46 protein-coding genes are annotated in these 54,402 nt (G+C 71.9%); 27 read left to right on the top strand and 19 right to left on the bottom strand.

Going from position 1 to position 54,402, the window contains the following annotated elements:
• The 3 genes from ACFWW9_RS08765 to ACFWW9_RS08755 form a co-directional block, all read left to right on the top strand.
• A partial coding sequence (locus ACFWW9_RS08765; RefSeq protein ID WP_390373464.1) for an aldehyde dehydrogenase family protein occupies nucleotides 1-341 on the top strand: 341 nt, incomplete at its 5' end.
• Nucleotides 342-401: 60 nt separating this feature from the next.
• A complete protein-coding gene (locus ACFWW9_RS08760) occupies nucleotides 402-3,020 on the top strand; it encodes a LuxR C-terminal-related transcriptional regulator (protein WP_390373462.1) in 2,619 nt (872 codons plus the stop codon).
• A 76-nt stretch (nucleotides 3,021-3,096) separates the two neighbouring features.
• Nucleotides 3,097-4,041: an FG-GAP repeat domain-containing protein gene (locus ACFWW9_RS08755; protein ID WP_390373460.1), complete on the top strand. Its 945-nt coding sequence runs from the start codon at nucleotides 3,097-3,099 to the stop codon at nucleotides 4,039-4,041.
• A 205-nt stretch (nucleotides 4,042-4,246) separates the two neighbouring features.
• Here the strand turns inward: ACFWW9_RS08755 and ACFWW9_RS08750 are convergent, their stop codons facing one another.
• A complete protein-coding gene (locus ACFWW9_RS08750; protein ID WP_390373458.1) occupies nucleotides 4,247-5,191 on the bottom strand; it encodes an acyltransferase domain-containing protein in 945 nt (314 codons plus the stop codon).
• Between the two features lie 187 nt (nucleotides 5,192-5,378).
• Here ACFWW9_RS08750 and ACFWW9_RS08745 point away from each other — a divergent pair, with 187 nt between their 5' ends.
• Together ACFWW9_RS08745 and ACFWW9_RS08740 are read left to right on the top strand one after the other, a co-directional pair.
• Complete coding sequence (locus tag ACFWW9_RS08745) at nucleotides 5,379-6,215, top strand: SDR family NAD(P)-dependent oxidoreductase (RefSeq protein WP_390373455.1); 837 nt, start codon at nucleotides 5,379-5,381, stop codon at nucleotides 6,213-6,215.
• A gap of 117 nt (nucleotides 6,216-6,332) precedes the next feature.
• Nucleotides 6,333-7,022, top strand: coding sequence for a TetR/AcrR family transcriptional regulator (locus ACFWW9_RS08740; RefSeq protein WP_390373453.1), 690 nt, complete (start codon nucleotides 6,333-6,335; stop codon nucleotides 7,020-7,022).
• 72 nt (nucleotides 7,023-7,094) lie between these two features.
• Here the strand turns inward: ACFWW9_RS08740 and ACFWW9_RS08735 are convergent, their stop codons facing one another.
• Nucleotides 7,095-8,033, bottom strand: a complete 939-nt coding sequence (locus tag ACFWW9_RS08735) for an SDR family NAD(P)-dependent oxidoreductase (protein WP_390373450.1) — start codon at nucleotides 8,031-8,033, stop codon at nucleotides 7,095-7,097.
• A 106-nt stretch (nucleotides 8,034-8,139) separates the two neighbouring features.
• On the opposite strand from ACFWW9_RS08735, the gene ACFWW9_RS08730 reads away from it, so the two are divergent.
• Nucleotides 8,140-8,805, top strand: a complete 666-nt coding sequence (locus tag ACFWW9_RS08730) for a TetR/AcrR family transcriptional regulator (protein ID WP_390373449.1) — start codon at nucleotides 8,140-8,142, stop codon at nucleotides 8,803-8,805.
• 9 nt (nucleotides 8,806-8,814) lie between these two features.
• On the opposite strand, the gene rfbD is transcribed toward ACFWW9_RS08730, so the two are convergent.
• From rfbD to ACFWW9_RS08715, 3 genes are read right to left on the bottom strand one after another with little or no spacing between them, the layout of a single operon-like run.
• Complete coding sequence (gene rfbD / locus ACFWW9_RS08725; protein WP_390373447.1) at nucleotides 8,815-9,648, bottom strand: dTDP-4-dehydrorhamnose reductase; 834 nt, start codon at nucleotides 9,646-9,648, stop codon at nucleotides 8,815-8,817.
• Nucleotides 9,645-10,952: a lipopolysaccharide biosynthesis protein RfbH gene (rfbH, locus tag ACFWW9_RS08720; protein WP_390373444.1), complete on the bottom strand. Its 1,308-nt coding sequence runs from the start codon at nucleotides 10,950-10,952 to the stop codon at nucleotides 9,645-9,647. The genes rfbD and rfbH overlap by 4 nt, the downstream gene beginning before the upstream one ends.
• Entirely contained in the window at nucleotides 10,949-12,172 is a 1,224-nt protein-coding gene (locus ACFWW9_RS08715; RefSeq protein WP_390373442.1) for a glycosyltransferase, read from the bottom strand. Before ACFWW9_RS08715 ends, rfbH begins: the two co-directional genes overlap by 4 nt.
• Nucleotides 12,173-12,383: 211 nt before the next feature.
• Between ACFWW9_RS08715 and ACFWW9_RS08710 the strand changes: the two genes are divergently transcribed.
• Nucleotides 12,384-13,190, top strand: coding sequence for a class I SAM-dependent methyltransferase (locus ACFWW9_RS08710; protein WP_390373439.1), 807 nt, complete (start codon nucleotides 12,384-12,386; stop codon nucleotides 13,188-13,190).
• A 64-nt stretch (nucleotides 13,191-13,254) separates the two neighbouring features.
• On the opposite strand, the gene ACFWW9_RS08705 is transcribed toward ACFWW9_RS08710, so the two are convergent.
• Nucleotides 13,255-13,626: a hypothetical protein gene (locus tag ACFWW9_RS08705; RefSeq protein ID WP_390373436.1), complete on the bottom strand. Its 372-nt coding sequence runs from the start codon at nucleotides 13,624-13,626 to the stop codon at nucleotides 13,255-13,257.
• A gap of 123 nt (nucleotides 13,627-13,749) precedes the next feature.
• Here ACFWW9_RS08705 and ACFWW9_RS08700 point away from each other — a divergent pair, with 123 nt between their 5' ends.
• From ACFWW9_RS08700 to ACFWW9_RS08685, 4 genes are all read left to right on the top strand, one after another.
• Nucleotides 13,750-16,473, top strand: a complete 2,724-nt coding sequence (locus ACFWW9_RS08700; RefSeq protein WP_390373433.1) for a BTAD domain-containing putative transcriptional regulator — start codon at nucleotides 13,750-13,752, stop codon at nucleotides 16,471-16,473.
• 133 nt (nucleotides 16,474-16,606) lie between these two features.
• Nucleotides 16,607-17,485: a helix-turn-helix domain-containing protein gene (locus tag ACFWW9_RS08695; RefSeq protein ID WP_390373430.1), complete on the top strand. Its 879-nt coding sequence runs from the start codon at nucleotides 16,607-16,609 to the stop codon at nucleotides 17,483-17,485.
• 104 nt (nucleotides 17,486-17,589) lie between these two features.
• Nucleotides 17,590-18,372, top strand: coding sequence for an alpha/beta fold hydrolase (locus ACFWW9_RS08690; protein WP_390373427.1), 783 nt, complete (start codon nucleotides 17,590-17,592; stop codon nucleotides 18,370-18,372).
• A 74-nt stretch (nucleotides 18,373-18,446) separates the two neighbouring features.
• Entirely contained in the window at nucleotides 18,447-19,286 is an 840-nt protein-coding gene (locus ACFWW9_RS08685; protein WP_390373424.1) for an MBL fold metallo-hydrolase, read from the top strand.
• Nucleotides 19,287-19,292: 6 nt separating this feature from the next.
• Here ACFWW9_RS08685 and ACFWW9_RS08680 read toward each other — a convergent pair whose 3' ends face one another.
• On the bottom strand, nucleotides 19,293-19,991 hold the full coding sequence (locus ACFWW9_RS08680; RefSeq protein WP_390373421.1) for a flavodoxin family protein: 699 nt from the start codon (nucleotides 19,989-19,991) through the stop codon (nucleotides 19,293-19,295).
• A gap of 386 nt (nucleotides 19,992-20,377) precedes the next feature.
• Between ACFWW9_RS08680 and ACFWW9_RS08675 the strand changes: the two genes are divergently transcribed.
• The 4 genes from ACFWW9_RS08675 to ACFWW9_RS08660 all read left to right on the top strand — a co-directional run bounded on the left by ACFWW9_RS08675 (nucleotide 20,378) and on the right by ACFWW9_RS08660 (nucleotide 25,078).
• Nucleotides 20,378-21,910, top strand: coding sequence for a DUF4331 domain-containing protein (locus tag ACFWW9_RS08675; RefSeq protein WP_390373418.1), 1,533 nt, complete (start codon nucleotides 20,378-20,380; stop codon nucleotides 21,908-21,910).
• A gap of 66 nt (nucleotides 21,911-21,976) precedes the next feature.
• A complete protein-coding gene (locus ACFWW9_RS08670) occupies nucleotides 21,977-23,290 on the top strand; it encodes a tetratricopeptide repeat protein (protein ID WP_390373415.1) in 1,314 nt (437 codons plus the stop codon).
• Nucleotides 23,287-24,741 carry a High-affinity nickel-transporter gene (locus ACFWW9_RS08665; RefSeq protein WP_390373412.1) on the top strand — a complete coding sequence of 485 codons (1,455 nt, stop codon included), beginning with the start codon at nucleotides 23,287-23,289 and terminating at the stop codon, nucleotides 24,739-24,741. Before ACFWW9_RS08670 ends, ACFWW9_RS08665 begins: the two co-directional genes overlap by 4 nt.
• Nucleotides 24,742-24,751: 10 nt before the next feature.
• Nucleotides 24,752-25,078: a hypothetical protein gene (locus tag ACFWW9_RS08660; RefSeq protein WP_390373409.1), complete on the top strand. Its 327-nt coding sequence runs from the start codon at nucleotides 24,752-24,754 to the stop codon at nucleotides 25,076-25,078.
• A gap of 33 nt (nucleotides 25,079-25,111) precedes the next feature.
• Here the strand turns inward: ACFWW9_RS08660 and ACFWW9_RS08655 are convergent, their stop codons facing one another.
• The 3 genes from ACFWW9_RS08655 to ACFWW9_RS08645 are packed head-to-tail and all read right to left on the bottom strand — an operon-like array spanning nucleotide 25,112 to nucleotide 27,307.
• Complete coding sequence (locus tag ACFWW9_RS08655) at nucleotides 25,112-26,008, bottom strand: SDR family oxidoreductase (protein WP_390373407.1); 897 nt, start codon at nucleotides 26,006-26,008, stop codon at nucleotides 25,112-25,114.
• A gap of 9 nt (nucleotides 26,009-26,017) precedes the next feature.
• The gene (locus tag ACFWW9_RS08650; protein WP_390373404.1) at nucleotides 26,018-26,383 is read right to left on the bottom strand and encodes a darcynin family protein; all 366 of its coding nucleotides are present in this window, start codon (nucleotides 26,381-26,383) and stop codon (nucleotides 26,018-26,020) included.
• A 27-nt stretch (nucleotides 26,384-26,410) separates the two neighbouring features.
• Entirely contained in the window at nucleotides 26,411-27,307 is an 897-nt protein-coding gene (locus tag ACFWW9_RS08645; protein WP_390373401.1) for an SDR family oxidoreductase, read from the bottom strand.
• A gap of 100 nt (nucleotides 27,308-27,407) precedes the next feature.
• On the opposite strand from ACFWW9_RS08645, the gene ACFWW9_RS08640 reads away from it, so the two are divergent.
• Entirely contained in the window at nucleotides 27,408-28,298 is an 891-nt protein-coding gene (locus tag ACFWW9_RS08640) for a LysR family transcriptional regulator (RefSeq protein WP_390373399.1), read from the top strand.
• Between the two features lie 72 nt (nucleotides 28,299-28,370).
• Nucleotides 28,371-29,837, top strand: a complete 1,467-nt coding sequence (locus tag ACFWW9_RS08635; RefSeq protein WP_390373396.1) for an MFS transporter — start codon at nucleotides 28,371-28,373, stop codon at nucleotides 29,835-29,837.
• Between the two features lie 40 nt (nucleotides 29,838-29,877).
• Here the strand turns inward: ACFWW9_RS08635 and ACFWW9_RS08630 are convergent, their stop codons facing one another.
• On the bottom strand, nucleotides 29,878-30,666 hold the full coding sequence (locus ACFWW9_RS08630; RefSeq protein ID WP_390373394.1) for an SDR family NAD(P)-dependent oxidoreductase: 789 nt from the start codon (nucleotides 30,664-30,666) through the stop codon (nucleotides 29,878-29,880).
• A gap of 129 nt (nucleotides 30,667-30,795) precedes the next feature.
• On the opposite strand from ACFWW9_RS08630, the gene ACFWW9_RS08625 reads away from it, so the two are divergent.
• Entirely contained in the window at nucleotides 30,796-31,401 is a 606-nt protein-coding gene (locus ACFWW9_RS08625) for a TetR/AcrR family transcriptional regulator (protein ID WP_390373391.1), read from the top strand.
• Nucleotides 31,402-31,405: 4 nt separating this feature from the next.
• Here ACFWW9_RS08625 and ACFWW9_RS08620 read toward each other — a convergent pair whose 3' ends face one another.
• Nucleotides 31,406-34,159: a BTAD domain-containing putative transcriptional regulator gene (locus ACFWW9_RS08620; protein WP_390373388.1), complete on the bottom strand. Its 2,754-nt coding sequence runs from the start codon at nucleotides 34,157-34,159 to the stop codon at nucleotides 31,406-31,408.
• Nucleotides 34,160-34,309: 150 nt separating this feature from the next.
• A complete protein-coding gene (locus tag ACFWW9_RS08615) occupies nucleotides 34,310-34,855 on the bottom strand; it encodes an RICIN domain-containing protein (RefSeq protein WP_390373385.1) in 546 nt (181 codons plus the stop codon).
• Between the two features lie 213 nt (nucleotides 34,856-35,068).
• Here ACFWW9_RS08615 and ACFWW9_RS08610 point away from each other — a divergent pair, with 213 nt between their 5' ends.
• From ACFWW9_RS08610 to ACFWW9_RS08600, 3 genes are all read left to right on the top strand, one after another.
• Nucleotides 35,069-35,359 carry a DUF4342 domain-containing protein gene (locus tag ACFWW9_RS08610; RefSeq protein ID WP_390373382.1) on the top strand — a complete coding sequence of 97 codons (291 nt, stop codon included), beginning with the start codon at nucleotides 35,069-35,071 and terminating at the stop codon, nucleotides 35,357-35,359.
• 163 nt (nucleotides 35,360-35,522) lie between these two features.
• Entirely contained in the window at nucleotides 35,523-36,398 is an 876-nt protein-coding gene (locus ACFWW9_RS08605; RefSeq protein WP_390373379.1) for an aldo/keto reductase, read from the top strand.
• Nucleotides 36,399-36,407: 9 nt separating this feature from the next.
• Complete coding sequence (locus ACFWW9_RS08600; RefSeq protein WP_390373376.1) at nucleotides 36,408-37,010, top strand: TetR/AcrR family transcriptional regulator; 603 nt, start codon at nucleotides 36,408-36,410, stop codon at nucleotides 37,008-37,010.
• On the opposite strand, the gene ACFWW9_RS08595 is transcribed toward ACFWW9_RS08600, so the two are convergent.
• Nucleotides 36,946-37,509, bottom strand: coding sequence for a TetR family transcriptional regulator (locus tag ACFWW9_RS08595; protein WP_390373374.1), 564 nt, complete (start codon nucleotides 37,507-37,509; stop codon nucleotides 36,946-36,948). The genes ACFWW9_RS08600 and ACFWW9_RS08595 overlap by 65 nt on opposite strands.
• 63 nt (nucleotides 37,510-37,572) lie before the next feature.
• Complete coding sequence (locus ACFWW9_RS08590; protein ID WP_390373372.1) at nucleotides 37,573-38,418, bottom strand: SDR family oxidoreductase; 846 nt, start codon at nucleotides 38,416-38,418, stop codon at nucleotides 37,573-37,575.
• Nucleotides 38,419-38,619: 201 nt separating this feature from the next.
• Here ACFWW9_RS08590 and ACFWW9_RS08585 point away from each other — a divergent pair, with 201 nt between their 5' ends.
• Nucleotides 38,620-39,486: an oxidoreductase gene (locus tag ACFWW9_RS08585; protein ID WP_390373369.1), complete on the top strand. Its 867-nt coding sequence runs from the start codon at nucleotides 38,620-38,622 to the stop codon at nucleotides 39,484-39,486.
• Here the strand turns inward: ACFWW9_RS08585 and ACFWW9_RS08580 are convergent.
• Complete coding sequence (locus ACFWW9_RS08580; protein ID WP_390373367.1) at nucleotides 39,483-40,082, bottom strand: TetR/AcrR family transcriptional regulator; 600 nt, start codon at nucleotides 40,080-40,082, stop codon at nucleotides 39,483-39,485. The two genes, ACFWW9_RS08585 and ACFWW9_RS08580, sit on opposite strands and share 4 nt — an antisense overlap.
• 54 nt (nucleotides 40,083-40,136) lie before the next feature.
• Nucleotides 40,137-40,439 carry a Sec-independent protein translocase subunit TatA gene (gene tatA / locus ACFWW9_RS08575; RefSeq protein WP_390373364.1) on the bottom strand — a complete coding sequence of 101 codons (303 nt, stop codon included), beginning with the start codon at nucleotides 40,437-40,439 and terminating at the stop codon, nucleotides 40,137-40,139.
• A gap of 319 nt (nucleotides 40,440-40,758) precedes the next feature.
• Between tatA and ACFWW9_RS08570 the strand changes: the two genes are divergently transcribed.
• Nucleotides 40,759-42,309: an alpha-L-arabinofuranosidase B gene (locus ACFWW9_RS08570; protein ID WP_390373361.1), complete on the top strand. Its 1,551-nt coding sequence runs from the start codon at nucleotides 40,759-40,761 to the stop codon at nucleotides 42,307-42,309.
• 50 nt (nucleotides 42,310-42,359) lie between these two features.
• Here ACFWW9_RS08570 and ACFWW9_RS08565 read toward each other — a convergent pair whose 3' ends face one another.
• Nucleotides 42,360-43,028: an ABC transporter ATP-binding protein gene (locus tag ACFWW9_RS08565; protein WP_390373359.1), complete on the bottom strand. Its 669-nt coding sequence runs from the start codon at nucleotides 43,026-43,028 to the stop codon at nucleotides 42,360-42,362.
• The gene (locus ACFWW9_RS08560) at nucleotides 43,025-44,077 is read right to left on the bottom strand and encodes an ABC transporter permease (protein ID WP_390373356.1); all 1,053 of its coding nucleotides are present in this window, start codon (nucleotides 44,075-44,077) and stop codon (nucleotides 43,025-43,027) included. Before ACFWW9_RS08560 ends, ACFWW9_RS08565 begins: the two co-directional genes overlap by 4 nt.
• Nucleotides 44,078-44,247: 170 nt before the next feature.
• Between ACFWW9_RS08560 and ACFWW9_RS08555 the strand changes: the two genes are divergently transcribed.
• The 4 genes from ACFWW9_RS08555 to ACFWW9_RS08540 all read left to right on the top strand — a co-directional run.
• Nucleotides 44,248-45,432, top strand: coding sequence for a sensor histidine kinase (locus tag ACFWW9_RS08555; protein ID WP_390373354.1), 1,185 nt, complete (start codon nucleotides 44,248-44,250; stop codon nucleotides 45,430-45,432).
• The gene (locus ACFWW9_RS08550; RefSeq protein ID WP_390373352.1) at nucleotides 45,429-46,061 is read left to right on the top strand and encodes a response regulator; all 633 of its coding nucleotides are present in this window, start codon (nucleotides 45,429-45,431) and stop codon (nucleotides 46,059-46,061) included. Before ACFWW9_RS08555 ends, ACFWW9_RS08550 begins: the two co-directional genes overlap by 4 nt.
• A gap of 188 nt (nucleotides 46,062-46,249) precedes the next feature.
• Entirely contained in the window at nucleotides 46,250-54,001 is a 7,752-nt protein-coding gene (locus ACFWW9_RS08545) for an RHS repeat-associated core domain-containing protein (RefSeq protein ID WP_390373349.1), read from the top strand.
• 4 nt (nucleotides 54,002-54,005) lie between these two features.
• Nucleotides 54,006-54,402: immunity 26/phosphotriesterase HocA family protein (locus tag ACFWW9_RS08540; RefSeq protein ID WP_390373347.1), on the top strand; the 397-nt coding region annotated here is incomplete at its 3' end.

Here is a 54,402-nt window from a genome sequence, read left to right as displayed (position 1 = left end):
AGGTGGTGCTGGGCGGGGTCTCCCCGAACGCGGCGATCCTGCGTGAGGAGCTCTTCGCGCCGGTCGTGCCGATCATCGCCTTCCGCGACGACGCCGAGGCGGTCCGCCTGGCCAACGACACGGACATGGGCCTGGCGTCCTACGTCTACAGCACCGACCTCGCCCGCGCGCTGCGCATCGGGGAGGCACTGGAAACGGGCATGGTCGGCGTCAACACCGGCGTGCTGTCGGACCCCGCTGCCCCGTTCGGCGGCGTGAAGCAGAGCGGCATCGGCCGCGAGGGAGGCCACCACGGCATGGCCGAGTTCCTGGAGACGCAGTACCTGGCCGTCGACTGGTGACCAGCGTCCACAATGGACGGTGGCGCGTAACGCTCGACCGGGCGGGCCCTACTTACGGGTGTGGGACTGAGATGGCCGCTGGTCGGGCGGTCCGAGGAGCTGAGGTTCGCGGCGGCGGCGATGCGGCACCAGGAAGGTGCGGGCGGGCTGGTGCTCGCGGGCACCGCCGGGGTGGGCAAGACGCGGCTCGCGCGGGAAGTGGTGGCGCGCGCCGAGCGGAACGGGGTGGTCGTGCGGTGGGCGGTCGCCACCGCCTCGTCCCAGGGGCTGCCGCTCGGCGCGTTCGCGGGCTTGCTCACGGACCTCGGCCAGGACCAGGCCCAAGTGCTCCCGCGGGCCGCCGAGGCGCTGGTGGCCGGTGCGGGCAAGGAACGCGTGGTCGTGGCGGTGGACGACGCCCACCTGCTCGACGACTTGTCCGCGGCGCTCGTCCACCTGCTGGTCGTCCGCCGCAGCGCGATGGTCCTGACCACCGTGCGGGCGGGTGCGCGGGCGCCGGACGCGATCTCCTCGCTGTGGAAGGACCGCAGGCTCGACCGGCTGGACGTGCGGCCGCTGACCGAGGCGGAGACCGCCGCCCTGCTGGAGGCGGTGCTGGGCGGGCAGGTCGACAGCGGCGCTGCGGGGAAGTTGTGGACCATGTCCCAGGGCAACGTGCTGTTCCTGCGGCAACTGGTCGACGGCGCGGTCGACGGCGGCACGTTCCGCGTCGACCGCGGGGTCTGGCGGCTGACCGAACCGCCGCCGGTGACGCCGGGGCTGGCGGAACTCCTGGCGGCGCGCATGGGCTCGTTGTCCGAGCCGGTGCGGGACGTCGTGGACACCGTCGCGCTGGGCGAACCGCTCGGCGTGCGCCTGCTGGGCGAGCTGACCGATCCCGCCGCCGTGGAACTCGCCGAGGACACCGGACTCATCCAGGTGGAGGCCGACGGGCGACGCCTGCGAGCCCGACTGGCGCACCCGCTCTACGGCGAGGCGCGGCGGGGTGGGATGGGGCGGCTGCGCGCCCAGCGGTTGCGCGGCCGGATAGCGACCGCCCTGTCGGCCACCGGCGCGCGACGGGCCGAGGACACCCTCCGGCTCGCGGCGCTCGTGCTCGACTCGGACCTCGACCCCGATCCGGACCTGCTGGTCGACGCGGCCGAGCAGTCCTCATACCTGGGCGACCTCGCGCTCGCGCGGCGGCTCGGCGTGGCCGCGGTCCGGGCGGGCGGCGGTTTCCGGGCGCAGGCCATGGTCGCCAACACGACGGTCTACGTGGGGCGGCCCGAGGAGGCGGAAGCCGAGTTGGCGACCCTCGCCCGGCTCGCCACGACCGACGAGGAGGTGAGCCGGGCGACGGTGACCCGTGCGACGTTCACGACGTGGATCCTGGCCCGGCCCGCGGCCGCGGAGGCCATGGTCGCCGAGGCGGAGGCGCGGCACACCACCGTCGACCGCCTGCCGTTCACCGCGCTGCGGGCGATGATCGACGGCGAGGCGGGGCGGCCCGCCAAGGCCGAGGCGGGCGCGCACGAGGTCTTCGCGGCCGACTCGCTCACGGCGGAGTCGATCCTCATGGCGTGCTGCGGGATGGTCGCCGCACTGGCGACGAGCGGCCGCGCCGACCGGATGGGCCCGTACCTGGCCCGCGGCTTCGAGGCGGCCGACCACTCCACGGAACGGTCGAGCTTCCGACTGCCCCTCGTCGCGCTGCAAGTCCACGGTTTGCGGTTGGCGGGCTACCTCGACGAGGCCGCGACGATCGCCGCCGACACGTGGTCCCAGCTCAAGGACGTTCCGCTCGGCGCGCAGATCGCCTGCTACCTGGTGGGCGACGGCGAACTGGCCTGCGGGCGAGTGGCGGGCGCGGTGCGGTGGCTCCGCGAGGGCCGGGCGGGCGTCGAACCGTTCGGCGACGCCGGGGGATGGCGGTACGCCACGCTCGTCGCCCTCACCCGTGCCCTGGCCGTCTCGGGCGACCTCGGCGCGGCCCGGCGGGCGTTGACCGAGCTGGAGCACCACCACCATCCCGGAGTGGGGATGCTGGACCCGGAGATGGTCCTGGCGCGGGCGTGGGTGGCCGCCGCCGAGGGCGCGACCAGTCGAGCGGTCGTCCTCGCCCACGACGCCGCCGCCCTGGCGGCCGACCGGGGGGAACTCGCGCACGAGGTGCACGCCCTGCACACCGCGGTGTGCTTCGGGGACGGGTCCCCGGCCGCTCGCCTCGCCGAACTCGCGTCCTGTGTGGACGGACCGCGCGCACCGGCCGCCGCCGCCCACGCCAGGGCGTTGGCCGACGGCGACGCCGACGCCCTGCTCGCGGCCTCGACCGCGGTGGAACGGATGGGCGACCTCCTCGCCGCGGCCGACGCGGCCGCCCAGGCGGCCGAGGTCCACGGTCGCGGCGGCCACCGGAGCGCCGCGCACGCGGCGGCCGAACGGGCCCGCCGACTGGGCGACGGCGCGCGCACCCCGGCGCTCGTCGCGGCGGCGTCACCGCTGCCCCTCACCGAACGGGAGCGCGAGATCGTCGCCATGGCCGCCCGCGGCCTGTCCAACCGCCGGATCGCCGACCTGCTGGTGGTCTCGGTGCGCACCGTCGAGGGCCACCTCTACCGCGCCTCGGCGAAGCTCGGCGCGACCACCAGGTCCGAGTACGCGGACCTCCTCGGCGTCGACCCGGCCGAAGACGAGTAGCCGACTACTCGCGGAGCCCCGGCACCCGCGGGTGAGGCTGACCCCGCAACGGTGTGCAAGGGGAAGGGCACAGCAGATGAAGAACGTGATCAGACGACTGGTCCGGGCGGTGGCCGCGAGCGCGGTGGCGGTCCTCGTCCTCGCGGGCACGGCGTCCACGGCGGGCGCGACCAACGCGACGACGGACCTGATGTGGTTCAACCGCGGCACGGGTGAGGTGTCGAGCTGGCAGCTCAACGGCTACGGCAACGTCCTGGGGGCGCAGCCGCTGACGTGGACCTGCTCGTACGCGTCGGGGTGCTCCACCGCGTGGAAGCCCATCGGGACCGGCGACCTGAACAACGACGGCGACCAGGACGTCACCTGGTTCAACCGCACCTCCGGCGAGGTGTCCACCTGGCTGACCAACGGGTCCGGCACGGTCCTGGGCACCCAGCCCGTCGACTGGCACTGCGACCAGGCCTCCGGCTGCTCCACCCAGTGGAAGCCGATCGCGCTGGGCGATGTCAACGGCGACCACAACCAGGACGTCGTGTGGTGGAACTCCGGCACGGGGGTGGTCTCGGCCTGGCTGCTCAACGGCTACGGAAACGTCCTGGCCAAGCAGGACCTCGACTGGCGCTGCGACTACTCCTCGACCTGCGCGACGTACTGGCGGCCGGTCGGGGTGGGCGACGTGAACGGCGACGGGCACGTCGACCTGGTGTGGTTCAACTACTTCACCGGCGTGGTGTCGAGCTGGCTGCTCAACGGGTACGGGAACGTCTTGGCCAAGCAGGACGTCGACTGGCACTGCGACTACCCGTCCGGCTGCTCGTCCCGCTGGCGCCCGATCGGCGTGGGTGACCTCAACGGCGACGGCAGGCAGGACGTCACCTGGTACGACGACACGTCCGGCGTGGTGTCGAGCTGGCTGCTCAACGGCTACGGCAACGTCCTCGCCAAGCAGGACGTCGACTGGCACTGCGACTACACCTCGGGCTGCTCCTCGACCTGGGGCATCGTGGACCTCGTGAGGTAGCGCGTCCGTGGGGGGGGGGGGGGCGCACGGGGTACCGCCCCCCCCCGGGGGGAGCGGGGATGGGGCGGGGGGGCCCACGCAGGGGTGGGCCGCCTCCCCTTCCCACACCCCCGGGGGCTGCTCCACGCCGGGGGGATTGTGGCCGTGGTGTTTTTGGGCGGGGGGTGGGGGGGGGGCCCCCCCCCCGCCCCCCCCCCACCACGTGCTAGAGCGGGAAGCGGCCGGTGCGCCACTGCCAGTGGTGGCCCGCTTGCAGGTGGGTGACGATCGCGCGTTGGAGTGCGGTGCCGTGGGGTAGTTGGTCGAGTGGTGTGGTGAGGGTGCGGAAGGCGAAGCGGAGCACCTCGACGTCGGCGTCCAGCCCTTCCAGCTGCTCGTGGGGTTCCAGTTCGAACCGCTGCTGGAAGCGGATGATGTTGGAGTCCTCGGGCAGGTAGTCCAGCAGTTGCGGGTCGAGGAGCCAGGAGCCGCAGGAGAACGCCGTGTAGTGCTCGTCGGGGAAGTGGCGCGGGAAGAACGCTCGGGCCTCGTCGAGGGACGCGTCGATCGACTTCGGGGTCAGCGGGCCCGCCTCGGGGATGTGCAGGCCGATGGCCGTGCCGCCGCGCTGGTGTTGCAGGCGGCCCAGTTCGTAGACGCCGCCGCGGGCGTGCAGCGTCAGCCAGCTCTGCATGACCGGCCAGCCCTCGCCGCGCATCCGCCGGTCGACCGCGAGGTTGCGGCCCAGGTCGGCCAGCGTCGTCCACGACACCGCGTCGGAGATGCCGTGGTCGCGGTGGTACGCCGTGACGACGTCGACCAGGGCCAGGTACGCGTACACGTAGAGGTGCCGCCAGGCGAGGCCCCGGTCGCGGGGCAGCTCCGGGCCGGGCGGCAGCCAGTCGTGGCCGCCGAGGTCGGCGCGGACCAGGGCGGTCGAGCGGTCGAGCAGCCAGCGCAGCTCCGGGGTCCACAGCGGGGAGTCGGGGTCGGGCCAGCCCGCCATGATCTCGGCCGCGTCGTCCGGTGGCACCGCGAGCCGGTCGAGGATCGCGGGCGCGTCGGCCTTCGCGGGCAGCGGAGCCGACGGTCGGTCACCGGCGAGCCGGTGCACGCGCTCGACCTCCGCGACGGGCACTCCGAGACGGGCGGCGATGTCGTCCAGGTCCACGCGGACGACCTTACCGGCCGGGGGACTGCCCGAGCCCAAGTTCGGTGTCTTTGCAGTTCAGAGCCTCTTTGAGCGACTTACGGGACCGCCGGTCCCTTGACACGGTACCGCTGGTCCCTTACTTTGGACCCGGTAAGGGACCAGCGGTACGCAAGATGGGCGTGCCGGTCGATCGTGGAGGAAGTCCATGTCCAAGGTGTGGTTCGTGACCGGAAGCTCTCGCGGTCTGGGGCGCGCGATCGTGGAAGCGGCGTTGGTGGCGGGGGATCGGGTGGTGGCCACGGCGCGGAAGCCCGAGCAGCTCGACGACCTCCGCGCGCGCCACGGGGATCGGCTGCTGCCCGTGGCGTTGGACGTCACCAACGACGACGACGTGCGGAAGGCCGTCCAGCACGGGCTGGAGGTGTTCGGTCGGCTCGACGTGGTCGTCAACAACGCGGGGTACGGCGACCTCGGCTCGGTCGAGGACGTGGCGCTGGAGGACTTCCGGGCGCAGATCGACACCAACTTCTACGGCGTCGTCCACGTCACCAAGGCCGTGCTGCCGACCCTGCGCGAGCAGGGGTCCGGGCACGTCTTCCAGGTGTCGTCGCTGGGCGGCCGGATCGGCACGCCGGGGCTGGCCGCGTACCAGAGCGCGAAGTGGGCTGTCGGCGGCTTCTCCACCGTTCTCGCCCAGGAGGTCGCGCCGTTCGGCGTCAAGGTCACGGTCCTGGAACCGGGCGGGATGCGCACCGACTGGGCGGGCTCGTCGATGACGATCCCGCCGGTCAGCGAGCCCTACCGGCAGACCGTCGGCGTCTTCGCCGAGATGCTCCGCGGCGGCGACCCGGAGGCCGCGGCGGCCCAGTCCGCGGACCCGGCTCGGGTCGCCTCGATCATCGCCGATCTCGCGGGCCGCGAGGACGCGCCGGTGCGCGTCCTGCTCGGCAGGGACGCGGTGCGGTACTGGGACGCCGCCGGTGCGGCGCTGGCCGAGTCCGACGCCAAGTGGCGCGCGCTCTCCGAGTCCGCTTGGGACTGACCGCCCACCGCACCGTCCATCCCCGACGCGAACCGGGTCCGGAGACTCCAAGCGGCGGAGCCGTGGCCGCGTCGCGCCGCGGGTTCGGGGAACCGGAACTCCCTTAGGGTGTCGGACATGGCCACGTTCCAGCGCGCTCGCACCGAGGAGGCCCAGGAGATCCGCCGGGAGGCGATCCTGGACACCGCCGCGCGGATGCTCGACGAGATGCCGACGAGCAGGATCACCCTCAACGAGCTGAGCCGCCGCAGCCACCTGGCCAAGTCCGCGATCCTCAAGTACTTCGAGTCCCGCGAGGCGATCCTGCTCGAACTGCTCGACCGGGCCTGGAAGCAGTGGACCGCCGACCTCGGCGAGCACCTCGCGAGCGAGCCGAGCCTCGCCCGATCGGCTCGTGACCGCGGCGCCGAGTTCGCGTCCGTCCTCGGCGCCGCCTTCGCCGCGAACACCACGCTGTGCGATCTGCTCAGTGCGCAAGCGGGCGTCCTGGAGCACAACGTCTCCGCGGACGTCGCGAGTCGCTACAAGAACGCCGCCCTGGCCAACGTCGCCGCCCTGGTCGACCTGACCCGCACGCGCCTGCCCGAACTCGGTTCTGGCGCGGACCGGTTGTGCGGCCAGGTCGTCATGGCCACCGGCGCCGTCTGGACCCACTCCAGGCCCTCCGCGGGCATGCTCGCCGCCTACGAGGCGGACCCCGAGCTGGCCAGGTACCGGATGGACTTCCGGCCCGCGCTGGAGAGCATGATCGCCACCCTGGTCGCGGGCGCGCTCGCGCTGGCGGACGGCCACCGACCGCCACGGTGATCGACCTCGTTCGCGCTCCTGGTGTCGATGACTTCAGTGTTGACCGAAGTCAATGCTCACCGTCGGCCCGCGTCACCGCGTCGACTCGGCGTGCCGCTCGGATCCGGAGTGGAGAACGGGGAACGTCACGCCGGTGAGGGCCTCGGAGGCGGCCCACAACCGTTGCTGGACGGCCACTTCGTACGACATCGGGCTCGAGGTGACAAGTCGGGGGTAGCCCCTGATCTCGCTGAATCCGCCGGGACCGAAGTACTGGGCTCCGAGGGTGGCGGGGTCGGTGGCGGCGCGCAGGGTCGGCAGCGCGCCCATCGCGGGCGACTGGGTGAGGAGCGGCGCCAGCCAGGTGAGGGGGAGGCGGAGGGCCGCGGGGGTGTTGCGGGCGAGTTCGGTGCTGGACACGCCGGGGTGCGCGGCCACGGCGATGGTGGTGCCGTGCGTGGCGAGTCGGCGTTGCAGCTCGTAGGTGAACATCAGGTTGGCGAGCTTGGACTGGCCGTAGGCGCCGACCCGGCTGTACGACCGCTCCCACTGGAGGTCGTCGAAGTGGATCGCGGCGCGGATGCGGTGGCCCGCGCTGCTGACCGTGACCACGCGCGAGCCGGGCACCGGCAGCATCCGGTCCAGCAGCAGCCCGGTGAGGGCGAAGTGGCCGAGGTGGTTGGTGCCGAACTGGGTCTCGAAGCCGTCGTGGGTGGTCTGCTTCGGCGTGTACATCACGCCCGCGTTGTTGATCAGCAGGTCGATCCGGTCGAACCGGGACCGCAGGTCCGCCGCCGCGGTCCGGACGGAGTCGAGCGAGGTCAGGTCCAGCGCCTGCACGGTCACGTCGCCGGTCATGCCGCCCGCGGCCTGCCGACCCTTCTCGACGTCGCGCACGGCCAGCACCACGGACGCCCCGCGCTCGGCGAGCGCCTTGGCGGTCTCGTAGCCCAGTCCGGTGTTGGCCCCGGTCACCACCGCCACCCGCCCGTGCTGGTCCGGGATGTTCGCCGTCGTCCACTGCTCGCTCATGCCAGGCTCCTCGATTAACGTACCGGGGGTACTTTGTGTCACCGACGATAAAGTACCCGAGGTACGTTGTCAACGTACCGGCGGTACTCAAGTTAGGCTGTCGCTCGTGACGTTCCAACGGGCGCGAACCGACGAACAGCGGGAGATCCGCCGACGGGCGATCCTCGACGTGGCGTCGGCGATGCTCGACGAGATGCCCGTGGCCGCGGTGACCCTGAACGAGCTGAGCCGCCGGGTGGGTCTGGCGAAGCCGAACGTGCTGCGCTACTTCGAGTCCCGCGAGGCGGTGCTGCTGGAGCTGCTGGACCACTTCCTGGAGGTGTGGCTGGCGGAGTTGGCGGACGAGCTGGCCGCGGGTGTCGACGAGGACCTGCCCATGGTCGACCGGGCGAAGGCGGTGGCCGACGTCCTCGGCCGCTCGCTCTCCGCTCGAACGGTGCTGTGCGACCTGTTCGGCGCGCAGGGCAGCGTGCTGGAGCGCAACGTCTCGGTCGAGGTCGTCACGCGCTTCAAGCGCGCCTCGCTCGGCCGCCTGGCCGCCATGACCGCCCTGCTCCGGAAGTACCTGCCGGAACTGGGCGAGAGCGCGACGCTGTTCAGCTTGCAGACCATGGTCATGGCGGGTGCGTTGTCGGCGTACACCACGCCCCCGCCCAGCCTCCAGGCGGCCTACGAGGCGGAACCCGAACTGGCCCGTTTGCACCTGGAGCTGAAGGACGCGTTCCAGCTGACCTTGACCGGGGCTCTCCTGGGCGTGCTGCCCCGCTCCTGACGGTCAGGATCACGTCGCGCGGCGATAGGCGTCACGCCAGTGCGGCAGCGGCTTCAGGCCGCGGGCCGTCCACGACGAGTCCGACAGCACGACGGTCCGGGGGCGGTCCGCCGCGGTGTGGACGTCCGTCGTCAGGCAAGGGCGTAGCTGGGCGGTGTCGAGGCCCGCCGTGGTGGCGATGAGGCGGGCGAAGTCGTACTTCGTGGCCGTGCCCGTCGATGTCGCGTGGGTCAGGAGCGGCGGGTCGGGGTGGGCGATCAACGCGACCAACGCGTCCACCAGGTCGTCGACGGAGGTGGGGGACGAGACTTGGTCGGTGACGACCGAGACGGGGTTGCCCTGCGAGCACCTTCGCAGGAGCGCGGCGGGGAAGGCGGTCGTCGGGCCCGCGTGCAGCCACATGGTGCGGACGACGAGGGCGTCGGGCAACTCGTCGCGCACGGCCCGTTCACCCTCCAGTTTGGACTCGCCGTAGACGTTGATCGGCCTGGGCGATGACGAGGTCTCGTACGGCGTGGGGGAGGTGCCGTCGAAGACGTAGCCGGTGGAGAGGTGCACCAGCCGGGCTCGTTTGGCGGCGCAGAAACGGGCCACCAAGCCCGCGCCGGACGCGTTGACCGCGAACGCCCGATCACGGTCGGTCTCGGCCGCGTCGACGGCGGTGTAGGCCGCGCAGTTGATCACCACGTCCCGCGGGGCGATGGCGTCGTCCAGCGCCGTGGCGTCGGTGATGTCCAGCTCCCGCGATCCGAGGCCCACGACCGTGCGGCCCCCGTTCCGGAACAGGGTGGTGATCCGGGAGCCGAGCAGGCCTTCCGCGCCGGTGACGAGCACCCGGCTCACGAAGGCCGTCCGTGGCCCGCGACGAACTCTCGGAGGGACGCGATCACGTAGTCGGCCATCTCGTCGGTGATGCCGGGGTACACGCCGACCCAGAAGGTGTTGTCGGCGACGTGGTCGCTGACCGCGAGGCTTCCGGGGATTCGGCAGGCGATCTCCGTGTAGGCGGGGTGGCGCAGGACGTTGCCCGCGAACAGGACGCGGGTGGAGATCCTCCGGCTTTCGAGGAAGGCGATGACGTCCGCGCGGCCGAACGGGGCGTCCGGCGTGACGGTCATCGCGAAGCCGAACCAGCTCGGGTCGCTGCCCGGCGTCGGTTCGGGGAGGCGCAGGTGGTGGATCCCGTCGAGTCCCTCGCGGAGCCTGGACCAGTTGTGCCTTCTGGTGGCGCAGAAGGAGTCGAGCTTCGCGAGTTGGGACAGGCCGAGGGCGGCTTGCAGATCCGTCGCCTTCAGGTTGTAGCCGATGTGCGAGTAGATGTACTTGTGGTCGAACCCGTGGGGCAGGCAGCCCAACGTGAAGTCGAACCGCTTGCCGCACTTGTTGCTCTCGCCCGGCGCGCACCAGCAGTCGCGGCCCCAGTCGCGCAGGGACTTCACCACCCTGGCCAGGACCAGGTTGTCGGTGAGGACGCAGCCGCCCTCGCCCATGGTCAGGTGGTGGGCCGGGTAGAAGCTGACGGTCGATAGGTCGCCGAACGTCCCGGTGAGCCGCGACCCGTACCTCGACCCGACCGCGTCGCAGTTGTCCTCGACCAGGAACAGCCCTCGGTCGCGGCACAGTTCGGCGACCTCCGCGACCGGGAACGGGTTGCCGAGCGTGTGGGCCAGCACGATGGCACGGGTCTTCGGTCCGATGGCGGCTTCCAGCGACTCCAGCGTCGGGTTGTACGTGCGCGGGTCGATGTCGACGAACACCGGCGTCAGGCCGTTCTGCAGGATCGGGTTGACGGTGGTCGGGAACGCCGCCGCGGCGGAGACCACCTCGTCCCCTGGGCGCAGGCGGGCGTCACCCAGTTCCGGCGCGGTCAACGCGGTCACCGCCAGCAGGTTGGCCGACGACCCGGAGTTGGTCAGCCGCGCCTTGCGCGTGCCGATCTTCCGGGCGAACGACCGCTCGAAGGTGTGCGCCAGGGTTCCCGCCGCGATGCGCAGGTCCACCGCGGCCGCGGTCAGCGCGGCCTTGTCGTCGGCGTCGAGGCAGGCGCCGGACACCTGGACCTCGGTGACGCCGGGCACGAACGGCCGAACCGCCTGCTGCTCGTGGTACTCCCGGATGGTCTTGAGCAGCCCCTCCCGCTCGATCACCAGGCGTCCGCGGACTTCTGGACGAGCAGAGCCAGGTCGTCGGCGAACGCGGTTTGTGGTGGCAGCGCGCGCATGTGGTGTTGGAGTTCCTCGGTCTTCTGCCGGTAGGAGGGGTCCTTCAGCACGCGCTCGCACGCGGAGAACACCTGCGCCGCGGTGACCGTGGTCGGATCGATCCGGATGCCGGTGCCGAGCTGTTCGCAGCGCACGGCGTTTCCGGGGTGGTCGGCGAAGAAGGGCAGCAGCACCTGCGGCACGCCCGCGGTGACCGTGTCGCGGATCGAGTTCAGGCCGCCGTGGGTGATGAACAGGTCCACGTGCTCCAGCACGAGCGACTGCGGAACCCAGGGCATGGTGTGGACGTGGGGCGGCAGTGAGCGGAACAGCGGCTCGTACCGCGACGGCAGGGCGGCGATGACGGAGCAGTCGAGCGCGGACAGCGCGGTGAACAGCTCCTCGTAGATCTCCGTCGACCGCTGCATGAACCGTGACGACAGGGGACCGATCGACCCCATCGAGAGGTAGACGACCGGCTTGTCCTCCGGCAGGTCGGCGAACACGTCCGGCAGCCGCTCGTCGTGCCGCACGGGGAATTCGTGCCGATAACGGGCGAGAGGCGTTTCGAAGTTCGCGTGGTTGAACTGCACCGGCGTCATCGAGACCGTGAGGTCACGCAGGATTCCCGGCGTGACCGGCTCCGGCGGGAGTCCGAGTCGAGAGCGAATCGCGGTCAACGCCGACCGGATCACCTCGTCGTGAAGGCCCAGCGCGATCGCGTCCATCGAGCCGATGTCCACGACGACGTGCGGAATCCCGAGCACCTCCGCGGCGAGATATCCGCCGAATTCGGTGCATTCGTGCACCACCACGTGCGGACGCCAGTGCTCGGCCAGTCGGAGCACCCCGTCGACGACGGGACCGACGAAACGGGGAGAGGTGAATTCCGTGATCAGGGTCCGGTCGAAGCCCGCCGCGCCACCGTCGAGCAGAGCGCCGAAGACGACGGAGGCGAACGTGGGATCGAGCCACATCGGCCCGATCTCGACGGTGGTCACGCCGTAGTCGCGCAGCCGTTCGGACCAGCCGTCGGGAACCGCGACCCGCACGTCGTGACCGAGTTCGCCCAAGGTGGTGACGAGCGTGACCAGTCCGCGGAGGTGCGATTCGAATGGATTGGCGGTGACGAGCACTCGTATGCGGCCGTCAGGGGGAATGTTCATCGCGACCCACCCATCGTGAATCCTGAGACGCCGAAATGCGCCCGTGAAATCCCCTTGCACGAGGACGGGCGACTTGTTCAGGCTACTTGCCGATAGGCCATCGGCTGTCGATCGTCCCGCACGCATTACCCATTTGCGCTTTTCACAGTGCGAGGTGTGCTGTTGACGGGTTCACCCTTGATCCGGGCGGTGGAACCTGCATGATGGCCGCATGGTCGAGGAGGAGAGCCACGGGGGACCGGTCGCGAACGCGGTGTTCGACTACGACGCCGAGCTGCGTCGCTATCAACCGCTGCTGCGCGAGGCGTTCGACGTGCGGGCCGACGACCACGTGCTGGACATCGGGTGCGGCGCCGGTCGGACCACCCGCGAGTCCGCCCGACTCGCGACCGGGGGCGGTGCGCTCGGTGTCGACGTGTCCGCGGCGATGGTGGCGCGCGCCCGTGAGTTGGCCGCGGCCGAGGGCCTGGACAACGTGCGGTTCGAGCAGGCGGACGCGCAGGTCCACCCGTTCCCGTCGGAGCGGTTCACGCTCGGGACCAGCCGGTTCGGCACGATGTTCTTCGCCGACCCGGTCGCGGCGTTCACCAACATCGGGCGCGCGTTGCGGCCGGGCGGGCGGCTGGTGCAGCTGGTGTGGCAGGACAGCGGCGAGCAGGAGTGGGTGGCCGCGATCCAGGGCGCGCTCGCGGGTCGTGACCCGGCCCCCGTTCCGCCCGCTGCGGGCGGGCCGTTCTCCCTGGCCGATCCGGCCACCGTGGACGGGGTCCTGACCGCGGCGGGGTTCACCGACGTGAGCGTCAACGACGTGCGGGAGCCCGTCTACTACGGCGCGGATGCCGACGCCGCCGCCGACGCGGTGCTCGCGTTGCGGATGGCGAGCGAGGCGTTCGTCCGGTTCGACGCCGGGGAGGCCGAGCGGGCGTTGGACCGGCTGCGCGCGGTCATGGCCGGGCACAGCACCGTCGACGGAGTGTGGTTCGACTCGCGCGCCTGGCTCGTCACGGCCCGCCGCTAGTCCGCCCGCGGCGCCGAACCCCCCAGGAGCCGGCGCCGCGGAACGATCACTCACGCACCGGTCGTCAGCAGCTGGCCCCGGACAGGATGGTCACCTTGTTCGGGTTGCTGTTGTCGACCTTCTTGCTGCTCTTGGTGTTCGCGGGCGCGACGACGCACTTGGTGAAGAACTCGCCGCTCTCGCGCACGAACTGGAGCTCGATGGCGCGCTTCTGGTTGCAGTGGTTGTTGTAGTAGACCGTGGTGCTGACGTTGCCGTCGCCCCAGGAGATGTTGATCTTCTGGCCGCTCGGCGACGCGCAGGCGGCCGACTTGGTGTGGACCGCCGCGGCCGACACGTCGTCGGAGGGGTCGGTCGCGGCCGAGGCGGGGGCGCTCAGCGCGCCGACCGCGAGACCGGTGCCGACCAGGGCCAGGGCGAGCTTGCGGAACTTCACGTGGTGCCTCTCGGTAGGGAAGAAGGGCGCGGTCCGCTGCGGGACCGTGGTGACCACGTTGGCCGGGTGATCAAGAACAAACCTAGGATGAATCTTGAATCACCTGATGGGGGGCTTGTCTTGGTGCTGGAGTTCGGTCTGCTCGGTGACGTGGAAGTGCGCTCGGACGGACGGGTGGTCGACATCGGCCACATCCGGCAGCGCTGCGTGCTGGTGGCGCTGCTCGTGGAGGAGGGCAGACCAGTCCCCGTCGACCGGCTGCTCGACCGCGTGTGGGGCGACCGGGCCCCGCAGCGCGCGAAGGACACGCTCTACGGCTACCTGTCGAAGCTGCGCCGCCTGCTCGGTGTCGACGTCGAGCGCACGCCGGGCGGCTACCTGCTCGCCGTCGACCCGGACACCGTCGACCTGCACCGCTTCCGGTCCCTCGTGCGGCAGGCGCGCGACACGGCGGACGACGAGCGGTCGTTCGCGCTGCTGGACGACGCCCTCGCGCTGTGGCGGGGTCACGCGCTGGTCGGGTTGGAGTCGCCGTGGCTGGACTCGGTGCGCGACGCGCTGCACGCCGAGCGCGCGGCGGCCGAACTGGACCGCAACGACGCGGCGCTGCGCTGCGGACGGCACGCCGTGGTGCTGCCGGGTCTGCGCGCGGCCGTGGCGGAGCACCCGCTCGACGAGCGCCTGGCCGCGCAGCTGATGCTGGCCCTGCACCGCGGCGGCGGCTCGGCCGAGGCGTTGCGGCACTACGAGCACGTGCGCCGCCACCTCGCCGAGGAGTTGGGGGCCGATCCCGGAGCGCCGCTGCGCGACCTGCACCAGGGCATCCTCACGTCGGACCCGGACCTCGTCACCGCGGAGGCCCGCGCGGTGCCCCGGCAGCTGCCCGCGCGGCAGCGGTGGTTCACCGGCCGCGCGGACGAGCTCGCGGCCCTGAACGCCGCCGAGCCCGCGGGCACGGTGCTGATCACCGCGATCGGCGGCACCGGCGGGATCGGCAAGACCGCGCTGGCCGTGCAGTGGGCGCACCAGCACGCGGACGACTTCCCGGACGGCCAGCTCTACGTGAACCTGCGCGGGTTCGACCCGTCCGGTGAACCGCTGCCGCCGACGGTCGCCGTGCGCGGCTTCCTCGAAGCCCTCGGCGAGGACCCGGCCGCCATCCCGGCGAGCCTGGACGCGCAGACGGGCCGCTACCGCAGCCTGGTGTCCGGCAAGCGGCTGCTCGTGGTGCTGGACAACGCCCGCGACACCGAGCAGGTGAGCCCCCTGCTGCCGGGGAGCCCGTCGTGCGCGGTGGTCGTCACCAGCAGGCTGCGGCTGCCGGGGCTGCTGACGTCGCACGGGGCCCGGTCGCTGTCGCTGGACGTGCTCGACGACCGCGAGGCGCACGAGTTCCTCGTCGCCCGCATCGGGGCCGACCGCGTCGCCGCCGAACCGGACGTGGTCACAGCCCTGATCGGCTGGTGCGGCGGTCTCCCGTTGGCGTTGGGCATCGTCGCGGCGCGCGCGGCCATGGACCCCGGATTCCCGCTCTCGGTGCTCGCCGACGAGCTGCGCGACAGCTCCGAGCGGCTGGACGCGCTGGACGCGGGCGAGATCGGGGCGAGCCTGCGCGCGGTGTTCTCCTGGTCGGTCGACGCGCTGCGCCCCGAGGCGGCCGCGCTGTTCACGCTGCTCGGCCTCTCGCCGTCGGCCGAGATCGGCCTGCCCGCCATCGTGTCGCTCACCGCACTGACGGCGGGTCGCGCCCGGATCCTGTTGCGGGACCTGGAGAACGCCCACCTGGTGCAGCAGCACGCTCCTGGTCGCTACCGGACGCACGACCTGGTGGGGCTGTACGCGGCGGACCTGGCCGCGGCGGCGGACGACGAGGCGGCGCTGCGGCGGCTGGTCGGGTTCCACGTCGGCACCGCGCGGGCCGCGGCCCTCACCCTCGAACCGCACAAACCGCTGCCGGACCTGGACGAGGTCGAGGGCTGCCACCCGCTGGGCTTCGCGGACGCCGCCGAGGCCATGCGCTGGTACGACACCGAGCACGAGGCCCTGCTGGCCGTGCAGCGGGTCGCCGCGGACCGCGGGTGGCACGAGGTCGCGTGGATGCTGGCCAGGACGATGAACAACTACCACCTGCGGCGCGGGCGGTCCGAGGACGACGTGGCGGCGTGGTTCGTCGGGCTCGCCTCCGCCGAGCGGATCGGCGACGCGGGCAAGCAGGCCACCGCGCACCTGTGCCTCGGCGTGAACCACATCGAGATGTCCTCCTCCGAACGCGGGCACGACCACCTGCGGCGCTGCGTGGAGATCCTGCGGCAGGGCGACGACCACGGCGCTCTCGCGACCGCGCACCGGGCGAACGCGTGGGCCGCGGAGTTCGAGGGGGACTTCGAGAGCGCGCTGGCGCACTCCACGAGCGCCCTCGACGGCTTCCGGAAGTCGGGTTCGCCGATCCGCGTGGCCGAGTCGTTCAACGAGGTCGGCTGGCGCTACGCGTGCCTCGGCCGGTACGCCGAGGCGCGGGAGTTCTGCGCGGAGGGCATGAGGATGAACCGCGAGCTGGGGCACGAGGAGGGCATGGCCGCGACGTTGGACAGCCTCGGCCACATCGCCCACCACGACGGCAGGCAGGCCGACGCCGTCGCCCACTACCAGGAGGCCCTCGACCTGTACCGGAAGCTGGACAACAGCTACGAGGAGGCGACCGTGCTGCACCACCTCGGCGACGTGCGCGCCGCGCTGGGCGACCGCGACCAGGCACGGGAGCTGTGGACCAAGGCCCTCGGCCTGTACGAGGCGCAGGGCCGCGCGAGCGACGTGACCGCGGTCTCGGACCAGCTCGGCGCGGCCTAGCGCGGCGTCCCGCGGCCACGGCGACCGCACGGACCCGTGACCTTCCGTCCGAAAAGGACCGGAGGCGGGTTCGTGCGGTGCGGGCCTTCGAGGACGCCGCGCGAACCGGCGGAAGTCTGGGACGATCGACGTCATGCGCGCAGGCCGTCCCGGTGTCGTCGAGGTGCCCTACGACAACCCCGGCCAGCCTCGGTTGGGTGTGGAGGTCGTGTCCTTCGCCGATCTGCGGTGTCGGCTGCGGCCCGAGGTCGCCGCCGCGCCGAGCCGCCCGGACTTCCACCAGCTGACCCTGGTCACCGCGGGCGAGGGGACCGCGGTGATCGATTTCGTCGCCCACCGCTGCGCGCCCGGAACGCTGCTGCACCTGCGGCCGGGCCAGGTGCAGCGGTTCCCGGTGGACTCGACCGGCGGTCTCGCCGACCTGGACGCGACGATGGTGCTGTTCACCGCCGCGTTCCCGCCTCCGCTGCCCGCGCTGGCCTCCTTGACCGACCACGGCCCCGCGGCCTGGACTCTCGGCCCCGCCGACCACAGCGTGCTCACCAGCGCGGTGGCGGAGATCGCGGGGGAGTACGCGGGCTTGGCCGAGCGGGACAAGACGCTGACGGTCGAGTTGCTGCGGCACCTGCTGACGGCGCTGCTGCTGCGCGTGGCCCGGTTGCCCCGCCCCGACGGCGGGGACCCGGCCGCGGGCGGCGAGGTGTTCCGCGACTTCCGGGCCCTGCTGGAGAAGTCCTTCGCGACCACCCGCAGCGTCGACGCGTACGCCTCGCGGCTCGGCTACGCGCCCCGCACGCTCGCGCGCGCCTGCCTGGCCGCCACGGGACGCACGGCCAAGCAGCTCATCGACGACCGGGTCGTCTTGGAGGGCAAACGGCTGCTCGTCCACACCGACCTGCCGGTCTCCACGATCGGCGGGATGCTCGGCTTCACCGAGCCCACCAACTTCGGCAAGTTCTTCGAACGCCTCGCACACTCGACTCCCGGCGCGTTCCGCGCCGACCAGGCGTAGCAGTCACCTTTTGACCATCGGCAGTCGCTTGCCGACCTCCTCCCGCGCGCCCGGAGGGGAGAACCTGGTTCCGGCCACTCGATTCTCCACAAAGGACCGTGATCATGAGCTTCGTGACCGTGAACAACGCGCGTTTCCACGTCGAGGACAGCGGAGGTGACGGTCCCGTCGTCGTCTTCAGCCACGGGAACCTGATGGACGGCGACATGTGGGCGCCGCAGGTCGAGGCGCTGTCCGGCGCGTTCCGGTGCGTGGTCTGGGACGAGCGGCTGCACGGCCGGACGGAGGACGACGGCCGGGTCCACACCTACTGGGACTCCGCCGACGACCTGCTCGGCCTCCTCGACCGGCTGGACGTCCCGCGGGCGGCGTTGGTCGGCCACTCGCAGGGCGGGTTCCTGTCCCTGCGGGCGGCGCTGCGCGCACCCGAGAGGGTCACCGCGCTCGGCCTCGTCGACACGGCGGCCGTCGCCTGGCCGTTCGAGGCCCTGGCGCAGATGCGCGGTGTCGCGGAAGCCTTCCGCGCCGCAGGACCCGAGGCCGTCGCCCCCGAGTTGCTCGGGCTGCTGCTGGGGAAGCCCGCGCTCCACGAGCAGTGGCTCGCCAAGTGGCAGGACCAACCCCGCGACCGGCTGGCCGACGCCGTCACCGTGCTGATGGGCGTCGACGACATCACCGCGCGGCTCGCCGAGATCACCGCCCCCGCCCTGGTCGTCCACGGCACGGCCGACCGGCCCATCCCCCTCGCCCTCGGACGCCTGCTCCACCAGGCGCTCCCCGGTGCGGTGGGCCTGGTGGAGATCCCCGACGCGGGTCACACCCCGAGCCTGACCCACCCCGCTGAGGTCACCCCGCGGCTCGCGGAGTTCCTCCACCGGCACGCCTGACCGGACTTGGCTTGGACAATCCTACCCAGGTGGGCTAGGTTTGAATTTCAAACTCAGACCCCTGGAGGATCGCCATGGCCACCGCCCTCGGCTACGACGTGCACATCGCCGAGCCGATCCCGCAGAACGTCGCCGAGCCGGTCCCGAACGGGGACCGGCGGATGTTCTCGCCGTTGTCGGTCACGCTGGTCCACGGCGAGGTCGACGCCGTGCTCGTCGACCCGCCGTTGACCACCGAGCAGACCGCGGCGGTGGGGGACTGGGTGGCGGCGAGTGGCCGGAACCTGACGCACATCGTCGCCACCCACGGCCACGGCGACCACTGGTTCGGCGCCGCGACGCTGGCCGACCGGTTCGGCGCCACCGTCGTCGCGACCGCCGGGACCATCGCTCAGATGCACGGCAACGTCGCCCAGCGCGCCGCGTTCTGGGACGCGCTGTTCCCCGGTCAGATCCCGGACTCCCCGGTCACCGCCGTCGTCCCCGACGGCAACCGGATCCACCTGGAGGGCCACGAGTTGACGCTCGTGGAGGTCGGCCACTCCGACACCGACGACACGAGCGTGCTGCACGTGCCCGACCTCGGCCTCGTCGTGGCGGGCGACGTGCTCTACAACGGGGTCCACCAGTACCTGCGCGAGGCGTTGGGCGACGGTCGGAACGCCTGGCGGCGCGCCATCGACACCGTCGAGGCCCTGCGCCCGAGCCTCGTCGTGACCGGTCACAAGGACAAGGGCCTCGACGACGACGCCACCCGCGTCATCGCCGAGACCCGCCGCTACCTCGACACCGTCGACGAACTCCTGGCGCGGCACGACAACGCCCTGGACTTCTTCCACGCCATGCTCGACCGCTTTCCCGCGCACCTGAACCCCGGCGCGCTGTGGGGCGGCGCGACCGCCCTCTACGCGTAGCGGCGGTCAGCGGTACTCGGGGTTGGCGAAGTCGAAGCGCGCTCCCGCGTCCCAGGCCGAGCGCTGGTTGCCGTGGGACGGGAAACCGCCCGCCTGCTTGAGCATCGCGGCCAGGTGCATCAGGTTCCACGTCATGAACGTGGTGTTGCGGTTGGTGAAGTCGTTCTCCGGCCCGCCGGAGCCGGGGTCCAGGTAGGACGGTCCCGGCCCGGCCTCGCCGATCCAGCCCGCGTCGGCCTGGGGCGGGATCGCGTAGCCCAGGTGCTGGAGGCTGTAGAGGACGTTCATCGCGCAGTGCTTGACGCCGTCCTCGTTGCCGGTGATGAGGCAGCCGCCGACCCGGCCGTAGTAGGCGTACTGGCCCTCGTCGTTGAGCAGGGACGAGCACGCGTAGAGCCGCTCGACCACCTTCTTCATCACGGAGCTGTTGTCGCCCAGCCAGATCGGGCCGCACAGCACCAGGATGTCCGCGGCGAGCACGCGCTGGTAGAGCGCGGGCCACTCGTCGCTCGCCCAGCCGTGCTCGGTCATGTCCGGCCACACGCCGGTGGCGATGTCGTGGTCCACCGCGCGGATCTCGTCGATCGCCACGCCGTTGGCGGCCATGACGCGCTTGCTGATGGCGGCGAGGCCGTCGGTGTTGCTGGGCTCCGGGGAGCGCTTCAGCGTGCAGTTGACGAACAACGCCGTCAGGCCTTCGAACATGGTCGGTCCCTTCTCGGTTCGGGTCCTCACCAGTGGACCCGAACGGGTGGCGTCGTGCGGGCTCGGGAGCGCGGGCGTAAGGGAGTGGAAACATCCGGCGGCCGTGAGAATTGTTTGCCTTTGCCGCGGCACGGAATGCGTGGAATGATGAGCGAATTCTTGTTGCAACCCTTCTGCAATAAACTCGATCGAGTTTTTCTTCGTCGAATAGTGAACCGCGTCACCTCCCACTTCGAATGACATGAGCCTGCCCGGCGATCGGGTCGGGCGGTATTTGATCTGATCGTGAACTCCGCGGGCCACGCCGTGACGGCGGTTCGCGGACGAAGGGATGGACCATGTCAGCACCGCCTCGCCCACGTCGACGACGACGTGCGGCGATTGCGTTGATCGCGGTCGGAAGCACCCTGCTCACCGGTGGCCTGGTCGGGTTCGGTCCCGGCACGGCCGGGGCGTCGAGCCACCGGGAAGCGCCGTTGATCGCCGGTGACCCGCCGGTGGACAACACCGACGTGTACGCGTTCGTCAGTCCCGACAAGCCGGACACCGTCACCCTGGTGGCGAACTGGTACCCGTTCCAGGAACCGAACGGCGGGCCGAACTTCTACCCGTGGGCGACGGACGCCCGCTACGACATCAACATCGACAACGACGGCGACGCGCGCCCCGACCTGACCTACCGGTGGACCTTCACCAACCAGGACAAGCGCGGGAAGTCGACGTTCCTCTACAACAACGGTCCCGTCACCTCGCTCGACGACGAGAACCTGCTCTTCAAGCAGAGCTACACGCTGGAGGTCATCGACGGGTACGGCCGCTCCAAGCGGCTGCTCAAGTCGGGCCAGGTAGCGCCGTCCAACACCGGTCCGGCGTCGATGCCGAACTACGCGGGGCTGCGCGACCAGGCGATCACCGACGTGCCCGGAGGCGGGAAGTCGTTCGTCGGCCAGGCCGACGACTCGTTCTTCCTCGACCTGCGGGTGTTCGACCTGCTCTACGGCGGCAACCTGTCCGAGGTCGGGCAGGACACGCTCAAGGGCTACAACGTGAACACGATCGCCCTCCAGCTGCCGAAGTCGGCGCTGGCGCTCAAGGGCGACGCGGGCCGCAACCCGGTCATCGGTGTGTGGAGCGACACCGAGCGGCAGTCGATGCTGCTCACGCCGGGGCAGTCCAAGCCGCTCGGACCGTTCGTCCAGGTCTCGCGGCTGGGCAACCCGCTGGTCAACGAGGTCGTCGTGCCCGCGGGGCTCAAGGACAAGTTCAACTCGTTGACGCCCGACCAGGACGCCAAGATCCCCGACCTGGTCAACCGCGTGACCGACCCGGAGGTGCCCAAGCTGATCCAGGGCATCTACGGGATTCCCGCACCCGCCACTCCGCGCACCGACCTGGCGGAGATCTTCCTGACGGGCATCACCACGAAGACGCCGGGGCCGATCAAGGCCGACCTGAACTCGCAGCTCAACAACGCGGACGTGAACCCGAAGCGGTTCGTGCCCTCGGAGCAGCTGCGGCTCAACACCTCGGTGCCGGTGGCCGCTCAGCCCAACCGGCTGGGTGTCCTGGCGGGCGACCTCCAGGGCTACCCGAACGGTCGCAGGTTGACCGACGACGTGGTCGACATCGAGGTGCAGGCGCTCGAAGGCGCGGCGGTGAGCGGGATCGTTCCCGCGCTGGCGGCCGGTGACGCGGTGAACGCCAACGACAAGGCGTTCGGCACGTCGTTCCCGTACGTCGCACTGCCCGCGAACACCGGGGTCAACACGCAGTCCGGTGGCGCCATCACGCCGCCGGCAGGCGGTGGGTTCCCGGCAGGGCCGCTGCTCAACGTGCTCCTCGCGACCCTGCTCATCGGGTCGGGTGTCTGGCTGTTCCGGCGTCGTCCGGAGTGGACGACCGCTCCCGCGACGGCGTAGTCCCTCCCCGTGGCGCGCGGGTCCCGCGCGCCACGGGGTTCCACCCGACCCGGAGGTTTGCCCCCGATGACTTCCCCGAGCGGCCGCAGGCGGCTCCTGGCGATCGTCGCCGTCGTCGGCGGCGTCGCCCTGCTCGGCACGACCGCCGCCACCCTCCTGCGTCCCCACGCCGCCGAGCCCCCGCCCGCGTCCGCGCCGGTCGCCGAGACCGCGTTGGCCCGCGCGATCTCCACCGCGCAGACCCGGTTGCGCACCACGCCGGAAGACCCGACCACCTGGGCCCAGCTGGGGTCCGCCTACGTGGAGCAGGCCCGCGTGACCGCCGACCCCTCCTACTACGCCAAGGCGCAGGGCGCGCTGGAGAAGTCGCTCGCCCAGCGCCCCGAGAACGGCCCGGCGCTCATCGGCATGGGCGCGCTGGCCAACGCCCGCCACGACTTCACCGCCGCCCGCGACTGGGGGACGCGGGCCGCGACGGCGCTGCCGGACACCTCCGAGGCGTACGGCGTGCTCGCCGACGCCCACACCCAGCTCGGCGACGCGGACGCGGCCACCGCCGCCGTGCAGCGGATGCTCGACCTCGAACCCGGCGTCCCGTCGTTCACCCGCGCCTCCTACGACCTGGAGCTGCACGGTCGCACCGACGAGGCCCGCGCCGCGCTGGACCGCGCGCTGCTGGACGCCACCGGCCCCGCCGACATCGCGTTCTGCCAGTACTACCTGGGGGAGCTGGCGTTCAACTCCGGCGACCTCGACCTCGCCGACGAGCACTACGACCAGGGGCTGCTGGCCGACCCGAAGGACGTGTCCCTGGCGCAGGGCAAGGCGAAGACCGCCGCCGCCCGCGGCCGCGCCGACGAGGCGCTCGCCGCCTACCAGGCGATCACGACCCGCGTGCCGCTGCCGCAGTACCTCCAGGAGTACGCCGCGCTGCTGACCAGCGCCGGTCGCGCCGACGACGCCGCGCGCCAGTACGACGTGCTGGCGCAGCAGGAGAAGGTCCTGACCGCCGCCGGGTCCGTGGACGACCTCACGGCCTCCACCGTGGCCGCCGACCGCGGCGACGCCGCCACCGCGCTGCGCCACGCCGAGGCCGAGTGGGCCAAGCGTCCCAACGTCCTGGTCGCCGACGCGCTCGCGTGGGCGCTGCACCTCACCGGACGGGACGCCGAAGCCCTGACCTACGCGGAGAAGGCCGCCGCGCTCGGCAAGGTCGACGCGGGCTTCGCCTTCCACCGCGGCATGATCCTCGCCGCGCTGGGACGCACGGACGACGCCGTCACCGCGTTGGACTCGGCCCTGCGCACCAACCCGCACTTCTCCCCGCTGCACGCCCCCGAGGCGCAACGGGCACTCGCCGACCTGCGGAGCCCGCGATGAGGAAACCACTGGCGCTGCTGGTGCTGTGCGCCGCCGCGCTGCTGTGCACGCCGGTGTCGGCGAGCGCGCACCCGTTGGGCAACTTCACCGTCAACCACTTCACCGGCATCACCCTGCACACCGACCGGGTCGAGCTGCGGGTGGTCGTCGACAGCGCCGAGATCCCCACCTTGCAGGAGCCGGTCACCGACGCCGCGGGCGCGTGCGCCGCGGTGCGCGACGCCACGGCGCTCTCGGTCGACGGGAAGCCCGCGGCACTCGCCGTGCGGTCCAGCGCCGTCGAGTTCCCGCCGGGTGAGGCGGGTCTGGCCACCACGAGGCTGACCTGCGCGCTGGACGCGTCGGCGGCGCTCGACCGCGAGGCGGTCGTGGCGGTCCGCGACACGTACCGGTCCGACCGGATCGGCTGGCGGGAGATGACCGCCGTCGGCGACGGCGTCGCGCTGCTCGACTCGCCCGTTCCCACGGCCAGCACCAGCGACGAGCTGCGCCGCTACCCGAACGACCTGCTCGCCGACCCGCTCGACGTCCGCTCCGTCGACCTGCGCGCGCGTCCCGGCGCCAGCGGCGCGGTCGCGGGCGCCCCTCGGCAGGGGAGCGGCCCGTTCGACTCCGTGGTGAACACCGCGACCTCGGCGTTCACCGACCTCGCGGGCAGCAAGGACCTCACACCGGTGGTGGGGCTGCTCGCCGTGCTGCTGTCGCTGCTGCTCGGCGCGTCGCACGCCGCGCTGCCCGGTCACGGCAAGACGGTGATCGCCGCCTACCTGGCGGGCAAGCGCGGGTCCACGAAGGACGCCGTGGTCGTCGGCGCGACCGTGACGATCACCCACACCGCCGGGGTCCTGGTGCTGGGGCTGGTGATCAGCGCGTCCAGCGCCGTGGCGGGCGAGGGCGTGCTGAGCCTGCTCGGGGTGGTCAGCGGGTTGCTGGTCGCGGGGATCGGTGTGGCGCTGCTCGTCTCGGCGTTGCGCCGTCGGGCCGCCGAGCGCGCGGTGGTCCCGGACCGCGTGCTGGTCGGCGCGGGCGCGCCGGTCGAACAAGGACACGGCCACGGTCACGGGCATGGCCATGGGCACGGCCACGGGCACGGCCACGGGCATGGGCACGGTCACGGGATCGGGCGGTCCGGGTTGATCGGCATGGGCATCGCCGGGGGGTTGGTGCCGAGCCCGTCGGCGCTCGTGGTGCTCCTCGGAGCGGTCGCGCTCGGCCGCACGTGGTTCGGTGTGCTGCTGGTCCTCGGCTACGGGCTGGGCATGGCGGCCACCCTGACCGCGGTGGGGCTGCTGCTCGTCCGCCTGCGCGACCGCCTGGAAGCCGCGGAGCGCCTGAACCGGTTCCGCACCCGGCTCACCGGCCTGACCTCGCTGATGCCCGTGCTCACCGCCGCCCTCGTGCTCGTCGTCGGCCTCGGGCTGGCCGCGCGAGCCGCACTCGGACTGGGATAGGGAGCCACCCATGCGCACGACCGTCACCCTGTGCGGGCTGCTGCTCGCGCTCACGGCCTGCACCGCGCAGGCCGCCGAACCCGGCCCCGTTTTCGACAACGAGGCCAACGCCGACGTGACCTGCCTCAAGCACCAGGCGTCCGCACCAGGCGCTCGGTACTCCGACGAGGCCGAACGACGTTCCGACGAGGTGTTGCCGTTGCTGCGGTACTACACCGCTCACGGCCGCAAGCAGTTCTGCGACGGCCAGGGGGCTTCGGCGAACGACAAGGCGTGGGCGCAGCTCTACGTCCAGCTGGGCGCGGACCGGGCGAACGTCTCGGCGCTCGTCGGCTGAGCGGTGGGGCGGGAGTCCGCCCCACCGCTGTGCTCAGGCCGTGCCGTACGCCCCGGACTCGATGTCCTCGACCAGGGTCGGCCCCGTGGGCGTCCACCCCAGGCTCGCACGGGTGTGCGCGCTCGACGCGGTCATGGTCGTGGCGAAGAAGTCGCCGACGAAGCCGAAGTGCGCGTCCGCGTCCTCGGCAGCGACCGAGACCACCGGGAGGCCGAGCGCCCCACCGATCGCTTCCGCGATCCTCTTGGTGGTGATGGACTCCTCGGCGGTCGCGTGCAGGCGCGCTCCGGCGGGGGCCTTCTCCAGGCCCAACCGGATGAGCCGCGCGGTGTCGGAGCGGTGCGCGGCCGACCACTCCGTCGAGCCGTCGCCGATGTAGCCGGAGACGCCCTGCTTCCGGGCGGCGTCGACCAGGAAGGTGACGAAGCCCCAGTCGCCCGCGCCGTGGATCGACGGGGCGAAGCGGATGGCCATGCTCCGCACCCCGCGGGCGACGTGGTCGAGGGCCAGGTTCTCGCTGCCGCCGCGGTCGGAGTCCGGCCCGACGGCGGGTGACGGGTCGGTCTCCAGCACCGGGCGTCCGGTGCACAGCCCCGACAGGCCGTTGGCGACCAGGAACGGCCGGTCGGTGCCGACCAGCGCCTCGGCCATGGCCTCGACCGCGGCCCGCTCGGCGCGGTCGGACTCCGCCGGGTTCGCCCAGTCGTGCTTGTTGGCCAGGTGGACGACGGCGTCGGCCTCGGAAGCCCCGCGCCGCAACGACTCCAGGTCGTCGAGGTCGCCGAGGAGGGCGTGAGCGCCCTTCTTCTCCAACGCCTCTTCGGACTCGGGCGAGCGGGCCAGCCCGGTGACGTCGTGTCCGGCGTCGAGCAGCTCGTCGACGGTGGCGGAGCCGATCCAGCCGGTGGCCCCGGTGATGAAAACGCGCATGGTCGCTCCTCAGGCGTCGATGGTGGTCGGGGTGGTGGTGCCGTAGTGCTTGGCGTAGCCGTTCTCGACGCCGACGAGGATGTCGACGACGTCGAAGTAGCGGTCCCAGAACGGGGTCTCGCGCAGGGCCTCGACCACGAGCTGGAACGCGTCGTGGTCGCGGGCCTCCCAGACCCACACGTCGGTGACGCGGGCGGAGTAGAACTCCGTGTCGTAGAAGCGCGAGCGGACGTCCGTGACCTTCTCCCTGATGGTGGGCACGACGTTGTCCTCGAACGCGGCGACGCGCTCGGCGACGGTGAGCTCCAGCCATTCACGGGTGGTCTTGACCAGGATGAACGCGGTGACGGTGGCGTCGAAGCCGGTGTCGGGCATGACGGGGTCCTTTCGAGGGGGTCCGGCTCAGCGCGCGGAGTAGGCGCCCGCGGCGATGTCCTGCGCCAGGGTCGGCCCGCTGGGCGTCCAGCCGAGCAGGTCACGGGTGCGGGCGCTGGAGGCGGACATGTCCAGGCCCGCGAAGCGCGCGACGAACCCGAAGTGCGCCGCGGCGTCCTCGGGAGCGACCGCGGCGACGGGCAGGTCGAGGGCGGCGCCGATGGACTCGGCGATCACCCGCAGCGGGACGGCTTCCTCGGCCACCGCGTGCAGCAGCGACCCGGCGGGGGCGTTCTCCAGACCGAGGCGGACCAGGCGGGCGGCGTCGGTGAGGTGCACCGCGGACCACGCGTGAGCGCCGTCGCCGACGTGGCCGGAGACGCCGTGCCGTCGCGCGGCGGCGACGAGGAACGACGTGAAGCCGTGGTCGCCGACGCCGTGCACGGTCGGTGCGAACCGGACGCCGACCACCCGAACGCCCTTGTCGGCGTAGTCGAGGGCGAGGTTCTCGCTGCCGCCGCGCGGGGAGTCCGGGCCGACGGCGGGGGAGCGGTCGGACTCCAGGGCGGGGCGGCCCTGGACGAGTCCGGAGATGCCCGCGGCGAGCACGAACGGCCGGTCGGTGCCGACCAGGACGTCGGCGATGGTCTCGACCGCGCCGCGCTCGGCGGCGTTCGTGGCCGCCGGGTTGGCCCAGTCGTGCTTGTTCGCCAGGTGCACCACGGCATCGGCGTTCAGCGCCCCGTGGCGCAGCGAGTCGAGGTCGTCCAGATCCCCGCGCAGGACGGTGGCGCCCTTGGCCTCCAGCGCCGCCGCGGAGGCGTCCGACCGGGCCAGCCCGATGACGTCGTGGCCCGCGGCCAGCAGCTCGTCCACGGTGGCGGAGCCGATCCAGCCGGTGGCTCCGGTGACGAAGACCTTCATGGTGGTTGTTCCTCTCATCAGCCCCGATCTGGGGCGCGGACCAAGCCTCACCCGGATCTGGATTGATGTCTATTGCAACGTTCTCAAGTAACCTTTGCGCATGGCGCAACTGGACTTGAACCTGCTGCACGCCCTGGACGTGCTCCTCACCGAGGGCAGCGTGACCGCCGCCGCGGAACGGCTGCACCTGAGCGTCCCGGCGACCAGCCGCACGCTGGACCGCATCCGCAAGGCCACCGGCGATCCGATCCTGGTGCGCGCCGGACGGGGCTTGGTGCCCACGCCCCGCGCGTTGGCGATGCAGCCGCGCCTGCACGAACTGGTCGTGGAGGCGCAGGCGCTGCTGGAGATCGGGCTGGAGTTGGACGTGGCCTCGTTGGAGCGCACGTTCACGTTGCGCGCCAACGACTCCCTCATCGGCCCGCTGGCCTCCGCGCTGGTCGAGCGCGTCCACCCGGTGGCCCCCGGCGTCCGGCTCCGGTTCGTCGCCGAGGGCGAGGAGGACATCACGCCGCTGCGCGACGGCACGATCGACCTGGAGGTCGGGGTGATCGACCACCCCGGTTCCGAGATCCGCTCCAGCCCGCTGCACGAGGACCGCATGGTCGTGGTGCTCGCGGCGGGTCATCCCCTCGCCGACCGGGAGATGACGTTGCGGCGGCTGGTGTCGGTGCCGCACGTCGCCGTCTCCCGCCGCGGCGTGGCCCGTGGCGCGCTCGACACCGCCTTGGAGGAGAACGGTGTGCGCCGCACGGTCGCCGTGGTCGTGCCGACGTTCACCAGCGCCGCGCACATCGTGCTCACGTCCGAGCTGATCGGTCTGCTGCCCGAGCGCTACGCCCGCCAGCTCGTCGTCACCAGCGGCGCGCACGTCTTCGACGTCGACCTCGACCTGCCGCCCGTGTCGATCTCCCAGGCGTGGCACGTCCGGCACGACAAGGACCCCGCCCACCGGTGGCTGCGGCAGCAGTTGCACCTGGCAACCAGGTAGTTGCTCAGGGCGCAAGGATCACTTGCAAAGGTTGCAGTGGACGGCAAGCCGGTGGTCGATGAGGCTCGGGACGTGCTCACAACGACTCCTCTCGACCACGACCGCCGCTGGTGGATCCTGTCGGTGCTGTGCCTGAGCGCCCTGCTGATGGTGGTGGCGAACATGGGCCTCAACGTCGCGCTGCCGTCGATCGCCCACGACCTCGACGCGTCGACCACGTCGTTGGCGTGGGTCGTCGACAGCTACGTCCTGTGCTTCGCGGGGCTGCTGCTCCCGGCCGGGGCCATCGGCGACCGCTTCGGCCGCAAGGCCACCCTCCAAACCGGACTGCTGGTGTTCTGCGCGGCGGCGGTGGCGGGCGCGGTCAGCCACCACACCTGGCAGCTGATCGCCGCTCGCGCCGTGATGGGCGTGGGCGCCGCGCTGGTCACGCCGGGAACGCTGTCGATCCTCGCCCACGTGTTCCCGCCCGCCGAGCGCGCGAAGGCGATCGGCGTATGGGCCGCCGTGGCGGGTGGCAGCGTCGCGGTCTCGTTGACCTGGTCCGGGTTCATGCTGGAGCACTTCCGGTGGGGCTCGATCTTCGTCGGCATGGCCGTGGTCGCCGCCGTGGCCTTCGTCCTCGGCGCGTTCTCGCTGCCCGAGGTCCGCCACCCCGACCACGCGCGGTTCGACGTGCTCGGCGCGGTCGTCTCGGTGGTCGCGGTGACCGGCCTGCTCTACGGCCTCATCGAAGGCCCGGACGACGGCTGGACCAGCGTTCCCGTGCTCGGCGCGTTCGCCATCGGCGCACTCGGCACGATCGCGTTCCGCGTGATCGAGAACCGCTCCGCGAACCCGATGCTCGACCTCCGCTTCTTCCGCGTCCGTGCGTTCACCGTCGGTTCGTTCTCCATCGCCGCCGCGTACTTCGCGCTGTTCGGGATGTACTTCCTGTTCGCCCAGTACCTCCAACTCGTGCGCGGCTACTCGGCGTGGGAGGCGGGCGTGCACGCCCTGCCCGCCGGACTGGCCCAACTCGTCGTGGCCACCGCCGCCAAACCGGCCGTCGCCCGCTACGGCATCCGCTCCGTCCTGACCGGCGGCCTCGTCGCCGCCGCGGCCGGATTGGTCGTGTTGTCCACAGTGGACATCACGAGCAGCGCTTGGGTGGTGGAGGCGGGCTTGGGCCTCGTCGGCGTCGGGATCGGCCTGACCATGCCGTCGTCGACCCAGGCCATCATGTCGTCGCTGCCCGCGCACCGCGCCGGGATCGGCTCCGCGGTCAACAACCTCGTCCGGGAACTGGGCGGCGCTTTCGGCATCGGCCTGCTCGGCAGTGTCACCTTGCTGCGCTACCAGGGCGACCTCGCCACCGCACCGGTCACCGTTCCCGCACCCGCTTTCGCGGGCCTCTCCCAGGCGCTCGCCTCCGGTGACGCCTTGGCCGACACCGCCCGGCAGGCCTACGTCACCGGCCTCGACACGGCCATGGTCGTCGGTGCCGCGATCGTGCTGGCGTCCGCCCTCGCCTGCCGACTCCTCCTCTCGCGGCTGTGACCCGGTGCCGCCGGGACCTTCCCGGCGGCATCCGCGGGGCTCAGGCGGTCTTCAACGCGCCCGCGTCCACCACCCAGTTCGACCCGATCGCGCTGGGCATCGTCGGTGAGGACAGCAGGAGCACCGCGCGGGCGATCTCGTCCGGGTCGATGAGGGTTCCGGTCAGCATCCCGTTCTGCCCCGGCATGGCCGTCAGCAGGTCGGCGTGGTCGATCCCCAGGTGGGCCGCCACCTGCGCGATGTACCCGTCGCCGCCCTCCATCAGGTTCGTGCGGGTGCCGGAGGGCGTGACGACGTTGACCCTGACCCCGGACGCCGCGACCTTCTCGGCCAACCCGCGGGAGAACGCGTTCAGCGCGGCCTTCGCCGCGGCGTACTGGAGCGGCACGCCGACGGGGCGGCGGGCGGTGTCGGAGCTGATGTTGACGATGACGCCGCGGGACTCGGTCAACGCGGGCAGCGCGGCGCGGGTGGCCTCCACGGCCGAGCCGAGGTTGAGCGCGAACGCGCCGGCCCAGTCGACGTCCTTGCCGTCCAGCGGGTCGTCGAACGCCCCGTCGGGCATCGTGCCGCCGCCCGCGTTGTTCACCAGGACGTCGAGGCGCGGGTCGGTGGCGAGGACGGTCTCGACCATGCGCCGAGGGCCGTCCGGCTCCGAGAGGTCGGCGGCCACGAACGTGGCGCCGGTGGCGTCGAGTTCGGGCGTGCGCCGTCGGGACGCGGCCGTGACGACGGCGCCTTCGGCGAGGAAGGCCCGGACGATCGCGAGGCCGATGCCCTTGCTCGCACCGGTCACGAGGACGCGCTTGCCCGTGAGTTGCAGATCCATGTCCGACTCCTGGTTCGACTGGGTGGTGCGACGGCACAACTGCATCACGGAGGTCTGAAGTGTGTCAATATCTGCGACACATGAGTCTCACTTATTCCTCGGTAAGGTGGGCACGTCACTGGAGGTGGGATGACCGAGGCACTACACCCGCGTCGGGTGCGGGCGGACGCGGAGCGCAGCACGGCCCGGATCCTGGAGGCCGCCGTCGCCGTGCTCGCGGTCGACCCGAACGCGACGCTGGAGCGGATCGCCGACGCGGCGGGCCTGGCCCGCGCCACCGTCCACCGCCGCTTCTCGTCCCGCAAGGCGCTGCTGGCGGCCGTGACCGACCAGCTCAACGAGCGCTACCTGCTCGGCATCAAGCAGGCGCGGGTCGAGACGGCACCACCCGCCGTCGCGCTGCACCGCCTGACGGAGCGGGTGTTCGAACTCAAGATCAGCCACCGCTTCGCCATGGAATTGACCGCCGACCCCGAGCGTCGGACACCCCCGCTCAGCGCGGAAGTCCTCGACGGCCTGGACCTGCTCTTCACCCGCCTCCACACCGCGGGCGCGATCACCGCCACCAGCCCCGGCTGGTGCCGTCAGGTCTACCTGGCCCTCCTGCACGAGGTGGACGCCCTGCCCAGCGGCTCACCGGAGCTGGGCGGGGCGACCGATCCGACCGAGGAGATCGGCGCTCGGTCCGACCTCCTGGTCCGGACCGTGCTCGGCGCACTCGGCGGCACGTCCTGACCGGTCACCGGTCGGACGACGTGGTGGGTTCGCGGCCGAGGGCGTCCAGCCGTTGTCGGACGCGGTCCGCGTCGTCGGGGCGCTGCTGGGCCTGGTAGAGGTCGAACGCCTGCCGCCACGCCGTGCCCGCCCGGTCGTGGTGCCCGAGCGCGTGGTGCGTGTGGCCGACGCGTTCGAGGGTGTTGGCCTCGTGGTAGTCGTGGTTGAGGTCGCGGAGCAGGACGAGCGCCTGGTGGTAGAAGTCGAGCGCCTCGGTCCGACGGCCGGTGTGGTGGGCGATGTAGCCCATGCCGTCCAACGTGGTCGCCTCCAACTCGCGGTCGTGGTGGCGACGCGCCAGCGCCAAGGCGGCCTCGCCGTGGGGGCGGGCCCGCCGGTAGTCGCCCAACTGGGCCTGGTGCCAGCTGACCTGGGTGTGGGCCCAGGCCTCCCACACCGGCATGTCGAGGGACTGGAACAGGCGCAGCGCGGGCGTGGCGTGTTCCAACGCCCGCCGGTCGTCGCCGCGCTCCTCCCAGAGACCGGCGAGGAGGTGGTGGGCGTGGGCCTGGCCGCAGGTGTCGTCGGTCCGCTCGCTGACCGCGAGGGCGTCGTGCAGGTGCCGCAGAGCCTCGGCGTGGAGTCCTGTTGCGGCGCAAGCGTTTCCGAGGCGTCTACGGGCCAGGGTCTGGGCTGCGCCGTCGCCCGTCTGGTCCGCTGAGGCCACGGCCGTTCGCCACACCGCCACGGCGTCGCGGTAGTTGCCCCGCCTGCGGAAGAACGTGTCCAGCGCCCACGCCAGGTGCCAGACCGACGTGTGCCAACCGTGCCCGGCGGCCAACTTCTGCACGGCGAGGAGGTTCGGGAACTCGGTGGTCAGCCACTCCATCGCGGTGGTCTCGTCGGCGAACTCCCTTGGGACGCAACCGGTGCCGGGGTCGCCGATCCGGATCGGCTCCCGGAGCGGGTCCAGGACCCGCTCGGCGGCGAACGCGGTGTGCACGGCGAAGTCGGTCAACCGCCGCAGCGCGGAGTCGGCCGACGGCTGGGCGCGTTCCGCCGCGTACAGCCGGACGAGGTCGTGCATCCGGTACCGACCGGGGACGTGCTGGTCGACCAGGTGCGCCTGTTCCAGGTCGCGCAGCAGGGTCCGGGCGCGGGCGGTGGGCAACGCCGTGAGGCTCGCGACGGCGTGCAGGTCGATGTCCGCGCCGGGGAAGAGGCCGAGCGCGCCGAACACTCCGGCCGCGTCGGCGGACAGGGCTTGGCAGGACCACGAGAACACGGCCCGGAGGCTCACCAGGTCGTCGCCCGTGTCCAGGCCGTCCAGCACGTGCTCGCGCAGTTCGTCGGCCAGGACGGACAGGGGGAAGGTCGGGTGCGTGGTGGCGCGGGCCGCCACGATGCCGATCGCCAGCGGCAGACCGGCGCACCGGGCCAGCAGGTCGGCCGTGACACCGGGTTCGGCCGCCGGTCGGTCCTCGCCGAGGTGTCGGACGAGCACCTGGCGCGCTTCGTGATCGGGCAGCCGGTCCAGGTCCAGCGATCGCGTGCCGTGCGCGGCGACCAGGCCGCTGAGGCGCCCGCGGCTGGTGATCAGCACGGTGCACGTCGGGCTGCCGGGCAGCAGGGGGACCACCTGGGCGCTGTCGGCGGCGTTGTCCAGGAACACCAGCATCCGCTTGTCCGCGACCAGGCTGCGGTACAGCCCGACCTGCGCGTCCAGGTCGGGCGGGACCGTGGTGGCACCGAGCGCGTCGAGGAAACCGCGGACCGCCGTCGCGGTCGGCACCGGCCTTCCGGTGGGGTCGAACCCGCGGAGGTCGACGTGCAGTTGGCCGTCGGGGAACCGGTCGAGGTGCGCGTGCGCCCAGTGCAACGCCAACCACGTCTTGCCGATCCCGCCTATCCCGCCGATCGCCACGGTGTCCTGGCCCAGCGCGGCGTCCAGGTGGGCCAGCTCGCGGGTGCGGCCGGTGAACAGCCGCGGTCGGGCCGGGAGTTGTTGGGGCACAACGGATCGCGTGACGGGAGCGACGAGTGCCGGGTCGGTCGCGAGGACCTGCTCGTGCAGGCGGCGCAGCGGGGGACTGGGGTCGGTGCCGAGGTCGTCCGCCAACCGGCCGCGCACCCGCCGGTAGTGCTCCAGCGCGTCGGCCGGGCGACCGCTCCGGTACAGGGCGACCATGAACTGACCCGCCAGCCGTTCGTCCAACGGGTTCGTGGCCGTCCACGCCGACAGGTCGGGCAGCAGCGCGGCGTGCAGCCCGAGGCGGAGCCGGACGTCGACGAGGTCGAGCCGGGCCGCGTGGCGGTGGTGGACCAGCGTGGCGCGCGTGGCGTCCAGCCAGGCGGTCGCCAGACCGGCGAACGGTTCCCCGTGCCACAGGTCCAAGGCCTGGTCGAGCAGCGCGGCAGCCCGGCTGTCGTCGGTGGCGGTGCGCCCCTCCTCGACCAGCCGGTGGAACCGGTGCAGGTCCACCACGTCGGGCTCGACGGTGAGCTGGTAGCCCGCCGCCTTCCGGGCGATCGTCACCTCCGCGGCGGGGGCCAACGCGGTGCGGAGCAAGGTGATGCTGTGCTGGACGGCGGCACGCGGGTGGCGGGGGAGACGGCGGTCGCCCCAGACCCGGTCGACGAGTTGGTCGACCGAGACCGCGTGGTTCGCCTCGACCAGCAGCACCGCCAGCACGCAGCGCAGCTGCGCGTAGCCGATGGCGAGCGGCTGGTCGCGGACGTGCGCCTCGACATCGCCGAGCAGACGGAACCGCACGGCCATCCGGTCTCCTCCCCACGCCCTGGAGAGCAATGCATACCGGGTCCGACCCGACCCGCTCAAGCACCTTGGTTCGGTGCGGTGGTGGGGACCCCAGGCGGACGGAGCTTCCGCCTGGGGTCGGCCGATCCGGTCAGCGGATGTCGGGAGGCGTCACGGCCAGATCTGCCACCACTGGTCGTTGTAGCCCAGGATGCAGTTGTAGTTCACGGCGTTCCCGCCGTTCTGGCCCTGGTTGGAGGGAACGGCGAGGCAGCGGCCGCTCTTGTAGTTGCGGAGCCGGTAGTGGACGTTGTCGGGCATGAGCTCGGGCAGCCACCACTGGTCGTAGTAGCCGTCGACGCAGTCGTACTGCACGACGCGCGCGCCGTTGCTCGGGTTCGACGCGGCGACGCACCGGTCGGTGCGCTGGTTGCGGATCCGGTAGTAGCCGGGTGCGGCGTCGATGGGCTCGAAGCGCCAGTACTGGTCGCTGTACTCGGCGTAGCAGTCGTAGTGGATCAGGGGTTTGCCGTTGGTGTTGTCCGCCGAGTTCACGGCGAGGCACTTGCGGTGGTAGTCGTTGATCAGGTTCTGGTACGTGCCCGGTGTGATGCCCCGCGCCACCGGTTGCTCCTGCGCGGCGGCGGCCGGTGCCAGGCACAGCGCTGTCACCGCGGCCAGCGCGAACGCCAACGCCTTGCGTGACCAGGTGCTCATCCATCCTCCATGGGAACGAGCGGGTGCGACTCGCCCAGCGTCGCGGCCGTCGAGTGAGCGTTTCGTTGGTGTCGCGTGAGTGCGCAGGTCAGGAGCCTCGGGGTCGCTTCTGGGGTGAATCAGGCGAGGCTCAGGGGAAACCCTGATGGCACGGCGCGCCCGTCAGGAGAGGCTGGGAGTCGTCAAGGGGACATCCGCACTTCGAGGGGAATCATGAGCGAATCCAAGCCCGAGGCCACCCGCACCGCCGTCGACTCCGTGGTCGACGCCGTCCGCGGCCTGGTCAGCGAGGGCGTGAACCACCGCGTGGTCGTGCGCGACAGCAAGGACGCCGTGGTGCTGGAGGTGCCCGCGGCCCTCGGGTTGGTCGCGGTGCTGGCCGCTCCGGTGGTCACCACGATCGGCATCGGCGCCGCGCTGGCGGGCAAGTGCGGGATCAAGCTGGAGAACCGCCGTCAGCTCGGCGGCCAGCCCGCGACGACGGGCGACGCCGAGCAGGTGTAACAGGCAAGGCCGATGGGTGGCACCGTCCTCGACGGTGCCACCCATCGTGCTGTGGTCGACTTCGGAGGTAAACCAACCAGGTGGTTGACATGGTGCGGCGGGCGCGCCTATCGTGCAAATCAACCATCCAGTTGGATTAGATGCCACGTTCCGGAGCGGATCCATGAGCCTCACCGACTTCCGCACGCTGCGGGTGATCGGGACCTACCTGGGCAAGCACCCCGGTCTCCGCGACCGGCTGGTCATCGCGACCAAGTTCGCGCTCACCATGGACCAGCACGACCCCAACAGCGGCGGCACCGGCCGCAAGGCGGTCCGCCGCCACGTCGAGGACTCGTTGACTCGGCTGGGTACGGACTACCTGGACCTGTACTGGCAGCACAACTGGGACCGGCACACGCCGTTGGAGGAGACCATCTCCACGCTGGACGACCTGGTCCGCGAGGGCAAGGTGCGCTACGTCGGCCTGTCCGACACGCCCGCGTGGGCGGTGGCCCGCATGGCGACGCTGGCCGAGTGGCGCGGGTGGACCCCGATCGCCGCCATCCAGGTCGAGTACAACCTCCTGGAACGCACCTCCGAGGGTGAACTGTTCGGCGCGGCAAGGGAACTCGGCCTCGGTGTCATGCCATGGAGCCCGCTCGCGAACGGGGTCCTCTCGGGCAAGTACACCAGGAACGACCCGAACCCGGCCGGGTCCGGCCGCGGGATGTTCGTGGCCAAGCACCTCACCGAGCGGACGTGGGCCGTGGTCGACGTGCTCGGCCGGATCGCCGCGGCGCACGACACCACGGTCGCCGCGACCGCGTTGGCCTGGGTGCGGCAGCAGCCGTTGGTCACCTCCACCGTCATCGGAGCCCGCACGGTCGAGCAGGTGACCGCGAACCTGGCCTCGCTCGACGTCACCCTGACCGCCGGGGAGTTGGCCGAACTCGACGCGCTGACCACGCCGGAGCTGAACTTCCCGGCGGCGTTCCTGCGCGACCTCGGCGTTCCCGCGCAGCAGGGGGCCACGACGATCAACGGCGTCCGCGCGTAGGGGCGGGGGATGGCCTACGACTCCGCCGCCACCAGGGAGCGCCTGCTCGACGCGGCGTTCCGGGAGTTCGCCGCCAGGGGGCTGGCGGGCGCGCGCGTCGACCGGATCGCGACCGCCGCGCGGGCGAACAAGCAGGCCGTCTACGCCTACTTCGGCTCGAAGGACGGCCTGTTCGACGCCGTGCTCGCCGACCGGTTCGGCGAGCTGTCCGAGACCGTGCCGTTCACCCCGGACGACGTGCCGGGGTACGCGGGAGCGCTGGTCGACGCGCTGGCCGCCACACCGGAACTGCTGAGGCTCGCCCGCTGGCGCTCACTGGAACGCGCCGAACCCACGCCGGGCGAGATCGAGGTCCACCTGCTGCGCGCCCGTCAACTGCGAGCAGCGCTGGACCTGCCGGACGACCGGACGGCGTCCGCCCTGTTCGAGATCATCGTGGGGATCTGCTCCGCGTGGGCGGCCTCGCCGGTGCACGACTCGGCCGACCGGGACCTCGTGGTGGCCTCCGTTGCCGCGATCGTGGCCGCTGACCTCGGCGGCCCGCGGCTCAGTCCAGCAGTTCGCGGGCGATCGCGGTCGCGGCGCGGGTCACCGACGCCCGGTGGCGCTTGAGCCGGGCCGCCGACTCGGTGCCCGTGGGCGTGCGGATGGGGACCGCGGTGGTGTTCCAGACCTGCGCGAGGGCCAGGACCAGCATCAGGACGTCGGTGGTGGTCTCCACCCGCGCGCCGCGGGCCGCTGCCAGCTCCTTGGCCTTCTCCACGTGCGCGTCGACCATGTCGGGGGACGGCTCGGGGCGTTCGAGGGCGCGCCACTGGGCGAGCCGGAGGATGCCGGGGTGCGCGACGAAGTGGTCGAACAGCGCGCCGACGTAACCGGGGAGGTCGTCGACGTCGAACGGCACCAGGTCGGCGAGCGCTTGCAGGCGGGCGTTCAGCACCGCGTCGAACAGCGCGTCCTTCGACCCGAAGTAGGCGTAGATGGCCTGCTTGTTCGCCTCCGCGGCGGCGGCGATCCGGTCGACCCTGGCACCCGCCAGGCCGCGCTCCACGAACTCGTCGTAGGCGGCGTCCAACAACCGCGCGCGGGTGGCCGCCGAGTCGTATCCCATGGCACGCATTAAACCACCCGGATAGTTTTCGTCAGGCGCGTCGACGACACGGCGGCCGGCGGGCTAGGCGGGGAAGTCGGTGGACGCGGCGAGGGACCTGCCCGCGTCGAGCTCGTCGATGCGGTCGGTCAGCGCGCCGCGGATCGCGGCGTAGGCGTCGCTGCCGAGGGCGATGCGGCGTGGAGCCGGGGTGGTGGCGGCCGAGGCGATGATCGCGGCGGCGACCCTCGCCGGATCGCCGAGCGCCGAGGCGGTGAGGTCGCCGCCGGGGGCTTCCAGGTACCGGCGCGTCTGCCCGACGGGGGTGTCGGCGTAGGCGTCGAGGCCGTCGGCGAGCGCCATCGCCGCGCTGAAACCGGTGCGGACCATGCCGGGCTCGACCATCGTGATGCCGACGCCGAGCGGTTCGACCTCGCCGATCACCGACTCCAGGAAGCCCTCCACGCCCCACTTCGAGGCGTGGTAGAGGCTGCCGCCGGGGGTGGAGAGGTGGGCTCCCATGGTGGTGTTCTGGATGAACCGGCCACCGCCCTGCGCCCGCAGGTGGGGGAGTGCGGCGCGGAGGAGGTGGATCGGCGCGGTCATGTTGACCGCGATCTGCTCGTCGATCGCCTCGTCGGACATCTCCTCGGCCGCGCCGAACGCGCCCCGCCCGGCGTTGGAGAAGATCACGTCGACGCGGCCGAGGTCGTCGAACGCGCGGTCGACGACCAGTCGCAGCGCGGCGGTGTCGCGGACGTCGAGCCGAGCAGTCCACAGGAGGTCCGGGTAGGCCGTGCCGAGGTCGGCCAACGACTCCGGCCGCCGCACCGGAGCCGCGACCCGGTGACCGCCCGCCAGCAGCTGCTCGGTGACGGCTCGCCCGATGCCCGTCGACGCTCCGGTCACGAACCAGGTAGGCGCGGTCATGTCTGCTCCTTCAATCCAACTGGATGGTTTAGTCGGACTGTAGGGCGGTTCGCGCGGGAAGTCAACCAGATGGTTGGTTTATGCCGGTCCTGCTTGCACCTCGGGGACGCCTGATGCATTATGGTCGTACGATTACATTATGACCGTAATTCAATCGGTCGCCCGAGCCGCCACCCCGGCGGCCTGAAGCAAGGATTCGCGATGTCTGCTGCACGGTGGAACGCCGCCGACCTGCCCGATCTGTCCCACTGGACAGTGATCGTCACCGGCGCTTCCAGCGGGTTGGGCGAGGTCACCGCCAGGGAGTTGGCCCGTGTCGGCGCTCGGGTCGTGCTCGCCGTCCGCGACACCGCCAAGGGGGAGCGGGTCGCCGCGGCCATGCCGGGCAAGACGGAGGTGCGCCAGTTGGACCTGGGCGACCTCGCGTCGGTGCGGGCGTTCGCCGAGGCGTGGACCGGCGACCTGGACGTGCTGATCAACAACGCCGGGATCATGGACGCCCCGGAAGGGCGCACCGCGGACGGGTTCGAGCCGCAGATGGGCACGAACTACCTGGGGCCGTTCGCGTTGACGACCCTGCTGCTGCCGCACATCACCGACCGCGTGGTCACGGTCTCGTCGTTCCTGCACGAGCAGGGCCGGATCGACCTCGACGACCTGAACGCGGAGCGACGGCCCTGCAACGCCTCACGGGCGTACAACGACTCCAAGCTCGCCGACCTGGTGTTCGCGCTGGAGTTGCAGCGCCGCCTCACCGCCGCGGGCAGCCGGGTCCGTTCGCTGGCCGCGCACCCCGGCCTGTCCAACACCAGCCTGCTCGACCACAGCCGGACCTTCTCCGCGCGGATGATGAGCCTCGTCGGGCAGGACGTGGAGCGGGGCGCGCTGCCCACGCTCTACGCCGCGACCCAGGACCTACCGGGCGGCACCTATGTGGGCCCCAACGGGTTCCGGCACCTGCGGGGCCACCCGGAAACCGCCCGGCCGTCGAAGGCCGCTCGGGACCCCGAACTCGGCCGCGGGCTGTGGGAGCTGTCGGAACGGCTGGTCACGCGCCGGGCGGGCTAGAGGGTGTCGATCAGCGTCATCGCCGCCCGAACGCCCTGCTCCAGCAGGTGGGCCGAGAGCTTCTCGTCGGTGATGGCGCGGGCCAGTTGCAGGGTGCCGACCAGCGAGCCGAACACGGCGAGGGCCTTCACCCTGCGGACTTCGGGGTCGTCGTCGACCAGGTGGGCCGCGACCACGTCGACCAGGGCCAGCAGTCGGCGGGTGTAGGCGTCGCGCGTGGCCTCGGGACGTCGTCCGATCTCGTCGAGCAGGGCAGCGGAAGGGCACCCCTCGGCCCGCTGGTCGCGGTGGGAGAGGTCGAGGTAGTCGCGGACGACCCCTTCGAGCCCCCGCTCCTCCACGGCGGCCGTCATGGCCGCGCGCTGCCCTTCGAGCGCCTGTTCGACGACCTCGCGCACCAGGTCTTCCTTGGACTCGAAGTGCGCGTAGAACGCCCCGTTGGTCAGCCCGGCGTCGGACATGACGCCCGCCAGCCCCACGGCCGAGATCCCCTCGTCGCGGAAGCGCCGCGAGGCCACCTCCGTGATCCGCTGCCGGGTGGCCTCCTTGTGGCCCTTCTCGTACCGCACCGTCGCCTCCGCTGTCGCTCGCTCCACTTCATCGTACGGTCATACTGGAGAATTACGACCGTACGACGGGGGTGGTCGGGCTCAGTGGGCGTCCTTGGGGGTCTGGGCCTGCTGGGCGATGGTCAGCTGCCGTTGGAGCTCCTCGATCTGCCGCTGGATCCGACTCGTCTCGGACTCCTGTCCGACGACGGCGGCCGGGCTCGGCGGAGGAAGCGAGGTCACCTGTGCGCCGTGGTCCTCGTCGTGCCCGCCCGAGGTCTCGGCCTTGAGGATCCTCGCGGACCTGCCGAGTGACCGGGCCATCTCGGGCAGCTTCTTGCTGCCGAACAGCAGGACGATCACCCCCGCGATGATGAGCAGTTCGGTCGCTCCGAGGTTGCCCACGTGACTTCTCCTCCGTTGCCGTGCGGCTGTGCTCTTCTCCAGTGTCACCGGGGGCGGGTGCGAACGCTGTGAACTCGCGAAACCCTTGTCCGACAGGAGGAATCGGACGTTTGGCCCATTGTGGTGACCACTTCCCAATCCGGCGTTGCCGTTGTGTTTCCACCGTGCGAGCGATATGTTAACGCTCACATTTGACGACGCCTTCACGTCGAGCACCGCCGGCTCGACGGGCCGAACCCCGCTCCCCGCGCCCCGACGCGCGTGGACGAGGTGTCCGGCCCACTCGTCCGGCAGTCACCTCAACGGGAAGAGGTCAACAATGGCTCGACAGCGTGGAATGCGGCGCTTGCGCGTGGCAGCCGCCTTGGGTTCGCTCGTCGCCGGTCTGCTCGTCACGGTCGGCACCTCGCAAGCGGCCACCCAGGGACCTTGCGACATCTACGCCTCGGGCGGCACGCCGTGCGTGGCCGCCCACAGCACCACCAGGGCGCTGTACGGCTCCTACACCGGGTCGCTCTACCAGGTCAGGCGCTCGTCGGACAGCGCGACCCGCGACATCGGCCCGCTCGGCGCGGGCGGTGTGGCCGACGCTGGCGCCCAGGACTCCTTCTGCGCCAACACCACGTGCCTCATCACGGTGATCTACGACCAGTCCGGGCGGAACAACCGCCTCACCCAGGCGCCTCCCGGCGGGTTCAACGGTCCGGCTCCGGGCGGCTACGACAACCTCGCCAACGCGACCGCCGCGCCGATCACCGTCGGCGGCCACAAGGCCTACGGCGTCTACGTCGCGCCCGGCACGGGGTACCGCAACAACAACACCAACGGCGTGGCCACCGGCGACCAGCCGGAGGGCATGTACGCGATCTTCGACGGCACGCACTACAACGGCGGCTGCTGCTTCGACTACGGCAACGCCGAGCGCAACAGCAGGGACAACGGCAACGGCACGATGGAGGCCATCTACTTCGGCAACATCAAGGTCTGGGGCTACGGCACCGGCAACGGCCCGTGGATCATGGCCGACTTGGAGAACGGCCTGTTCTCCGGGATCAACCCCGGTTACAACGCCAACGACCCGAGCATCGGCCACCGCTTCCTGACCGCGATCGTCAAGGGGGAGCCCAACCACTGGGCCATCCGGGGCGGCAACGCGCAGTCCGGTGGGCTGTCGACCTTCTACAACGGGGCGCGCCCCAACGCCTCCGGCTACAACCCGATGAAGAAGGAAGGCGCCATCATCCTCGGGATCGGCGGCGACAACAGCGTCGGCGCCCGCGGCACCTTCTACGAGGGCGTGATGACCTCCGGCTACCCGTCGGACGCCACCGAGAACGCGGTGCAGGCCAACATCGCCGCCGCGGGCTACAGCACCGGCTCGGGCTCCGGCGGGACGGGGCTGACCCCCGGCTCGACCGTGTCCCTGCGCGCCACCACCGCGTGCTGCACCGGCCGCTACCTCCACCACACCGGCTCCACAGTGGACACCGCCGTGATCGCCGGTGGCAGTTCGAGCACCGAGAAGGGCAACGCCTCCTGGACCGTCCGGGCGGGGCTGGGCAACAGCTCCTGCGTGTCCTTCGAGTCCAGGAACACCTCCGGGCAGTACCTGCGCCACCGCAACTTCCAGCTCTACCTGAACGCCAACGACGGCGGCTCCACCTTCGCCCAGGACGCGACGTTCTGCCCGGAGCCCGGCCGCAACGGCCAGGGCGCCTCCTTGCGGTCGGTGAACTACGGCGACCGGTACGTCCGCCACTACGTCAACCTCGGCTACATCGCCAACACCAGCGGCTCCAACACCTTCGACAGCCCCACCTTGTTCGACGACGACGTGAGCTGGGTGGTCGCCTCGCCCTGGGCGTCCTAGACGGCCAGGGGGCCACCGCCACTTGTTATCGCTAACAGAGAGTCCTCTCGTCACGCCGTGAGGCGTCCGTCGTGGATGGTCGCGACGCTGTCGACGGCGGCGAGGTGGCTCCGGTCGTGGGTGACCAGGACGGTGGCGGTGGCCCGCAGGCGGGTCAACCGGGTGATGAGGTCGACCACGGCCGCGCCGCGCTCGTGGTCGAGGGCGCTGGTCGGTTCGTCCACGAGGAGCACGGCGGGGTCGTTCATCAGCGCTCGGGCGACGTTGACGCGTTGGCGCTGGCCGCCGGAGAGCTGGTGGGGACGGCGGTCGGCGTGGTCGGCGAGGCCCACCGCGTCGAGCAGGTCCAGCGCCCGTGGGAGCGCCTTGGCGGGGCGGTGGCCGACGAGCCCGGCCACGACCTGGAGCTGCTCGACGGCGGTGAGCGCGGGCAGCAGGTTGGGCTGCTGGAAGACGATGCCGATCCGGTGGCGGCGCAGGGCGGCGAGCCCGCCGCGGGTCAGGCCCTCGGTCGTGGCGCCCCCGATGGCGACGGAGCCGCCGTCGGGGGTGACGAGGGTCGCGGCGACCGCGAGGAGGCTGGACTTGCCCGAGCCCGACGGTCCGATCACGGCGGTGACCGTGCCCGCGGGCACGTGCAGGGAGACGCGGTCGAGCGCGGTCAGCCGCGTGTCGCCGTCGGGGTAGGTGAGGGTGACGTCGGTCAGGGTGAGGCTCATCGGACGCTCCCGAGCGCGGTCAGCGGGTCGACGGTGGTGACGCGGCGGACGGCCAGCGCGGCGCCGAGCGCGCCGAGCAGCACGGTGGCGGCCGCGGGAGTGAGGACGGTCGCGGGGTCGAGCCGGAAGGGCACGCTGCCGCCCGCGAGCAGCGCCCCGGCGGTGGCGGCGAGGGCGGTGCCCACGAGGGTCCCCGCGACCAGCAGGACGAGGGCTTGGCCCAGCGCGTCGCGCAGCAGGGCGGAGGTGGGTGCGCCGAGCGCTTTGAGCACGGCGATGTCGCCGCCGCGCTGGATGGTCCAGACGGTGAAGAACGCGCCGACGACCAGGGCCGAGATGGCGAACAGGAAGCCGCGCACGAGTTGCAGGGAGCCGTTCTCCGAGCTGTAGGAACCGATGGCCGACACCGAGTCGTCCTTGGTGAGCGTCCGGGTGCCCGCCGCGGCGTCGGTGGCGGCGACGTCGACGGCCGCGGTCCTCAAGGCGATGACCGTCGCGGCGGTGCCCGAGACGTGCTGCCAGGTGGCCAGGCCGGTCCACCCGACCGGCACGTGGCTGAAGGAGGCGTCACCGCGCACGGCCGTGACGGTCAACTCGCGACCCGCGATGGTGACCGTGTCGCCGGTGGCGAGGCCGAGGTCCTCCGCGGCCGTGGTGGACAGCGCCACGGACCGGTCGTCGACGGCCACCTCCTGGACGAGGGTGGAACCGGGGCGCACACCGAAGAGCGCGACCGGCGCGGTGCGGGAGCCCGCGGTGGCCTTGGTGGTGGTGATGCCCAGGGGTTCGGCCGAGAGCACGCCCGGAGCGGCGGCCCACCGCCGCACTTGCGCGTCGGTGACGGTGGAGTCCGAAAAGGACACGTCCTGCCCGTCGGCGAACGCGATCCGGTCCACGGGCAGGTCGGTGATCGCGGACACGTTCTGCCGCCCGAGGCCCGCCGTCAACCCGGACAGCAGTCCCACGAGCAGGGTGATGAGCACGATGACCGCCCCCATCAGGGCGAAGCGGCCCTTGGCGAACCTCAGGTCTCGAAGAGCGACGAACACGGGTGGGCTGCCTTCCGACGTGACGGCGGGGGAACGCGTCCCACTGTCGTCGCGGCGGCCCCCCGCCCGCCTCTGGCGCAGGAGGGCGGTCGACGGCTCGGAAGACACCCCGGCGATTACCACTTTCGACAGAGGCGAACCTCGGCCACCGCGTTTAAGCTGGGCAAACCGTGACCACGACCGCCGCTCCCGCTCCGATCAGCCGAGTGCTGACCTGGTGCCTGCACCTGCTCGTCGGGTGCCTGCTCAGCCTCACCGCCGTCCGGGCCGTGCTCGCCGGGTCGCCGAACGCGGCGGCCGTCGTGGCGCTCGCCGCGGCGCTGGGAGCGGTGTACGCCGCCGGTCCGCTCGTGCCGCGCGTGCGGACGTCACGCCGTGCCGCGGCGGTGTGGTCGGCCGCCGTCGGCGGGGTGTGGGTGGCGCTGCTGGCGTTGACCGCCGACGCGGTGTGGATCGCCTTCCCCTTGTACCTCCTGCAACTGCACCTGCTGTCGCGCCGGGCGGGTCTCGCCGCGGTCGCGGCCACGGCGGCGGTCGCGATCACCGGTTTCGCCGCGCACGCCGGTGCGTTCACCCCGGCTGCCGCCATCGGTCCCGCGCTGGGAGCCGCCGTGGCGGTCGCGGTCGTGTGGGGCTACCAGGCCCTCTACCAGGAGAGCGAACGGCGGCGCGTGCTCATCGGCGAACTCACCGCCACCCGCGCCGACCTGGCCGAGGCGCAGCACACGGCGGGCGTGCTCGCCGAACGCGAGCGCCTGGCGCGGGAGATCCACGACACCCTCGCCCAAGGGCTGTCCAGCATCCAACTCCTGCTGAGCGCCGCCGAACGCGCCCTGCCCGACCGGCCGGGGAAAGCCGCGGCGCACGTCCACCAGGCCCGGCAGTCGGCGGTGGACAACCTCGCCGAGGCCCGCCGCTTCGTCGCCGCCCTCGCCCCGCCCGCGCTGGAGGCGGCCTCCCTCGCCGACGCGCTGGAACGCCTGTGCGCCACCACCTCCACCCGCCACCGGCTCACCGTCCGCTTCCACCTCACCGGTGATCCCGCGCCGCTGCCCATGGCCCACGAGGTCGCCCTGCTGCGCATCGCCCAGTCGGCGCTGGCCAACACCGTCCGGCACGCGCTGGCCGTCACCGCCGACGTCACCCTCAGCTACTTCGACGACCACGTCGCCGTGGACGTCGTCGACGACGGCACCGGGTTCCGCCCGGACACCGGCACCGACGGCTTCGGCCTGGCGGCCATGCGCGCGCGGACCAACGCCCTCGGCGGCACCCTCACCATCGAGACCTCCCCTGGCCACGGCACCGCCCTCGCCGCGACCCTGCCCCTCACCGCCGCCCTGGACAGCCGGTGACCATCCGACTCCTGCTCGCCGACGACCACCCCGTGGTGCGCGCGGGCCTGCGAGCCGTGCTGGAGACCGAGCCCGACCTGGTGATCGTGGCCGAGGCGGCCACCGCCGAGGAGGCCGTCGACCTCGCGGGCAGGGGAGACGTGGACGTGGTCCTGATGGACCTGCGGTTCAAGGACGGCATGACCGGCGCGGAGGCGACCGCCGCCATCACCGCCCGTCCCGGCGCGCCTCGCGTCCTGGTCGTCACGACCTACGACACGGACGCCGACACCCTGCCCGCCATCGAGGCGGGCGCGACGGGCTACCTCCTCAAGGACGCGCCGCCCGAGGACCTCGCCGCGGCCGTGCGCACCGCCGCGGCGGGCCACACCACCCTGGCCCCCGCTGTCGCCAACCGGCTCGTGCACCGCCTGCGCACCCCCGGCACCACCCTGACCCGCCGGGAGGCCGAGGTCCTCGCCCTCGTGGCAGACGGCCTGTCCAACCAGGCCATCGGCAGCCGCCTGCACCTGACCGAGGGCACCGTGAAGTCCCACCTGGCCCGCGTCTACACCAAGCTCGACGTCGGCTCCCGCACCGCCGCCATCGCCGCCGCCACCGACCTCGGCATCCTCCGCCGCCGAGGCTGAAGCGGGGACCGGAGCCGCGGTGCGGGCGTGGCGGCCGTTCGGTCGTGACCCCGCTGGGCTGTCCGGTTCCTTCTGCCGCCGTGCGCATCGGGATCCCGCAGGTGATGGGCGTGACGGTGTTACGCGGTGTCCTGGCACCGCGATGGACCGACCGGTACGCCGACGCCCCTGCCGGTCAAGGAGACCCCGTGCGCCAGAAACGACGCTTGCCCTCGGTCCTGCTGGCCGTGCTGGCGGTGGTCTCGTCCTCGGTCACCGGTGTGGGCTCACCGGCGCGGGCGACGCCGGCGCCCACCCCGCCGCGGGTCGCGGCGGCACTGGCCGATCCGGCACCGGGCGCCTCCTCCTACGCGTACGACGCCGCGGGCAGACTGGTCGGCGTCGTCGCGGCCGACGGGTCGATCGCCCGCTACAGCTACGACGCCGCGGGCAACATCACGTCCGTCGACCGGTTGGGCACACCCGCGATCGCGGTGCTGTCCGCGGTCCCGAGCCGGGTGCGCGCGGGGGACACGGTCACCCTCACCGGCAAGGGCTTCGGCACCACGGTCGCGGCGAACACCGTCAAGATCAACGGCACCACCGCCACGGTCAAGACCGCCGCCGCCGACAAGCTCACGGTCACCGTGCCCTCCGCCGCGACCAGCGGCTCGGTCACCGTCACCACCTCGGCCGGGACGGCCACGCTCGCCGGCATCACCGTCATCGCCAACGACAAACCCACGATCTCCGGCTTCACCCCGACCACCGCCACCCCCGGCACCAGCGTCACGCTCACGGTGACCAACCCGGACCCGGAGTTCGCCAACAACCTGGTGCGGGTCAACGGCATCCTCGCCGCCGTCACCGCCAGGACCGCGACCACCCTGACGGTCACCGTGCCGCCGGGCGTCGGCAGCGGAACCGTGCAGCTGAGCACCCCGGCGGGCACGGCCACCAGCACCGCCGTGCTGGTTGTGCCCCCGGCTCCGTCGACCCCTGCCGACCTGGACACCGCCGCCTCCATCCCAGTCGGCACCTCCACCCCCGTGGCGGTCGCCGCGGGCAAGTACGCGCTGCGCTACTTCTCCGCCGCCGACGGCGAGCGGTTCGCCGTGCAGCTCGACGGCGGCACGTTCGGCTACTGCGGCCTCGACTCCTGGTCGTTCGACGAGCGCAACAAGCAGACCGGCTCGGCGGGCTGCGTCGGCGGGACCGGCTGGATCGAGCCCGGCCCGAAGACCGGCGCGGGCCTGCGGTCCGTGCTGGTGCGCAACACGACCGGCTCGGCGGGCACCACGAACATCACGATCCACAAGGTGCCCAACGACCTCGCCGCGGGCGCGCAGTCGCTCGCGGGTGTGGCGAAGACCGTCACGATCGCCAGCCCCGGCCAGAACGCCTACACCACGTTCACCGGCGCGGTGAACCAGCGCGTGCTGATCCAGTCGTCCAACGCCTCCCCGGCGTTCGGCTGCTGCGGGCTGAACTGGTGGCTGGAAGCGCCGGACGGCACGCGCGTGGGCTCCACGCTCTACCCGAACTACACGCTCAACACCACGACCCTGACCCAGGCGGGCACGTACAAGATCTGGATGGACCCGTCCGGCCCGTCCGTCGGCTCGCTCACCTTCACCGCCTGGAACGTCCCCGCCGACCTCAACGCGGGAGCCCAACCCCTGGACGGCACGGCGAAGACCGTCACCATCGCCGATCCGGGCCGCAACGCCTACACCACCTTCGCGGGCACGGCCGGTCAGCGCGTGCTCATCCAGTCCTCCAACGGGTCGCCCGCCTTCGGCTGCTGCGGCCTGACCTGGTGGCTCGCTGCCCCCGACGGCACGCGGGTCGGCTCCACGTTCTACCCCGGCTACACGCTCAACACGACCACGCTGCCGCAAACGGGCACCTACAAGGTGATCGTCGACCCGAACGACGTGCTCGTCGGCTCGCTGACCTTCTCCGCCTGGACCGTCCCGGCCGACGCCGACGCGGGCACCCTGCCGTTGAACGGCACGGCCAAGACGGTGACAACGGGCACCCCTGGCCAGAACGGGTTCGCCACGTTCGCGGGTACGACGGGTCAGCGGGTGTTGATCCAGTCGTCCAACGCCTCTCCGGCGTTCGGCTGCTGTGGCCTCACCTGGTGGTTGCAGGCTCCGGACGGCAGTCGGGTGGGTTCCACGTTCTACCCGAACTACACGCTGAACACGATCGCGTTGCCGCAAACGGGTACCTACAAGGTGTTCGTGGATCCGAGCGACGCGTTGGTCGGGTCGATCGACTTCAAGGCCTGGGATGTCCCGGCTGACGCGGATGCGGGCAGTCTGCCGTTGAACGGCACGGCCAAGACGGTGACCACGGGCACCCCTGGCCAGAACGGGTTCACGACGTTCGCGGGTACGACGGGTCAGCGGGTGTTGATCCAGTCGTCCAACGCTTCTCCCGTGTTCGGGTGCTGTGGTCTGACGTGGTGGCTGGAAGCACCGGACGGCAGTCGAGTCGGCAGCACCTTCTACCCGAACTACACCCTGAACACGATCGCGTTGCCGCAAACGGGCACCTACAAGGTGTTCGTGGATCCAAGTGACGCGTTGGTCGGGTCGATCGACTTCAAGGCCTGGGACGTCCCGGCCGACGCCGACGCGGGCACCTTGCCGTTGAACGGCACGACCAAGACTGTCACCACCGGCACCCCCGGCCAGAACGGGTTCACCACGTTCACCGCCGGGGCGAACCAGCGCGTGCTGATCCAGTCCTCGAACGCTTCCCCGGTGTTCGGTTGCTGTGGTCTGACGTGGTGGTTGCAGGCCCCGGACGGCAGTCGGGTGGGCAGCACGTTCTACCCGAACTACACCCTCAACACGATCACGCTGCCGCAAGCCGGTACGTACAAGGTGTTCGTCGATCCGAGTGACGCGTTGGTCGGGTCGATCGACTTCAAGGCGTGGAACGTCCCCGCCGACGCCGACGCGGGTGTGCAGGCGCTCGACGGCACGACCAAGACCGCCACGGTCGGCACCCCCGGCCAGAACGCCTTCAGCACCTTCTCCGGCACCACCGGCCAGCGCGTCCTCATCCAGTCCTCGAACGCCTCCCCGGTGTTCGGGTGCTGTGGTCTGACGTGGTGGTTGCAAGCGCCGGACGGCAGTCGGGTGGGCAGCACGTTCTACCCGAACTACACCCTCAACACGATCGCGTTGCCGCAAACGGGCACCTACAAGGTGATCGTCGACCCGAGTGACGCGCTCGTCGGGTCGATCGACCTCAAGGCGTGGGACGTCCCGGCCGACGCCGACGCGGGGGCACTGCCGCTGACCGGCGCGACCAAGACGATCACCGTCGCCAACCCCGGCCAGAGCGCCTACGCCGGCTTCTCCGGCACGGCGGGCCAGCGGATCGTCTTCCAGTCCTCGGCCAGTTCGCCCGCGTTCGGCTGCTGCGGCATGGTCTGGTCGGTCACCGGCCCCGACGGCAACCGCGTCGGCTCCAGCCAGTACCCGAACTCCAGCCTGGACATCACCCTGCCCACCACGGGCGCGTACAAGCTCGTGGTGGACCCGAGTGACGCCCTGGTCGGCGGCAGCACCTACACCGCCACCATCACCACCGCGGCCGCCGCCATCGCCGCCGCACCCGAGACGCCCGCCGCCGTGACTCCGGCCGTCGTCGCGCCGAAGGCCAAGCACCTGCGCGCGGACAGCGACACGCCCGCCCGCGTCGGCAGCCCGCCGAACCGCGAGACCGTCGTCGCCACCGACCCGGACTCGCCCGACGCCGCGACCCCGCTGCCCGACGGCGACCCGCGCACCTCGGCCGCGTGGAAGCCGGACGCGGGCAGCCTGGCGGGCAACGACTGGCTGACCCGCCGCCCCGACCCCGGCCCGGTCACCGACCTGGTGGCGGACAAGGGTGTCACGGCCGTCAGCGGTCACGTCCGCGGCCTCGACGGGGCCCCGCTCGCGGGCATCCCCGTCCGCGTGGACGACGTCCGCACCACCACCGACGCCCAGGGCCGGTTCCTGGTCAGCGGTGTGCGGCCCAACGCCACGACCGTGATCGTCGACGGCTACGCGGCGAAGACCGAACCCGTGCGGTACGGCACGTTCCGCATCCGCGCGAAGGTCGTCGCCGGGTCCACCACGGCCCTCGACGCCACCGTGTGGCTGCCGAGGTTGGACACCAAGCACACGCAGAAGCTCGACGCGCCGACCAAGCGCGACACCGTGCTGACCACCCCGGACATCCCCGGTCTGGAGGTGCGAGTCCCGGCCGGGTCCGTGGTGCGCGACATGGACGGCAACGTCGTCCGCGAGCTGGGCATCACCGCCATCCCGCTCGACCGGGCACCGTACCCGTTGCCGCGCAACGGGATCGTGCCGGTGTACTTCACCGTGCAGCCGGGCGGGGCGACGATCTTCCCGCAGGGCGCGAGCGTGGTGTACCCGAACTACACCTCGCTGCCCGCCGGGTCCGAAGTCGAGTTCTGGAACTACGACCCGCTGGACAAGGGCTGGTACGTCTACGGCCACGGCAAGGTCAGCGCCGACGCGCGCCAGGTCGTGCCGGACGAGAAGACCAAGCTGTGGACGTTCGACGGGGCCATGTTCAACACCGGCGGCAACCCCAAGCCGGACAAGCCGTGGTGGCAGGACCTGCTCGACAAGCTCTCCGGCGACCCGGTCGACCTGTCGACCGGCCTGCTCACCGACAGCCACACCGACCTCGGCCTCGGCGACACGCTGCCCGTCACCCTGACCCGCCAGTACTACCAGGGCGACAACCACAACCGGGAGTTCGGCCTCAACTCCGGCTCCGACTTCAACATGTTCCTGGCCTCCGAGCAGCAGTACCAGGAGGTCGACCTCTACACCCCCGGCGGCGGCCGGGCCCACTACACCCGCACCTCGCCCGGCACCGGCTACTCCGACGCGGTCTTCGGCGCGGTCGGCTCACCCGGCAGGTTCACCGGCTCCACGATCGCGCAGGTCAACGGCGACTGGGTGCTGAGCCTGCGCGACGGCACCAAGTTCTTCTTCCCCTGGTACTCCCGCGCCCGCGCCATGCAGGACCGCAACGGCAACCAGGTCACGTTCACCCGCACCGGAGGCTCCAACGGCGAGGTCTCGCAGATCACCTCGCCCAGCGGCCGGTGGATCTCCCTGGAGTACGACGCCTCCGCCCGCGTCACCCGAGCGTTCGACAACATCGGCCGCCAGGTCCTCTACAGCTACGACACCGCCGGTCGCCTCTCCACCGTGACCGACGTCGCGGGCAAGGTCTCCACCTACACCTACGACAGCGCCAACCGCATCACCAAGATCACCGACGCGCGCGGCGTGGCCTACCTCGACGTCGTCTACGACGCCAACGGCCGCGTCCAGCGGCAGGACCTCGCCGACGGCGGCAGCTACCAGTTCGCCTACACCCTCAACGCCGCCAACGAGATCACCGAGACCCGCGTCACCCAGCCCAACGGGTCCGTCCGCCGGGTGGTGTTCGACGCCAACCACATGGTCACGTCCGACACCGCCGCGTTCGGCACGGCGTTGGCGCGCGCCACCACGTACGTGCGCGGCACCGACAACCGCGTCAACGCCGTCGTCGACCCGTACAACCGGCGCACCGAGTACACCTACGACGCCCAGCAGCGCGTCACCGCCGTCACCGAGCTGGTGGGCACGGCCGACCAGGTCGTGTCCGAGCAGGTCACCTACGGCCCGTTCGACCAGCCGCTGACCACGAAGGACCCGGCGGGCAAGACCACCACCTACACCTACGACGCCAAGGGCAACCCGCTCACCGCGACCGACCCCGCGTCCCGCAAGACCACGATGGCGTGGACTTCCGCGGGCCAGGTCTCCACGATCACCGCCCCCGGCGGAGCCGTCACGACGTTCACCTACGAGGCGGGCGCGGCCACCTCGGTCAAGGACCCGCTCGGCCGCGTCACGAAGATGTTCGTCGACGCCGCGGGCAGGCGGGTCCAGGAGACCAGCCCGGCGGGCGCGGCCACCCTCACCGCCTACGACGCGCGGAACCAGCCGGTCAAGGTGACCGACCCGCTCGGCGGCGTGAGCCAGTTCGCCTACGACGACAACGGCAACCTGACCACCTACACCGACCAGCGCGGCAAGACGACCAAGTGGGCCTACGACGGCCAGGACCGCGCGACCTCCACCACCGACCCGCTCAACCGCACCTCCACGGTCACCTACGACCCGGCGGGCCGGGTCACCGCGGCGGTCAGCCGGGCCGGCGTCCGCACCGAGGCCACCTACGACGCCCTCGACCGGGCCACCAAGACCCGCTACGGCGTCACGGGCGCGACCACGCAGCAGTCGCAGGCCACCCTGGCCTACGACGCGTTCGACCGGGTCGCCACGGTCACCGACACGGCGGGCGGCACCACCACCTACACCCACGACGCCCGCGACCGCGTCATCTCCACCACCGGCCCCAACGGGACGGTCGGCTACGGCTACGACGCTGTCGGCAGGCAGACCTCCACGACGCTGCCCGGCCTCCCGGCCACGACCTACACCTACGACGCGGCGGGTGCCTTCACCGGCGTGACCCGAGGCTCCGACAGCGCCACCACCACCCGTGACACGGCGGGCCGACCCGCGACGGTCACCCTGCCCGGCGGTTGGGCGCAGACCTTCACCTACGACGCCGCGAGCCAGGTCACCGGCATCGCCTACAGCCAGGCGGGCACGGCCAAGGGCGCGCTGGCCTACACCTACGACGCCAGTGGCCTGCGCACGTCGGTCACCGGCACCCTCGCCCAGACCACCCTGCCCGCCGCGCGCACGGGCCTGACCTACGACGACGCCAACCGGCTGCTCACCTCCGACGGCGCCACCCTCACCTACGACAACGACGGCAACCTCACCTCCGACGGCACCACCGCGTACACGTGGAACGCGCGCGGCCAGCTCACCGGCACCAGCCGCACCGGGCTGGCGGGGTCGTACACCTACGACGCGGCGGGCGACCGCAGCGCCCGCACGGTCGGCGGGACCACCACGAAGTTCCTCTACGACGGCACGAACGTCGCCGCCGAACTCGACGGCGCGGGCGCGGTCACCGCGTCACTGCTGTCCGGGGGAGTGGACCAGTGGTTCGGCCGCACCAAGGCCGGGGTCACCGACACGACCCTGACCGACGCCCTCGGCTCCGCGATCGGGTTCGGCCGCTCCGACGGCACGCTCGCCGCCAACCAGGCGTTCGACCCGTTCGGCGTGCCGACGGCCACCGGGGACAAGCGCGGGTCCGACCTGTCGTTCACCGGCCGCCAGGACGACGGCACCGGGCTCGACCAGTACCGGGCCCGCTACTACAGCCCGAGCCTCGGCCGGTTCGTCTCCGAGGACCCGATCGGCATCTCCGGCGGCAGCAACCTCTACGCCTACACGCAGAACTCGCCGACCAACCTGACCGACCCGTCCGGCAACAACCCGCTCGTGGGCTGCCTGGTCGGTGGGCTGATCGGCGGCGGGCTCGACTACGCGGGCCAGCGCCTCGCGGGCCGCAAGGTCGACTGGGGCTGGGGCGGCGTGGGCGGCGCGGCCGCGGGCGGCTGCGCGATGGGCGCCCTCGGCGGCCTGCTCGGCGGTCTCGGCAAGGGCATGCCCGCCCTGCCGGAGGCGCTCACCGTGGGCCGCAACGCCGAGAAGGGCGTGGACGTCTACAAGGGGATCAAGAACGGCAAGGACGTATACTCCGGCATCACGAACAACCTGGCCAACCGCACCGCGCAGCACGGCAGCCGGTTCGACTACCTCCAGCGGGTGACCGCGCCGGGCGGGGTCACGCGAGGGGAGGCGCGGGCGATCGAGCAAGCGCTGATCAACCGCAGCCAGGGACTCAACAAGATCAACAGCATCAGCCCGAACCACCCCTACTACCAGCAAGCGGTGAACTGGGGGAACGCGTGGCTGCGCAGGAACGGATTCTGACCGGATGAACCTCATCGCGGGCCGCGGCTCGCGCAAGGCACCGCTGGCCGGGGACGTGTTCACCCTGCGGGTGGAGGACGGCAGGCACCTGTTCGGCCGGGTGGTCGAGACGGGCATCGACGAGCACCGCGCGCCGATGCCCGACGCGATCCTGGTCTACGTCTACGACGTCGTGGCCGATGGTCCCGACGTCGACACCGGACGCCTGACCACGGACGCGCTGCTGCTGCCGCCGCTGTTCATCAACCGCCTGCCCTGGTCGAAGGGGTACTTCCGGACCGTCGCCCACGCCGAACCGGCGCCGGGCGACGTCCTGGAGCGCCACTGCTTCGAGGTGTCGGCGGGCCGCTGCGTCGACCGCGACGGCAAACCCACGACCAGGACCGAGCGGTGCGGGGTCT

The organism is Umezawaea sp. NPDC059074 (assembly GCF_042738955.1).
GTDB lineage: Bacteria > Actinomycetota > Actinomycetes > Mycobacteriales > Pseudonocardiaceae > Umezawaea.
Note: the sequence above shows the minus strand (reverse complement) of the source record. Positions and strands in the feature narration are given on the sequence as shown.

Coding starts and splice junctions, on each gene's coding strand:
- ACFWW9_RS08735 (WP_390373450.1), bottom strand. CDS start 8,033: ATGAGCGAGCAGTGGACGACGGCGAACATCCCGGACCAGCACGGGCGG.
- ACFWW9_RS08570 (WP_390373361.1), top strand. CDS start 40,759: ATGGCTCGACAGCGTGGAATGCGGCGCTTGCGCGTGGCAGCCGCCTTG.
- ACFWW9_RS08665 (WP_390373412.1), top strand. CDS start 23,287: ATGAGGAAACCACTGGCGCTGCTGGTGCTGTGCGCCGCCGCGCTGCTG.
- ACFWW9_RS08565 (WP_390373359.1), bottom strand. CDS start 43,028: ATGAGCCTCACCCTGACCGACGTCACCCTCACCTACCCCGACGGCGAC.
- ACFWW9_RS08755 (WP_390373460.1), top strand. CDS start 3,097: ATGAAGAACGTGATCAGACGACTGGTCCGGGCGGTGGCCGCGAGCGCG.
- ACFWW9_RS08670 (WP_390373415.1), top strand. CDS start 21,977: ATGACTTCCCCGAGCGGCCGCAGGCGGCTCCTGGCGATCGTCGCCGTC.
- ACFWW9_RS08745 (WP_390373455.1), top strand. CDS start 5,379: ATGTCCAAGGTGTGGTTCGTGACCGGAAGCTCTCGCGGTCTGGGGCGC.
- ACFWW9_RS08655 (WP_390373407.1), bottom strand. CDS start 26,008: ATGCGCGTTTTCATCACCGGGGCCACCGGCTGGATCGGCTCCGCCACC.
- ACFWW9_RS08605 (WP_390373379.1), top strand. CDS start 35,523: ATGAGCCTCACCGACTTCCGCACGCTGCGGGTGATCGGGACCTACCTG.
- ACFWW9_RS08695 (WP_390373430.1), top strand. CDS start 16,607: ATGCGCGCAGGCCGTCCCGGTGTCGTCGAGGTGCCCTACGACAACCCC.
- ACFWW9_RS08690 (WP_390373427.1), top strand. CDS start 17,590: ATGAGCTTCGTGACCGTGAACAACGCGCGTTTCCACGTCGAGGACAGC.
- ACFWW9_RS08685 (WP_390373424.1), top strand. CDS start 18,447: ATGGCCACCGCCCTCGGCTACGACGTGCACATCGCCGAGCCGATCCCG.
- ACFWW9_RS08630 (WP_390373394.1), bottom strand. CDS start 30,666: ATGGATCTGCAACTCACGGGCAAGCGCGTCCTCGTGACCGGTGCGAGC.
- ACFWW9_RS08625 (WP_390373391.1), top strand. CDS start 30,796: ATGACCGAGGCACTACACCCGCGTCGGGTGCGGGCGGACGCGGAGCGC.
- ACFWW9_RS08595 (WP_390373374.1), bottom strand. CDS start 37,509: ATGGGATACGACTCGGCGGCCACCCGCGCGCGGTTGTTGGACGCCGCC.
- ACFWW9_RS08660 (WP_390373409.1), top strand. CDS start 24,752: ATGCGCACGACCGTCACCCTGTGCGGGCTGCTGCTCGCGCTCACGGCC.
- ACFWW9_RS08620 (WP_390373388.1), bottom strand. CDS start 34,159: ATGGCCGTGCGGTTCCGTCTGCTCGGCGATGTCGAGGCGCACGTCCGC.
- ACFWW9_RS08645 (WP_390373401.1), bottom strand. CDS start 27,307: ATGAAGGTCTTCGTCACCGGAGCCACCGGCTGGATCGGCTCCGCCACC.
- ACFWW9_RS08600 (WP_390373376.1), top strand. CDS start 36,408: ATGGCCTACGACTCCGCCGCCACCAGGGAGCGCCTGCTCGACGCGGCG.
- ACFWW9_RS08610 (WP_390373382.1), top strand. CDS start 35,069: ATGAGCGAATCCAAGCCCGAGGCCACCCGCACCGCCGTCGACTCCGTG.
- ACFWW9_RS08640 (WP_390373399.1), top strand. CDS start 27,408: ATGGCGCAACTGGACTTGAACCTGCTGCACGCCCTGGACGTGCTCCTC.
- ACFWW9_RS08650 (WP_390373404.1), bottom strand. CDS start 26,383: ATGCCCGACACCGGCTTCGACGCCACCGTCACCGCGTTCATCCTGGTC.
- ACFWW9_RS08715 (WP_390373442.1), bottom strand. CDS start 12,172: ATGAACATTCCCCCTGACGGCCGCATACGAGTGCTCGTCACCGCCAAT.
- ACFWW9_RS08680 (WP_390373421.1), bottom strand. CDS start 19,991: ATGTTCGAAGGCCTGACGGCGTTGTTCGTCAACTGCACGCTGAAGCGC.
- ACFWW9_RS08615 (WP_390373385.1), bottom strand. CDS start 34,855: ATGAGCACCTGGTCACGCAAGGCGTTGGCGTTCGCGCTGGCCGCGGTG.
- ACFWW9_RS08585 (WP_390373369.1), top strand. CDS start 38,620: ATGTCTGCTGCACGGTGGAACGCCGCCGACCTGCCCGATCTGTCCCAC.
- ACFWW9_RS08740 (WP_390373453.1), top strand. CDS start 6,333: ATGGCCACGTTCCAGCGCGCTCGCACCGAGGAGGCCCAGGAGATCCGC.
- ACFWW9_RS08590 (WP_390373372.1), bottom strand. CDS start 38,418: ATGACCGCGCCTACCTGGTTCGTGACCGGAGCGTCGACGGGCATCGGG.
- ACFWW9_RS08710 (WP_390373439.1), top strand. CDS start 12,384: ATGGTCGAGGAGGAGAGCCACGGGGGACCGGTCGCGAACGCGGTGTTC.